58 protein-coding genes and 1 other annotated feature are annotated in these 57671 nt (G+C 39.2%); of the genes, 14 read left to right on the forward strand and 44 right to left on the reverse strand.

Going from position 1 to position 57671, the window contains the following annotated elements:
• Positions 1-188: 188 nt before the first annotated feature.
• The 4 genes from H9649_RS06435 to H9649_RS06450 form a co-directional block, all read right to left on the reverse strand.
• Complete coding sequence (locus H9649_RS06435; RefSeq protein WP_191693913.1) at positions 189-635, reverse strand: small multi-drug export protein; 447 nt, start codon at positions 633-635, stop codon at positions 189-191.
• 87 nt (positions 636-722) lie between these two features.
• Positions 723-1703 carry an ornithine carbamoyltransferase gene (gene argF, locus H9649_RS06440; RefSeq protein ID WP_191693914.1) on the reverse strand — a complete coding sequence of 327 codons (981 nt, stop codon included), beginning with the start codon at positions 1701-1703 and terminating at the stop codon, positions 723-725.
• 207 nt (positions 1704-1910) lie between these two features.
• On the reverse strand, positions 1911-2999 hold the full coding sequence (locus H9649_RS06445; RefSeq protein WP_191693915.1) for a M42 family metallopeptidase: 1089 nt from the start codon (positions 2997-2999) through the stop codon (positions 1911-1913).
• Between the two features lie 75 nt (positions 3000-3074).
• A complete protein-coding gene (locus H9649_RS06450) occupies positions 3075-4058 on the reverse strand; it encodes a diaminopimelate dehydrogenase (RefSeq protein ID WP_191693916.1) in 984 nt (327 codons plus the stop codon).
• A gap of 161 nt (positions 4059-4219) precedes the next feature.
• Between H9649_RS06450 and H9649_RS06455 the strand changes: the two genes are divergently transcribed.
• Positions 4220-5377: an MFS transporter gene (locus H9649_RS06455; protein ID WP_191693917.1), complete on the forward strand. Its 1158-nt coding sequence runs from the start codon at positions 4220-4222 to the stop codon at positions 5375-5377.
• 79 nt (positions 5378-5456) lie between these two features.
• On the opposite strand, the gene recQ is transcribed toward H9649_RS06455, so the two are convergent.
• The 3 genes from recQ to pssA all read right to left on the reverse strand — a co-directional run bounded on the left by recQ (position 5457) and on the right by pssA (position 8366).
• Positions 5457-7229 (reverse strand): DNA helicase RecQ, encoded by a 1773-nt coding sequence (gene recQ, locus H9649_RS06460; RefSeq protein ID WP_191694176.1) that lies wholly within the window; start codon positions 7227-7229, stop codon positions 5457-5459.
• A 62-nt stretch (positions 7230-7291) separates the two neighbouring features.
• Positions 7292-7705 carry a hemerythrin domain-containing protein gene (locus H9649_RS06465; protein WP_191693918.1) on the reverse strand — a complete coding sequence of 138 codons (414 nt, stop codon included), beginning with the start codon at positions 7703-7705 and terminating at the stop codon, positions 7292-7294.
• Positions 7706-7832: 127 nt separating this feature from the next.
• A complete protein-coding gene (gene pssA, locus H9649_RS06470) occupies positions 7833-8366 on the reverse strand; it encodes a CDP-diacylglycerol--serine O-phosphatidyltransferase (protein ID WP_191693919.1) in 534 nt (177 codons plus the stop codon).
• 54 nt (positions 8367-8420) lie between these two features.
• Here pssA and asd point away from each other — a divergent pair, with 54 nt between their 5' ends.
• Both asd and H9649_RS06480 read left to right on the forward strand, forming a co-directional pair.
• On the forward strand, positions 8421-9233 hold the full coding sequence (gene asd / locus H9649_RS06475) for an archaetidylserine decarboxylase (protein ID WP_191693920.1): 813 nt from the start codon (positions 8421-8423) through the stop codon (positions 9231-9233).
• Between the two features lie 15 nt (positions 9234-9248).
• A complete protein-coding gene (locus H9649_RS06480) occupies positions 9249-9734 on the forward strand; it encodes a DedA family protein (RefSeq protein WP_191693921.1) in 486 nt (161 codons plus the stop codon).
• Between the two features lie 46 nt (positions 9735-9780).
• On the opposite strand, the gene H9649_RS06485 is transcribed toward H9649_RS06480, so the two are convergent.
• From H9649_RS06485 to H9649_RS06510, 6 genes are all read right to left on the reverse strand, one after another.
• A complete protein-coding gene (locus tag H9649_RS06485; protein ID WP_191693922.1) occupies positions 9781-11946 on the reverse strand; it encodes a bifunctional diguanylate cyclase/phosphodiesterase in 2166 nt (721 codons plus the stop codon).
• Between the two features lie 28 nt (positions 11947-11974).
• Positions 11975-12718, reverse strand: a complete 744-nt coding sequence (locus H9649_RS06490; protein WP_191693923.1) for a LytR/AlgR family response regulator transcription factor — start codon at positions 12716-12718, stop codon at positions 11975-11977.
• Positions 12719-12741: 23 nt separating this feature from the next.
• Positions 12742-14061 carry a sensor histidine kinase gene (locus tag H9649_RS06495; protein WP_191693924.1) on the reverse strand — a complete coding sequence of 440 codons (1320 nt, stop codon included), beginning with the start codon at positions 14059-14061 and terminating at the stop codon, positions 12742-12744.
• A 216-nt stretch (positions 14062-14277) separates the two neighbouring features.
• Complete coding sequence (locus H9649_RS06500; RefSeq protein WP_191693925.1) at positions 14278-14790, reverse strand: hypothetical protein; 513 nt, start codon at positions 14788-14790, stop codon at positions 14278-14280.
• A gap of 66 nt (positions 14791-14856) precedes the next feature.
• Complete coding sequence (locus H9649_RS06505; RefSeq protein WP_191693926.1) at positions 14857-16599, reverse strand: ABC transporter ATP-binding protein; 1743 nt, start codon at positions 16597-16599, stop codon at positions 14857-14859.
• Between the two features lie 41 nt (positions 16600-16640).
• Positions 16641-18383, reverse strand: a complete 1743-nt coding sequence (locus tag H9649_RS06510) for an ABC transporter ATP-binding protein (RefSeq protein WP_191693927.1) — start codon at positions 18381-18383, stop codon at positions 16641-16643.
• A gap of 475 nt (positions 18384-18858) precedes the next feature.
• On the opposite strand from H9649_RS06510, the gene H9649_RS06515 reads away from it, so the two are divergent.
• Positions 18859-20352, forward strand: coding sequence for a catalase (locus tag H9649_RS06515; protein ID WP_191693928.1), 1494 nt, complete (start codon positions 18859-18861; stop codon positions 20350-20352).
• Positions 20353-20479: 127 nt separating this feature from the next.
• Here the strand turns inward: H9649_RS06515 and H9649_RS06520 are convergent, their stop codons facing one another.
• From H9649_RS06520 to H9649_RS06530, 3 genes are all read right to left on the reverse strand, one after another.
• Entirely contained in the window at positions 20480-21277 is a 798-nt protein-coding gene (locus H9649_RS06520) for an N-acetylmuramoyl-L-alanine amidase (protein WP_191693929.1), read from the reverse strand.
• Between the two features lie 142 nt (positions 21278-21419).
• A complete protein-coding gene (locus H9649_RS06525; protein ID WP_191693930.1) occupies positions 21420-21620 on the reverse strand; it encodes a BhlA/UviB family holin-like peptide in 201 nt (66 codons plus the stop codon).
• A 146-nt stretch (positions 21621-21766) separates the two neighbouring features.
• Positions 21767-22189, reverse strand: a complete 423-nt coding sequence (locus H9649_RS06530) for a helix-turn-helix transcriptional regulator (RefSeq protein WP_191693931.1) — start codon at positions 22187-22189, stop codon at positions 21767-21769.
• 173 nt (positions 22190-22362) lie between these two features.
• On the opposite strand from H9649_RS06530, the gene H9649_RS06535 reads away from it, so the two are divergent.
• The 3 genes from H9649_RS06535 (at position 22363) to H9649_RS06545 (ending at position 23886) form a co-directional block, all read left to right on the forward strand.
• The gene (locus H9649_RS06535; protein ID WP_191693932.1) at positions 22363-22698 is read left to right on the forward strand and encodes a helix-turn-helix domain-containing protein; all 336 of its coding nucleotides are present in this window, start codon (positions 22363-22365) and stop codon (positions 22696-22698) included.
• A 9-nt stretch (positions 22699-22707) separates the two neighbouring features.
• Complete coding sequence (locus H9649_RS06540; protein WP_191693933.1) at positions 22708-23157, forward strand: ImmA/IrrE family metallo-endopeptidase; 450 nt, start codon at positions 22708-22710, stop codon at positions 23155-23157.
• Between the two features lie 372 nt (positions 23158-23529).
• Positions 23530-23886, forward strand: coding sequence for a DUF5658 family protein (locus tag H9649_RS06545; RefSeq protein WP_191693934.1), 357 nt, complete (start codon positions 23530-23532; stop codon positions 23884-23886).
• Between the two features lie 12 nt (positions 23887-23898).
• On the opposite strand, the gene H9649_RS06550 is transcribed toward H9649_RS06545, so the two are convergent.
• A complete protein-coding gene (locus H9649_RS06550; RefSeq protein ID WP_191693935.1) occupies positions 23899-24717 on the reverse strand; it encodes a DUF368 domain-containing protein in 819 nt (272 codons plus the stop codon).
• A 216-nt stretch (positions 24718-24933) separates the two neighbouring features.
• Here H9649_RS06550 and H9649_RS06555 point away from each other — a divergent pair, with 216 nt between their 5' ends.
• Positions 24934-27297 (forward strand): bifunctional diguanylate cyclase/phosphodiesterase, encoded by a 2364-nt coding sequence (locus H9649_RS06555; RefSeq protein ID WP_191693936.1) that lies wholly within the window; start codon positions 24934-24936, stop codon positions 27295-27297.
• Between the two features lie 112 nt (positions 27298-27409).
• On the opposite strand, the gene H9649_RS06560 is transcribed toward H9649_RS06555, so the two are convergent.
• From H9649_RS06560 to trhO, 3 genes are all read right to left on the reverse strand, one after another.
• Positions 27410-27595: a hypothetical protein gene (locus H9649_RS06560; protein ID WP_191693937.1), complete on the reverse strand. Its 186-nt coding sequence runs from the start codon at positions 27593-27595 to the stop codon at positions 27410-27412.
• 197 nt (positions 27596-27792) lie between these two features.
• Positions 27793-29253, reverse strand: a complete 1461-nt coding sequence (locus tag H9649_RS06565; RefSeq protein WP_191693938.1) for a vWA domain-containing protein — start codon at positions 29251-29253, stop codon at positions 27793-27795.
• A 187-nt stretch (positions 29254-29440) separates the two neighbouring features.
• Entirely contained in the window at positions 29441-30418 is a 978-nt protein-coding gene (gene trhO / locus H9649_RS06570) for an oxygen-dependent tRNA uridine(34) hydroxylase TrhO (RefSeq protein WP_191693939.1), read from the reverse strand.
• 374 nt (positions 30419-30792) lie between these two features.
• Between trhO and H9649_RS06575 the strand changes: the two genes are divergently transcribed.
• From H9649_RS06575 to H9649_RS06585, 3 genes are all read left to right on the forward strand, one after another.
• Positions 30793-32295, forward strand: coding sequence for a polysaccharide deacetylase family protein (locus H9649_RS06575; RefSeq protein ID WP_191693940.1), 1503 nt, complete (start codon positions 30793-30795; stop codon positions 32293-32295).
• Between the two features lie 104 nt (positions 32296-32399).
• Positions 32400-32777, forward strand: a complete 378-nt coding sequence (locus H9649_RS06580) for a GntR family transcriptional regulator (RefSeq protein ID WP_191693941.1) — start codon at positions 32400-32402, stop codon at positions 32775-32777.
• A gap of 4 nt (positions 32778-32781) precedes the next feature.
• Positions 32782-33888 (forward strand): DUF1648 domain-containing protein, encoded by a 1107-nt coding sequence (locus tag H9649_RS06585; RefSeq protein WP_191693942.1) that lies wholly within the window; start codon positions 32782-32784, stop codon positions 33886-33888.
• Between the two features lie 250 nt (positions 33889-34138).
• Here H9649_RS06585 and H9649_RS17825 read toward each other — a convergent pair whose 3' ends face one another.
• The 10 genes from H9649_RS17825 to H9649_RS06630 form a co-directional block, all read right to left on the reverse strand.
• Entirely contained in the window at positions 34139-34339 is a 201-nt protein-coding gene (locus H9649_RS17825) for a hypothetical protein (protein ID WP_225229724.1), read from the reverse strand.
• Between the two features lie 90 nt (positions 34340-34429).
• Positions 34430-34609 (reverse strand): hypothetical protein, encoded by a 180-nt coding sequence (locus tag H9649_RS17830; RefSeq protein WP_225229725.1) that lies wholly within the window; start codon positions 34607-34609, stop codon positions 34430-34432.
• A gap of 368 nt (positions 34610-34977) precedes the next feature.
• Positions 34978-35547 carry a tetratricopeptide repeat protein gene (locus H9649_RS06595; protein WP_191693943.1) on the reverse strand — a complete coding sequence of 190 codons (570 nt, stop codon included), beginning with the start codon at positions 35545-35547 and terminating at the stop codon, positions 34978-34980.
• A 103-nt stretch (positions 35548-35650) separates the two neighbouring features.
• Positions 35651-36133 (reverse strand): ASCH domain-containing protein, encoded by a 483-nt coding sequence (locus tag H9649_RS06600; RefSeq protein WP_191693944.1) that lies wholly within the window; start codon positions 36131-36133, stop codon positions 35651-35653.
• A gap of 99 nt (positions 36134-36232) precedes the next feature.
• Positions 36233-36544, reverse strand: coding sequence for a hypothetical protein (locus H9649_RS06605; protein ID WP_191693945.1), 312 nt, complete (start codon positions 36542-36544; stop codon positions 36233-36235).
• Positions 36545-36688: 144 nt separating this feature from the next.
• Entirely contained in the window at positions 36689-37171 is a 483-nt protein-coding gene (locus tag H9649_RS06610) for a GNAT family N-acetyltransferase (RefSeq protein WP_191693946.1), read from the reverse strand.
• A 41-nt stretch (positions 37172-37212) separates the two neighbouring features.
• Positions 37213-37722, reverse strand: coding sequence for a MepB family protein (locus tag H9649_RS06615; protein WP_191693947.1), 510 nt, complete (start codon positions 37720-37722; stop codon positions 37213-37215).
• Between the two features lie 50 nt (positions 37723-37772).
• On the reverse strand, positions 37773-38177 hold the full coding sequence (locus H9649_RS06620) for an HIT family protein (protein WP_191693948.1): 405 nt from the start codon (positions 38175-38177) through the stop codon (positions 37773-37775).
• Positions 38178-38196: 19 nt separating this feature from the next.
• Complete coding sequence (locus tag H9649_RS06625) at positions 38197-38661, reverse strand: hypothetical protein (RefSeq protein WP_191693949.1); 465 nt, start codon at positions 38659-38661, stop codon at positions 38197-38199.
• Between the two features lie 165 nt (positions 38662-38826).
• Entirely contained in the window at positions 38827-39810 is a 984-nt protein-coding gene (locus H9649_RS06630) for an NAD(P)/FAD-dependent oxidoreductase (protein WP_191693950.1), read from the reverse strand.
• Positions 39811-40087: 277 nt separating this feature from the next.
• On the opposite strand from H9649_RS06630, the gene H9649_RS06635 reads away from it, so the two are divergent.
• Positions 40088-41776, forward strand: a complete 1689-nt coding sequence (locus H9649_RS06635) for a methyl-accepting chemotaxis protein (protein ID WP_191693951.1) — start codon at positions 40088-40090, stop codon at positions 41774-41776.
• A 71-nt stretch (positions 41777-41847) separates the two neighbouring features.
• Here H9649_RS06635 and H9649_RS06640 read toward each other — a convergent pair whose 3' ends face one another.
• A complete protein-coding gene (locus tag H9649_RS06640) occupies positions 41848-42132 on the reverse strand; it encodes a DUF6509 family protein (RefSeq protein WP_191693952.1) in 285 nt (94 codons plus the stop codon).
• 177 nt (positions 42133-42309) lie between these two features.
• Between H9649_RS06640 and H9649_RS06645 the strand changes: the two genes are divergently transcribed.
• Positions 42310-44007, forward strand: coding sequence for a M3 family oligoendopeptidase (locus H9649_RS06645; RefSeq protein WP_191693953.1), 1698 nt, complete (start codon positions 42310-42312; stop codon positions 44005-44007).
• A gap of 45 nt (positions 44008-44052) precedes the next feature.
• Here H9649_RS06645 and H9649_RS06650 read toward each other — a convergent pair whose 3' ends face one another.
• From H9649_RS06650 to H9649_RS06670, 5 genes are all read right to left on the reverse strand, one after another.
• Entirely contained in the window at positions 44053-45522 is a 1470-nt protein-coding gene (locus tag H9649_RS06650; protein ID WP_191693954.1) for a GGDEF domain-containing protein, read from the reverse strand.
• Positions 45523-45701: 179 nt separating this feature from the next.
• Positions 45702-47381 (reverse strand): formate--tetrahydrofolate ligase, encoded by a 1680-nt coding sequence (locus H9649_RS06655; RefSeq protein ID WP_191693955.1) that lies wholly within the window; start codon positions 47379-47381, stop codon positions 45702-45704.
• A gap of 87 nt (positions 47382-47468) precedes the next feature.
• Positions 47469-48452: a zinc-binding dehydrogenase gene (locus H9649_RS06660; protein WP_191693956.1), complete on the reverse strand. Its 984-nt coding sequence runs from the start codon at positions 48450-48452 to the stop codon at positions 47469-47471.
• A gap of 163 nt (positions 48453-48615) precedes the next feature.
• Entirely contained in the window at positions 48616-49110 is a 495-nt protein-coding gene (locus tag H9649_RS06665; protein ID WP_191693957.1) for a helix-turn-helix domain-containing protein, read from the reverse strand.
• Positions 49111-49194: 84 nt separating this feature from the next.
• Entirely contained in the window at positions 49195-49680 is a 486-nt protein-coding gene (locus H9649_RS06670) for a dUTP diphosphatase (protein WP_191693958.1), read from the reverse strand.
• 301 nt (positions 49681-49981) lie between these two features.
• Here H9649_RS06670 and H9649_RS06675 point away from each other — a divergent pair, with 301 nt between their 5' ends.
• Positions 49982-50365 (forward strand): sigma-w pathway protein ysdB, encoded by a 384-nt coding sequence (locus H9649_RS06675; protein WP_191693959.1) that lies wholly within the window; start codon positions 49982-49984, stop codon positions 50363-50365.
• A gap of 18 nt (positions 50366-50383) precedes the next feature.
• Here the strand turns inward: H9649_RS06675 and H9649_RS06680 are convergent, their stop codons facing one another.
• The 8 genes from H9649_RS06680 to nrdR form a co-directional block, all read right to left on the reverse strand.
• On the reverse strand, positions 50384-50674 hold the full coding sequence (locus H9649_RS06680) for a DUF1294 domain-containing protein (protein ID WP_191693960.1): 291 nt from the start codon (positions 50672-50674) through the stop codon (positions 50384-50386).
• A 182-nt stretch (positions 50675-50856) separates the two neighbouring features.
• Complete coding sequence (gene rplT, locus H9649_RS06685) at positions 50857-51216, reverse strand: 50S ribosomal protein L20 (RefSeq protein ID WP_191693961.1); 360 nt, start codon at positions 51214-51216, stop codon at positions 50857-50859.
• Between the two features lie 115 nt (positions 51217-51331).
• Entirely contained in the window at positions 51332-51532 is a 201-nt protein-coding gene (rpmI, locus tag H9649_RS06690; protein ID WP_191693962.1) for a 50S ribosomal protein L35, read from the reverse strand.
• 26 nt (positions 51533-51558) lie between these two features.
• The gene (gene infC / locus H9649_RS06695) at positions 51559-52065 is read right to left on the reverse strand and encodes a translation initiation factor IF-3 (RefSeq protein WP_191693963.1); all 507 of its coding nucleotides are present in this window, start codon (positions 52063-52065) and stop codon (positions 51559-51561) included.
• Between the two features lie 457 nt (positions 52066-52522).
• Positions 52523-54457: a threonine--tRNA ligase gene (gene thrS / locus H9649_RS06700; RefSeq protein ID WP_191693964.1), complete on the reverse strand. Its 1935-nt coding sequence runs from the start codon at positions 54455-54457 to the stop codon at positions 52523-52525.
• A 51-nt stretch (positions 54458-54508) separates the two neighbouring features.
• Positions 54509-54745, reverse strand: a binding site (T-box leader).
• Between the two features lie 58 nt (positions 54746-54803).
• On the reverse strand, positions 54804-55748 hold the full coding sequence (gene dnaI, locus H9649_RS06705; protein ID WP_191693965.1) for a primosomal protein DnaI: 945 nt from the start codon (positions 55746-55748) through the stop codon (positions 54804-54806).
• A 1-nt stretch (position 55749) separates the two neighbouring features.
• On the reverse strand, positions 55750-57102 hold the full coding sequence (locus H9649_RS06710; RefSeq protein WP_318241660.1) for a replication initiation and membrane attachment family protein: 1353 nt from the start codon (positions 57100-57102) through the stop codon (positions 55750-55752).
• Between the two features lie 39 nt (positions 57103-57141).
• On the reverse strand, positions 57142-57600 hold the full coding sequence (gene nrdR / locus H9649_RS06715) for a transcriptional regulator NrdR (RefSeq protein WP_191693966.1): 459 nt from the start codon (positions 57598-57600) through the stop codon (positions 57142-57144).
• Positions 57601-57671: the final 71 nt, after the last annotated feature.

Below are 57671 nucleotides of genomic sequence, written 5' to 3' on the forward strand. Positions count from 1 at the left end.
TATCGAAACGTAACTCCACCGCAACGAAACGTAGACCGCGTAACGAAACGTAAGCCGCTCGTATCGAAACGTAACTCCGCCGCAACGAAACGTAAACCGCTCGTATCGAAACGCAACTCCCGCGCAACACAACAAAAAACGCGCAACAAGAAGCTGCACGCTACATAATCACTTTATCACTCAACAAATTAAAAGTTCCGCACAAAAAAGTCAAAGCCTGCAGCGGTGACTAAGCCGAAAATGAGCGTCCATAACGCAATACTAATCGTCATCCACACAGTCGCATTCGTCTTCGTCGCGCCGAACAGAAGTCCGATGAAAGCTGCAATATGTGTACCGATTAACACGGGACCACATAATGCTAGACCTGGCATCCCGTATTTGTTCCATATGCGCTTTCCTCTTTCTGTTCGCTTTGATGTCGTTTTACCGCTATTTTCCCTTCTTTTATCCATCCATTGTTGCACAAACTGAAATGCATAAATAACAATTAGCACAGTTGTCATATTCCCTATAAAAGCCACTATCATGACCCAAGTTGGTGATAGGCCTCGAATAATGCCAACTGGAATGACTAAAGCGAGTTCTAAAGCAGGTATTGCCGCCCCCAGAAAAACTAAAAAATATTCCACCATTCCGAATCCTCCGTAGTATCGTACTAATTTCATATACTACAGGAATTTATCCTTCTATTCTACTCAAATAAGCAATAATACTATTATTTATAATAAAGATGCCAATACAGATTTTTGCGCATGCAATCGGTTGCCAGCTTGTTGGAATACGTATGAATTCGGTCCGTCAATTACAGAAGTCGCTACTTCCTCTTCACGATGCGCTGGTAAGCAATGTAAAAACATATAATCACTTTTTGCGTGTGCAACAAGAGCATCATTGATTTGGAATCCTTTGAACGCTTCCAGTCGTGACGCTGCCTCCTCTTCTTGCCCCATACTCGTCCAGACATCCGTATAGACTACATCTGCCTGTTCAACTGCTTCTGACGCTTCATACGTCTGAATAACCGATCCGCCGTTCAGTGAAGCAATCTTCTGCGCTTTAGCGAATAAATTCGGATTAAATTCAAATCCTACAGGTGTCGCAACTGCTACATGCATTCCCATATTTGCAGCTCCGATTACAAGTGAATGAGCTACATTGTTCCCGTCGCCTATATATGCTATTTTCTTTCCAGCTAGCGACCCTTTCACTTCCATAATTGTAAGTAAATCTGCAAGTGCTTGACACGGATGAAAAATATCCGTCAATCCATTAATGATCGGAATTGTTGAATGAGTCGCAAGCTCCTTCACCATTTCATGTGAATTTGCACGGATCATGACGCCATCCAAATATTCGGATAGAACATTTCCTGTATCATACACTGACTCGCCACGTCCGATTTGCAAGTCCTTCGCATTCATGAACATTGCATGCCCACCGAGCTGAATCATTCCGACTTCAAATGAAATCCGCGTACGCGTAGAATGTTTTTCGAAAATCATCCCCAATGTTTTACCTGCAAGCACTGGTGTTAACTTCCCCTCCATCGTTTCCTTCTTCATGACTAATGCTTTTTTTAGTAAATACGTAATTTCATCGCTCGTATAATCGAGCAGTGTTAAGAGATCACGGCCTTTTAACTGACTTTCCATTTCATGATTCGTTGATATTGACGCAAGAACTTTAACCAAAACGATCATCCCCATTCTAAATAGTCTTTGTATAAATCATTATATTCATGCATAATTATAAAGTCAATTGAATTTTTATAAATTAATAGATATACATTTTTCTATACATAGAAAGCACTTGAAGGACAACACTCTAAACAATTTATACATTTTATATGCGTTTTTATGAATAAAAAAAGACCGCACCTTAAAAGGCACGATCTTCGTAGTAGTTGTTTATTCAAAAGTAATCTTGTTTACTGTATTGCGGTCTAATTTCTTAATGACTTCAACAATCAGTTTTACTGCATTTTCATAATCGTCTCTGTGTAACATAGCTGCATGGCTATGAATATAACGTGTCGCTACACAAATTGCCAAAGAAGGAACGCCGTTTCCACTTACATGCATCGATCCTGCGTCTGTTCCGCCGCCAGGAATGGCTTCAAACTGGTATGGAATTCCGTGTTCTTCGGCTGTATCGACAACTAGATCACGTAATCCTTTATGAGAAACCATGGAAGCGTCGTACAGAAGGATTTGTGGTCCGTCCCCCATTTTGCTTGCTGCTTCTTTGTCGGTCACTCCAGGTGTGTCCCCTGCAATACCGACGTCAACTGCGAATCCGATGTCCGGTTTCACTTTTGCTGAAGCTGTTTTAGCTCCGCGTAAGCCGATTTCTTCTTGTACAGCTCCGACGCCGAACACAATATTCGGGTGATTTTCCCCTTTTAGCGCTTTCATAACGTCGATTGCAATTGCACAACCGATGCGATTATCCCAAGCTTTCGCAAGTAGGAATTTGTCATTGTTCATAACAGTGAATTCGAAATGCGGCACGATCATATCTCCAGGCAACAATCCCCATCCAAGCGCTTCCTCTTTCGAAGTCGCACCAACATCGATGAACATATCTTTAATGTCTACAGGTTTCTTCCGCGCTTCTGCAGTTAAAATATGTGGAGGTTTGGATCCGATAACCCCTGTCACCGTTTCACCTTTACGCGTTACGATATCAACACGCTGCGCCAGCATAACTTGTGACCACCATCCACCAACTGGTTGGAAAGAGATGAATCCTTTGTCGTCAATTTTCGTTACCATGAAGCCGACTTCATCTAAATGTCCAGTTACCATGACGCGAGGACCTTCAGCATCACCCGTTTTACTTGCGATTAATGAACCAAGGCCGTCCATCTCGATTTCATCGGAAAACGGTTCAATATATTTCTTCATGACTTCGCGTGGTTCCCGTTCGTTGCCAGGAATCCCCTTCGCATCCGTCAAGTCTTTCAGCATTTGTAGTGTATCATCTAATTTCACCAATTATTTCGACCCCCTAAATAAAGAATACAAACTCAGTATAATGGATTTCATATATCATTGAAAGTGTTTTCACAATTATAAAAGGTGTTTGCGCAATTCATGTGCACTTTTTGGTGATAATAGGCCGGGCGCTACATCGAATACGGTCTTCGCACCCGTATCTCCAGCCTTATTCATACGGTATGCTGCACGGGCATAAGCAACAAGTACACTGGATGTAAATTCCGGATTACTTTCCAGCGCCAACGAAAACTCCATCACCTGATTGCTAGCCTCTCCTGTCTTACCACTTCGGATAACAAATCCGCCATGTGGCATTGCACTGTGCTCTTCTTTCAATTGCTTTTCATCGATAAAATGGACAGTCGTATCATAGTCTGCAAAATAGTCAGGCATCGTCACAATCGTCTGTTCTATCTCTGCTTTGTCAGCACCTTCTTCTAGCACGACGAAGCACTCTCTTGTGTGTTTGTCACGTGTCGATAATTGTGGCTGAGATCCACTTCTAACTTTTTCTACAGCTGAATCTACCGGAATCGTATATTGGACAGCACCTTTGACGCCTTCGATTCTACGAATAGCATCCGAGTGACCTTGACTTAAGCCTTTACCCCAAAACGTATACGTTTCACCTTCTGGAAGTATGGCTTCCCCAAATAATCTGTTGATAGAGAACAAACCTGGATCCCATCCGACCGAAATGATTGCTGTCTTCCCACTAGTTTTTGCAGAAGCATCCACCGCTTCAAAATAGTCAGGGATTTTGGCGTGCGTGTCAAAACTGTCAATCGTGTTAAATTTTTTCGCCAGTTCCGGCCCTTGTTCTGGTAAATCATTTTTGGATCCGCCGCATAGAATCATTACATCGATGCTTTCGGCAAAAGTCTCAATATCATTGAATGAATAGACCGGTGTCCCACTTGCAACTCGAAGTTCTTCAGGGCTTCTTCGTGTGAACACTGCTGACAATTCCATATCATCACAACGTCCAACAGCAAACTCCACACCTCTTCCTAAGTTACCGTACCCTGCAATACCGATCCTAATTTTCTTTTCCACAAACGCCACCATCCCTTTTTTGTAAAAGTATTCTTTTAGTTTATCGCCCAGACAGATATTTTGCTATTAATTTTCATTGTTCACAAACTGTCCTTTTGCCTATTCACATTTAAATGTTACAGTAGAATAAGGTTTATAACTAATTGAAATGAGGATTACATATGCGCGCCTTTGTTTATTTGATCGTCTTTTTTTCGTTTTTCGATTTATTTTCCCAGCTGCCAATTATGAGCCCTTTCGCTCTATCATTAGGCGCTTCTTCTTTCATAACCGGTCTTGTAGTCGGCATATATTCGTTCGCCAATACAATCGGTAACGTCCTTTCAGGATTCATGACGGATCGTAGAGGACCGTATCTCATGCTCATTATCGGACTGTTTACTTCAGCACTTTCACTTCTTCTTTATTCACTCGCAATGGGGCCTGCTTCGTTACTAGGAATTCGATTTATTCATGGATTCATGGAAGGACTAATTGTTCCTGCAGCATTCACGTTCCTTGCAAATCGCGCAGAGAAATCAAAGAGAGGTAGCAGTGTTGCAGTTTCCGGTGCTTTTGTCGGGCTTGCAGCAATTATTGGACCTGCTTATAGCGGAATCGTCGCTTCTAAAACTAGTGCAACGTTCATTATGACAGTGAACGGAGTCATTTTTTTCATCATCGCAATTTGCGCTTTTTTCTTATTACGCTCATTCACGTATGTGAAAAAGAAGAAACTGGAAGGAGCAAAAAATTTCCGTGTACGCACTCTTTTCACACACCCCGGAATGGTCAGGGCGTTTGCCGGTGCTTTCTTCCTTATGTTCTCTCAAGGAGTTTTAGCATTAGTACTCCCCTTAAAAGTCGAAGCACTAGGATTTGATACGAAGATTACTGGTATGTTATTAAGTTCATTCGGAATCGTGGCGATTTTAATATTCTTGCTTCCAATCAACAAAATCTTCGATAAGGTCGCACCGATGATCACATTAGCTTTCGGCATATCGATGATGGGGCTTTGCATGATTTTCCTTAGTCAAGTAACCGAGTTGCCGTATCTATTTCTAGCGATGGCGCTTTATGGAATCGGATTTGCATTTTTGTTCCCATCCATTAACTCCTTACTGATCGATTCATCAAAACCTGAATTCCGCGGTAAAGCATATGGTTATTTCTATGCATTCTTCTCAATAGGAGTAGTCGCAGGATCAAGTGTCATCGGTTATTTGGATCTTTCTTTCAAAGGTGCATTCATGTTGACAGGTATCATCTTGCTCATCGTAGCGTTATTCACTATGGCCGGTATGAAGAAAAGTCTTGAACTGACCGAAACCGTCTAATTCAACTCCATATAATAAGATGAAGAAATGAAAAGACAGGCCGATTATCGCACTGATAATCAGCCTGTCTTTTTTTCAATTATATTGGTTGCGCACTATAAGACTTTATCTCCTCCATGAATGCCTCGCCATATCGTTCAAGTTTCGCGGCTCCTACACCATTCACTTCGAGGAACTCTTCTTCAGTAACCGGCTTTCTGGCCGCCATGTCACGCAATGACTTGTCCGAAAACACAACAAACGGAGGGACGCCCGCTTCTTTTGCAAGCTGCATACGCAATGCACGCAGTTGGTCGAACAGCGGATCATCTTTCGCGATTTGTTTTGTTTCAACTGTTTGCTTTCTGTACACTTGAATTTTTCCAGTCAATACGTCTTTTCCTAGCTCCGTTACATAAATGATAGGGAATTGGCCATTTTCAACACCTAGGAAGTTTTCGGAAATGATGAATTCAATGAAATCCGAAATTTCTTTTGTATTTCGACCTTTCATAATTCCATATGTCGACAATTTATCAAATTGAAATTCAATCACTTTTTTGTTCCGTGAGCCTGTTAACACCTGGGCAATCATCGTCTTGCCGAAACGTTGCCCCATTCGTATGACACACGATAGAACTTTCTGGACATCTACAGTCACTTCCAACCGTTCTCTCGTATCTGTACAATTTGCACACCTTCCACAAACCTGTACATCGATCTCTCCGAAATAGGTAATGATAAATTTCTGGAGGCATGATTCCGTATGACAATAGTCGATCATCGATTGCAGTTTTTCAAGTTCTGCAGGTATACGCGACGTATCCTGTGACTGATCGATTAGGAAACGCTGGGTAATGACATCCTGTGACGAAAACAGTAGTGTGCAAGCGCTATCTAAACCATCTCGACCAGCACGTCCCGCTTCCTGATAGTAACTTTCCATGTTTTTCGGCATTTGATAATGAATAACATAGCGTATATTGCTTTTGTCTATCCCCATACCGAAGGCATTCGTCGCGACCATAACCGACGCCTCGTCCATGAGGAACCTATCCTGTTCAGCTTGTCGTACAGTGTCTGACAATCCAGCATGGTATTTTGCAACTTCAACACCTAATCGTTCGAGCATCGCATGCACCTGATCGACCGCTTTGCGGGTCGCCGCATATATAATACCCGCTTCGCCTTCGTTTTTCTTCACATAATCTTTCACAAATTTCTCACGGTCCTGACCTTTAACAACTGAGAATGTTAAATTACTCCGTTCAAAGCCTGTCATGACCGTTGATTCATCATCAATCTGAAGTTGCTGGCATATATCTTCCCTTACAGCAGGGGTCGCTGTAGCGGTTAGAGCAAGAACGACCGGTTTCTTTTCAAATGAAGCAATCACTTTGCTCATCATTCTATAGCTCGGTCTAAAATCGTGTCCCCATTGGGAAATGCAATGTGCTTCATCGATAGCAACCATCGGTATATCCATTCGGCTGATCTGCTGGATGAACGAAGCTGATTCGAACCGTTCAGGCGCCACATATAATAAGGCATACTTACCTGCTAATGCGTTTTCCACTACACCAAAGTATTCATCTGAAGATAATGAACTGTTAATATACGCTGCAGGTATGCCAATCTGATGCAATGCATCCACTTGGTCTTTCATCAAGGAAATTAGTGGTGATACGACGAGGACAGTCCCTTCCATAACAAGCGCAGGAACTTGATAACAAATAGATTTCCCACCACCTGTCGGCATGACGCATAATGTGTCTTGTCCATCAAGAACATTGCGGATTGCCTTCTCCTGTCCTGTCCTGAACGAGGAAAATCCGAAGTGTTCAGATAAAACAGATACGATCTTTTCGATTATGCTCACCTCATTTGTTATTTGTATCGATTAAAAAAGCACCTGGCGGGGTGCTCCTTTAACATTTATTCCAATAGCAATCGCTCTTCGTCACGGCTATGTATTTCATTGACAACTAGAAGTGCATAGAATTTCTGTAAAACTGTCGGACTGATCTTTTCGGTTTCGCGCAGATCCTCAATATCTTGGACGATAATCCTGATCAAATCATGATCTCTTGTCAACTGAGTGATTGCTGTTTCAAGTTCAGGATTCTCTTTCTTAATCTCAAGATAAAGTCCTTCCTCTTCTGCATCCGCGTGACTGATGACACGTGATTTCCAGTAGTCGACCAATTCATCCGCTGCACGATCAGCAGATTTCATATCGCCTTCCTGCAAGAACTCTATCATTAACTCAGTTTTACCGATTGCGCCTGATAGACCACCTTCATGAATTGCACGGTGTGCCTGAAGTTGTTTCAATGCTGGACCTGACATGTATACCCACCCTCTCGTTGTTCTTCTTACTTATAGAATAGCAGAGATTTGTCTTTGTTACCAAATGAATGCTACGAAAAAAGCTTCCGTTCTAATTTACGGAAGCTTTCAATGCTACGGGGTATAGTTAAACTTTTGAAATTCGGATATTGCTGACCATCGCTAGACCTAAAACTATCATAGCAATAACGAAGAACGGGGGGCCAACGTATGGGCTTAGGAAATACATCAATGTTAGCACTACACCAGCAGCAGTAATCGGAACACCGTAAAATGCTCCATCAAATTCCTTCACATTATAACGTGCAAGGCGCACTGCACCTGCAAGGATGAAGAAGATTGTCGCTGCTATTCCGACCCAAAGCATATCAGCTAAGTCAGTCGTATAGATGAGCAGTGCTGGTGCGACACCGAATGATATCAAATCGCTTAATGAGTCAAGCTCTTTACCGAATTGTGATTCGGCATGAAAATGTCTAGCAACCATTCCATCAAAACGGTCGAATAACGCGGCTAAAAATATGAAGACTAAGCTCATATGCGCAAGGCTTTGTGAAATAAGAATGATAGCAATAACACCGAAGCTGAGATTCGTTAACGTAATTGCATTAGCCAATTGTGCTTTGAGTTTAGTATAATCTAAGTATCTCGATAAAAACATGATGACTCCTCCATTTTAGGGTTCATTTAATAAAAAGCATTGGAGACTGTAAAAATGAAAAAAACTGTCTTAAAATACTTTACGGAATTGACCGGTCATCCAATCTCTTCCTCGATTTTAAAAAAGATTACGAGTTCCAGAGTAAGCCGACCGCTAATAAAACCATTCGTAAAAACATATTGTATAAATGAAGAGGAAGCGGAATTTCCACTTAGCCATTACGATAGCTTACAAGCTTATTTTACGCGCAACTTGAAAATCGGTTCACGTCCGATTGATTTGGATCCTGCGCAACTGACTTCCCCTGTCGATGGGTATCTTAAAGCATCAGGCACTATCCAAGATGATCAGACCTTTTTCATTAAAGATCATTTATATAGTATAAAACAAATTATGGGAGATGAAAAGAGAGCAAATCCCTATAAAGACGGATTCTTTTATATTTTTTATCTCTCACCGAGCCATTATCACCACTTTCACTACCCAATTGACGGGAAATTAACAAACCGTTATGCACTAGGAACAGTGTCCTATCCTGTAAATGATCTCGGATTGAATTTTGGGGATCGTCCTTTTGAAACGAATTTTCGACTAGTCTCCGAAATTCAATCAAGACGTGGTAAAATTGCAATGATTAAAGTCGGAGCACTCAATGTGAACAGCATCCATGTTAACGACTCTTCTACAACTTGCACTAAAGGTGAAGAGTTTGGACATTTTTCATTCGGATCGACTGTCATCCTATTCGTAGAGAAAAATGATTCTTTTAAGCCTACGATACCTTCCAAAAGCGAAGTCGTTGTTGGGCAATCTGTCGGAGAATGGTTACCTTCCCTTGCCAACGGAGAAAGTCAGACTACAAGCTAAGAATGAGGGGTTGGAATGTTACATTTTCAAGATCTTGTTTTACACTATGGCTATTTCGCTGTGTTCATCTTTTTAGCACTCGGTATTTTTGGACTTCCATTGCCGGATGAACTTGTTGTCGCGTTTATTGGTCATCTATCTTCTATTGGAACTTTAAACTATACATTATCCGTTTTCATTACTGTTCTCGGAGTGATGACAGGCACAGTGTTCACTTATTCTATAGGCCGCAAAGTAGGAAAGCCGCTTCTCATGAAATACGGGAAATGGGTAAGTCTTTCCCCTAAACGATTACAACGTGTGGATAACTGGTTTGATAAATATGGCTCCTGGGCTGTCACTTTCGGGTATTTCGTACCCGGTATGCGCCATCTCATTTGCTACCTGTCTGGAAGTTCAGGTATGAGCATCCGACGTTATTTATTATTTGCAGCAATTGGTGCATTCGTCTCATCAGTGACATTTCTATCAATCGGTTATCTTATTAAATTCCCATTTTAAAAGTGCCACACATGAGATTTGTCTGCATGTGTGGCACTTCTTTCATTCAATAACACTCAAATACCCCAAGACGATTAATCGCCGAAACCGGATCGACAGGTTTACTAATATAATAGCCTTGTATACGTTTAGCTCCCATCTGCTTCACTTGCTCTAGTTGACTATCCGTTTCAACGCCCTCAACGATCGTCTCCAACTGAAGATCATTCGCTATTTTAAGCACTCCTTTGAGAATACTTTTAGACATACCTCCGTCTGACTCCATCTCCCAAACAAACGCACGGTCAATCTTTATATATTGAAATGGCAGCATCCTTAAAATGGATAATGAAGAATAGCCTGTACCAAAGTCATCCAGAGCTGTTTTAATACCGAGCGAGTTAAGCGTACTCAACACATTTGCTGAATCATCAATATTTTGAGCAATGACCGATTCTGTCATTTCAAAAATAAGTTTCGATGTTGCCACTTTTGTTTCACGAAGAATTTTTCTGACATCATTGATGAACTCTGGATCTTCTAATTGTTTGACAGAGACATTTAACGTGACTGTGAAATTCTCGTAACCCTCCTTTTGCCATGCATTAATTTGCAAGGCAACTTTCCTTATTAACCAACGACCAATCGGAATAATTTGGTTGTTCTCCTCGACTAGTGGTATAAAGTCTGAAGGATACACTTCACCGAGAATAGGAGACTTCCAGCGCATCAAAGTTTCAAAGCTGACAATTGAGTCGGAAGCAATTTCATATATCGGCTGATAGACGAGATAGAATTCCTCTCTTTCGAGGGCATGCTCTAATTCTTTATGTATTAATCGATTTTGTTCAACTACTCTTGCTAACTCAGCATCCATATAAATAATTTGATTGCCGCCTTTTTTACGAGCTTCATCGTTGACATATGAAGCTTTCAAAAGCATTGTGTCCATATCTTTTCCAATATCAGACGGACAAATTCCTATACTAACCGTCAGCCAAATCGGAGCTTCTCCACCCATATGGACTGGGTACTCCATGGCGTTAATAATGCGTGACGCGAATCGTTCATGCTCGCGACGGCTATCGGCATAATGTATGATAAGGAATTCCTCTTCACCTACTCTGTATAACGGCGACTTCCCAACCACATGTCGAATTTTTTTACTGAATGCAAAAATAATTTGATCACTCAGCTGATAACCAATTCGCTCTTTCCACTCATTAAAACTATCGATTGATACAAAATACATAGCAAAAGGCGATGTTTCTTGCTCTTTAATCGTCTCATGAAAGTCGTCTTCCATTTGAACACCATTTGCAAGACCAGTTAACAAATCACGTTTCATCATATTCCGTTTCTGATTTTCAAGATGTCGAACATACAAGGCAATTGCGATTACAACAGCAAATGTTATAAAGATGATAAACCCATTCTGCCATCTTGCTTCGTTAAGCTGTGCCCTATCTGGATTGACACTCGAATCTACTAAGATGATGAAATCGTTCCAAGTATGGGCATAAGCAAGAAAGTGGGCATCGTTTTTATCAATTTCGAATGACCCTATCTTGTTTGCATCAGTGCTATCGACCATCTTCATATAATCCGGTACTAGATCTTTAATACTCTTTTCAGCTGAGGAAAAAACGACTTCTGCTTTATTCAAAAGAAAAACCGAACCCGGCAACCTTGACTCTTCTGTCATCGCACCAATTACATCGGCCATATTGACGACGCCGGATAATACCCCTACAATTTTATTATTTTCATAGACCGGTAACGAAATAGCCGTCACCTTTTGATTAGGATCCTGATGCAAATTGAACGTTTCACTAAACGCGACTTCCCCTCGTAATGCTTTTTTAAATGATTCTTCTTGTTTAACGTGAAATTCATAACCATCTGCAGTTAGCACGCTTCCATCTTTCTGGATGAAGCTAAGTCCTGCGAAAAAAGGCATTTTTTTATTTTGTTTATTTAAATATAATACTAGTTCCTTTTCGTCTTGTAGAACCTTCGGTAAGTAATCGGCAATCAATTCAAGTTCAACGATCCGTTCATAGGAATAGCGGTTCGATTCATTCGCAAAGCTTGAGACAAGTTCAGTCGTCTCTCGTTTGACGGATGTTTGGACATATTCTTTTGTAGATGAATAATTGGCTATTGAAACAAAAACGATCGTCGTAAATATAACGAGAAGCAAACTATGAATAATCAATTGGCGTTTTGTCACCACTACACATCCATTCCTTAAACATCACTCAATGGATGTTCAAATCTGCTGCTTCTTTCAACATGATTCCTTTTAATTCATTGTAATTATTCCGGCTGAGGGGCACCGGGTTATCTGAACCTTTCAACATGATTGTATGGGATCTAGAAAACGAATCGGGGTGAATCGCTTTAATCCTCTGTAAAGGCACCAAGAACGATTGATGGGATCGATAGAATCCAAAAGGAGCAAGCATCTCCTCTAAACGTTTCATTGTCTCACGCGTATCATATTTTTCACCATCATTGCAGCAAACATAGATTTTCCGTCCCTTTTTCTCAATATATAAGACATCGCTAATAAGAATCATTTGAATACCACCAGCAACATTCAATCCTATTTTTGCATCTTTTATAACTTTGACTTCTTTCTTAAGTTCCTTTACTTTTTCCATTGCTCTTTCAAGTCTCATCGGATTAATCGGTTTCGTCAAAAAATCCACAGGATGTGCTTCATAACCATCAAGAGCAAATCCTACATGTCCTGTGACAAAAATTATTAACATTTCCGGATAAGCATTCTCCACTTTTTTAGCCAGCGAGAGACCATCCATTCCATCCATCTCAATATCTAAAAATAGTAACTCTACAGAATGATGCTGCAAATATGCCAATGCCTCTTCAGCACTGTTTACTTCACCGACAATGTTGATGAATTCATATGATTTCAAATGGGACTTCAATGACTCGATACAATGTTTTTCATCATCCACTATTAATGTTTTCACTTTCATGTCGTCCCCTCCGATCATATTGACTATACAGGCAATTGTATTTGAAATGTAATTACGTCATCCGTTAGTTCCGGAAACACGATTCCACTGTATTTCTCTGCAATTTTCTTTACAGTCGGCAAACCGAGCCCTTCGTGTAAAGGTTTTGTCGAATACCCAATTGCAAATAAATCACGGACGCCATCACTCTGCAAATTTGCATAGTTTGTCACCCGAATAATGATATAACTGCGTTCTTTAGAAATTTCAACAATAATATTCCGTTGATTCTCATCTAAATACTCCACTTCATCAATGGCGTTTTGTAGTAAGTTGCCAAGCATCTTATTCATTTCGTATACGGAACAAGGCATGTCCTTCATATCGTCACGCAATATGAATTCGATTGTAATTTTCTTTTTCTGAGCAATTCCATTGAATGTTGAAAGCATTGCAGAGACTGCAGGGTGGTGCAAAGGCAATAGATCATTAATGCTTGCTGCTGACTTCGTCATTTCTTCAATATATGTTTTGCTTGCATCATACTCGGCTTTTTGAATCATTCCATAAAGTGCTGTTAAATGGAAATTAAAATCATGTCTCTGTGATCTAACAATTTGGAAAAAAGATAACAATTCTTTTTGATATTGTTTATCTAAGAAGTTTTGGATACTTTCATTTTTATGTAAAATAATTCTTCGCATAAAAAAGATGCTCGATAATGTGATAGCAATCATCCAAAATGTGATGAACAACCGATAGTGAATTCTTATTTGATCTAACTCGATTGCCGTATATATTACTCCTGCTGACAATAGCACCAACATTAAAATGACAAAGAAAATATGTCCATTAAATGAAAGCTCTGACTCGTCTTCTGAAATCTGCTCCTCAAATAAAGTGGGCGGGAATAGCGTAGGCGCTTTGGAGTAAATAAAAATGGAAATTAATATATTATTCATCGATACCAATAGGTCTGCAGATAAATTGGAACCGAAATCCACTTTGATTCCGCTCATTTCCATTAACAGACCTAATAGGTTATACTCCAAAAGACTTATGAATAGCAATTGGAAAAGCATTGATAATAGAATGGCAACTAGGATTTGAGTTAACGGGATCTTCATAATTAAATAAAGGATCGGAACTATTAGGACTGCAACAACAAAAAAAGGATATAGTCCGCTAATAAAGATCGTCAAAGTTGCATACATTAAACCCGCTAATAAACTGACTGGTGCAATAACTTTCGTACTATTTACCGGATGGATACCTACTAGTGAATAACCGAGCAACAGCCCAGTAAACAGTTGTATTGAGAATAAGATACCATCGTAAAGAAGAATCCCCACATTCCCACTCATTTCGTCACCTGATCCTATATAGCAATTTTAAAAAAGGTTTATTTTAATGGATAATTCTATACATTTAAAATCTTAATGTACATACTCAATTATACCTAAATAGTGTTCAATCATCAACCTCGGTCGCTTGCTATTATCCCTTGGACAGTAAAAATTTAAACGAAAAAAAAAACGTAGATCAGCAATTGCCGATCCACGTCATTAATTTCTATTGACTTATTTCAATTCTTCTAAAGCTGCAATAACATCAGCATAATTCGGGTGGCCTTCACCAAAGAACACGAAATGATCTTCACCAATTAATACAACTGGTACCATACCTCTTTCACCTTCATATTCTAATGGCCATTCTCCAGTTTCTTTAGCCTCTGCCAAGAACTCAGTACCCGGCTCAATTGTGAATATTTGCAAAGGTAAGAAATCTTCTTGGTTAATCATAATTCTTGTATTATCAGTAACGCCTAGCATAATATTGTCTTCTTCTTTCCCTACTACTTCTAACTCATATCCTTTGTCTTTCAATGTATCATAGACTTGCTTGTAGAACTCATCTGTGAACTCGGGTGCATCTTCAGAAGCCCCTTCTGTTGCATCAGTAGCGCCATCTTCTTTTTCACCAGTTGTTACATCAGCTTTATCTTTGTCTCCGTCATCCTTCTTGTCGTCTCCGCAAGCTGCAAGCGCAAGCCCCAAGACCATTACTAAGAATAGTGTTAGAAATTTTTTCATCGTGATTTCCTCCAATTTTTTTAATTTATTTATATTGAACGCAATCATCAAACTGCGAAACAACCATTATTCGGTTGAAAGACCTTCGTGTTTTTCCATTTGGATTTCAACCAATTGACGATATAATTTATTCGTTCGGAATAACTCGTCATGTGTTCCTGTACCGCTAACTTGACCATTGTCCATTACAATAATTTGATCTGCGTTTCTTATCAGACTCATATCATGGGCAATCATAACAGTCGTACGAGATTTCATCAACATCTCTAGTGATTCTTCTATATGATTTTCCGATCTAGCATCTAGACTTGAAGTAGCTTCGTCAAATAGTAAAATCGGTGCATTCATAATGAACGAACGAGCAATTGCAACTCTTTGACGTTGACCACCCGATAATTTAGAGCCGAATTCCCCTACTTCTGTTTCGAATCCTTCTGGGAATTCTTCAATGAATCCAACAGCATCAGCCATTATTGCAGCTTCACGAACTTCTTCCATACTTGCTTCCCGGTCAAGTCCATACGTAATATTGTCTCGTATTGTACCTGATAATAATGGACTTGCTTGAGCGACATTTGCAATGGATCTACGCCATTCATCCAAATGATATCTGTCGACTGGCGTATCTCCCAACATCATTTTCCCTACATTAGGCTCATAAAAACGCTCAAGCAATTTGAATAATGTTGATTTACCACAGCCACTTGGACCTACGATTGCAGTTATCTTCCCTGCAGGTATAGTCAAGTTCACATTTGATAAAACTGGTTTTTCATCATAACTGAACGACACATTTTCTAATGTTATATCATTTGCGAAACTATCATTTAAGGGTAGTTCCCTGTGTAATTGTTCACTATCGTTTTTAAGAATATCTGCTATTTTCTCAGATGCACCTTTAGCATTTTTGATTGTTGTCCAGAAGATTCCATATTTCAATACGTTCATATGGATGAACTGAACGTAAAGATAAAAGGAAAGAACCTGACTGACACGCATTTCACCTTTTGACATCAAATAGCTTCCGTAAATGAGAACCGTTCCGACAATGATTGCCCGGACACTTTTCAGTAAAGGTTCACCATATAGGTCAACAATCGCACGTCTTTTCTCTACTTGGTATTGCTTGAGCAGGATTTCTTTGCCTTTATCGATCTCTTCCTGCTCTTTATTGAATGATTTGATAAGTCTGATTCTCGGCAACCGTTCAGCAAAGAATGCTGTAATGCCAGAAAATTGGGCTTGAACAGCCAATTGTCTTTTTTGGGTGAAATGACCGACGATCGCCGAGACGATTAAAATATACGGAATAACCGGTAACAACGCAAATGTCAATTTAGGATTCATATTGTACATGATGACATACGATCCAACTAAAGAATAAGTTGCTATAATTACTGTACTGAACTCGGTAATTGCACTGTCGATGAAAATCGGGTCAACCGTCACACGGCTTATAAGCTGTTGAGAAGGTTGCTTGTTATAATCTTTCATCGGCGCCCGTATAATCTTACTCCAAACAGTCTGTTGGATGTTTCTCAAAGTGACCGCCGGAGTCAGAGATGAAAATAATGCAGACAATGCTATGAGCAATGTCGAAAGTGACATAAGTACTATATAGTTACGGATAGTTTCCTTATCAAAAATCTCCCCTGCATAAATTCCTGCTGTATATTTAGGCAAAATCAAACCTAATGTTGTAGATAAAAACAACATGATTATACCGATAATATATAACTTCCAAGGAAGTTTTGATTTAAAAATTATTCCGAAAAAGTCTTTCCAACCATGTTTTTTTGCTTCCTCCATTTTCTTGCCTCCCTGAGTATAGATTTTAAGCATCAACCGCTTTACGAATTTGTATGGAATTGTACAAACATTCGATACAACTCATTCGTCTTCAATAGCTCTTTGTGTGTGCCTATACCATCTACAGTTTCTCCGTTCAACACGATGACTTGATCGGCATGTCGAACGTTTGAAAGGTCATGGGAGATAACAATGGTCGTACGTCCATACATGAGTGTTTTCAACGCTTCCTGTATCAGTTTCTCAGATTGACTGTCCAGACTAGCTGTCGCTTCATCCAATAGAAGGATGTCCGAATTTCTTAATATCGCACGTGCAATCGCCAGACGCTGACGTTGTCCGCCCGATAAGCTTGTCCCAGCTTCACCAACCGGAGAGTCGAATCCACCTTTAAATTCTTGTATGAATTCCAATGCATTCGCTTTGGATGCAGCATCCTTCAATTCCGCATCGGTCACTTCACGGTTGAGACCGTATAGGATGTTTTCGCGGAATGTCCCTGAAATCATCGGACTGTCCTGAGCAACTACAGCAAACAGGTCCCTCCAATTCTGGAGATGATAATCGCTTATGTTCGTATTGCCCATAAGGATTTCTCCCGTCTTTGGTTGATAGAATTGTTGCAGCAACGCGAATATCGTAGACTTACCGCCACCACTTGGCCCGACAATCGCTGTTTGTTTACCTTTAGGTATCGTGAAGTTGACATCCGAGAAAATCGTATTGTCGCCATAAGCGAATGAAACATTCTTAAATGTAATATCATTATTCATCTTATCGATAGACAAATCTCTCTCGTATTCTTCTAGTTCGCCTTCCATTAGCACAGCGATACGGTCTGTTGCACCTTGGCTTTTCTTGACTTCGATATACATAAAGAGGTAGGACGTCAGAAGTCCCCACAGCATGCCGATATACATGAAGAATCCGACCCATTCTTGTCTTGTGATTACTTCAATACGGACCAGGTAGACACCATACGCAATGATGAAGATATCCATAGCGAGCATAAGAATACCGTTAATCGGATTTTCTATCCACATGACAATGTATCTGCGCAAGTTCGCTTTATAATAGTAGGAGAGATTCTTCTGTCCTCGGATATCTTCTTTCGTCTCGTTTGCGAATGTTTTGATCAATGGTACGCTCATCAATAATTCTGAGAGGAACTGCGTCAATGTTGACAGTCTGTTAAAAGTTTCTTTGTTTGTCCTGTAACTCCATTTACCATAATAGAAGTTGAACAGCAGAAAGAACGGAATATAAACCATTACAGAGACTGCTAATCGCCACTCGTATGTAAACAGAACTGCGACAATACCAACGGTCCCGTATATCGTAGCCGCTAATGACGGAACGAGCGACCCAAGAACAGTACTAATTGTCGCCGCATCCGTCGTAATCCGGCTGATCATCGAAGTGGATTTCAATTTATCATAGAAAGCAATCGGCGATTTCATCAACCTCTCCCAAATAAGTGATCGGTAGCTGACGTCGATTTTAGCAATCAGGATCTGATTCAAGAAACGTACAAAGCCTGAGATGAAAACATCTGCAACTATGAGAATAACGACTCCATAAACGATTTTCTTGTCCAGCACACCTAACATCACTTTTGACGCGTAGTCCGGGAAGATAAGTGAAACGGTAGCAGATAAGAGATAGACAATGGTTACACCTACAATCCACAACCACGGCAGTTTTGCTTTGAACATTAATCTGAAATAGGATCTCCATATTCCCGATTCAGATTGTTTACGATTCTTCTTAATATCGGAAACCATTTTTTCCCCCCTGATCCTTTAACAAAAATCCATTGAATGAGCTTTTCATCGAAAAACCCATTACGTAAACTACAAGAAAACGTTTTCATTTCACGCATAATCTCATAAGCATGTCGCTAAAAACAAGCTGTATGCCAAATTAATCATTTGTATTTTTCTGATTAAATGCATTTAACGTATACTCAATTTACCGATATTTTGCTTACTCTTCAATACTTTTAGCTAATGATGTCCTTTCTTGTGTTCATTCTGTCATTAATCTCGTTGTACAATGTCGAACAGACACTTTTTTTCAATGTAATGGATTTCATATTGGCAACTGTCCATTCCTTACTATATTAATCGTAGTTCAACACTTCCAATCAATATCGATTACTTAACAATAATAATTATAAATAAGTATGGTATTCTAGAAACACCTATGCTATAGTTAATACAGAAATTAATTCTCAATATGAACTAGGAGGCATTATCAATGACAAACAATGATAATCATTCTCAACGAAAACTTACTACTGCTGCTGGTGCGCCGGTCGTCGATAACCACAACTCAATGACTGCTGGTCCTCGAGGCCCTGTTCTATTACAAGATGTATGGTTAATTGAAAAACTTGCACATTTCGACCGTGAAGTGATTCCCGAACGACGTATGCACGCCAAAGGCTCAGCCGCCTATGGAACATTCACAGTTACGAATGACATTACAAAATATACAAGAGCTAAGTTATTTTCAGAGGTTGGTAAACAAACAGAGATGTTTGCGCGATTTTCAACCGTTGCCGGTGAACGAGGAGCAGCTGATGCAGAACGTGATATACGTGGATTTGCTTTAAAGTTCTATACAGAAGAAGGCAATTGGGACATGGTCGGTAACAATACACCTGTATTCTTTTTCAGGGATGCCTTACACTTCCCTGACTTAAATCATGCTGTAAAGCGTGACCCACGAACGAATATGAGAAGCGCAACGAATAACTGGGATTTTTGGACATCTCTACCTGAGGCACTTCATCAAGTTACAATTGTTATGAGCGATCGAGGAATACCTAAAACCTATCGTCATATGCATGGTTTCGGCAGTCATACGTACAGTATGATCAATTCGGATAATGAACGCGTTTGGGTGAAATTCCATTTCCGCTCCCAGCAAGGTATCGAAAATCTAACAGATGCACAAGCAACTGAACTCGTCGGATCTGATCGCGAATCACACCAAAGAGATCTATTGAATAGCATTGATAATGGAGATTTCCCTAAGTGGAAAATGTTCATTCAAGTGATGACGGAAGAGCAGGCACTCCATATGCCTTATAATCCGTTCGATTTGACAAAAGTGTGGTACAAAGAAGAATTTCCACTTATTGAAGTTGGTGAATTCGAACTGAATCGTAATCCTGAAAACTACTTTGCTGAAGTTGAACAAGCAGCATTCACACCAGCAGCTATTGTTCCTGGTATCGGTTTCTCTCCAGATAAAATGTTACAAGCCCGCCTGTTTTCTTACGGCGATGCACAACGCTACCGATTAGGAGTCAATCATCACCAAATTCCTGTGAACGCACCAAAATGTCCTTTCCATAGCTACCACAGAGATGGTGCAATGCGCGTGGACGGAAACCATGGTGCAAGAACTTCTTATGAACCAAACAGTTACGGTGAATGGAAAGAACAACCTGATTTCAGAGAGCCGCCTTTGAAAGTCTATGGAGATGCCGCTCATTGGGACTTCAGAGAAGATGATTCGGATTATTTCACTCAACCAGGTAAATTGTTTAACTTAATGGATGATGAACAAAAAGAAGTGTTATTTAATAATACAGCCCGAAATATGGCTGATGCCCCAGATGTTATTAAGTATCGTCATATTGATCACTGTTTCCAAGCAGATCCTGCTTACGGTGAAGGAGTTGCAAAAGCATTGGGAATTGAAATAAATAACGTTGTGCAAACAGATTCTGTTAATAAATAAAATAAGAAAACGCCAATGAAACAGGAAAACCTGAATCGTTGGCGTTTTCATTTTTGTTTGGAATGAATTAAGTGAGACTATCTTCACACAAACATTTTTTGTTTATTAATAATCGATTGCTTTATTTCTAAACAACGATTATAAACGCGTCGAAGCCTGCCTTCTTCAAATCATTGACCTGCTCGTCCGCATTTGCTTTATCTTTAAAGGAGCCAGTAATGACTCGATAGTATGTGACACCACTTTGTGTAAAAATGTCAATAAAACTATCAAAGCCTTTCGCCTTCAGCTCTGCAACGCGTTGGTCAGCATTATTCCGAGTAGAAAAAGAGCCTGTTACAACACGGTACAAAGTAGAGCCTGATGGCGGAGGAGTACTGTTCTTTTTCAAACCGATCGCTTTCTCCAAGCCATTCACATGACCTCTAGCTACTTTGTCCAACCAATCAGATGACTTCATTTTTGCTGCATTGGATGCAAAATCAATGAAACCATTCTCAGTTAACATCGCTTGCATGTTCGTTTCGCGTAGCACATGGAAATCAGCTTTTTTCTTACCACGGTTCGGCATCTCAATTAATTTACTAATCTCAGCATGAATTGTGTTTCGTACTTGTGCAGTGGTAGATGAATCGGACAAATTACTATGAATGTAATCCTCGTATCCATTTCCTCCACCAGCATTAATATGAATACTCATATAAAATGCTGCTCCCCATGCATTTGCGTCTGTTGTCCGTTGCGTTAAGCTGACAGTCTGATCACCTGTACGACTCATTCTTACCGTGGCATTTGAATATTCATTCACAAGCATATTTCTAACACGTGTTGCAATCGCGAGTGTCACGTCTTTTTCCTTTAACCCGTTTCCTAACGCACCTGAATCAGTTCCACCATGACCTGGATCAATATAAATTTTAACCATTTCCATTTCCCCTTTTCTATTTTATATTTTTTATTTAACAAACAAATAACGTCCAATCTTCTCTTTTCCGCTGTATCACCACCTCTCATTTTCTTTTTTTCAACGGCATCACCCCTTTCAAGCGATAAAAAAAGCGATGTGCCTATTTCCTTGGCAATCGCTTTTTCACTTCTTGAATTTCTTTTAGAATGTCATCAAATTTATGCGCCATTGCTGTCAATAGCTGTTGATAGCGCCGCTCTCTTGCTTCGCTACTTTTAACTTGATACATAAACAGCCAGACAAATAATACGGCAAACGGACCTTGTGTCAAAAAGTAACCGAGCACTTCCCTAACTTCCATCACACTCCTCCTCTTTAAGTAACAGTGATACGATGAACATAAACACCCCCTAGTTGAACTCATTATACTTCATCCCTAAACGAAAGGAACGCATGTTCTTATTTGCTTATTCACATTGTACCGTATCCTTTTCACATTCGTCATTTCTATGACCTTTGCGACATTTGCGACTTATCTCCACTTGTTAACCGTTGAATAACCTTATCTTTAATCCTCCCGATGTGCCGATCTGAAATTTTCATATGACGACCAATCCACCGTAAACTTTTCCCTTCAAGTAGCCAGTGTAAGATCTCCATTTCACGATCATCCGTTATGAGGGGCAAACGTTCTTGCACAAAAGCTATTTTTTGCTCAAATTCATAAATTTTCTTCAACCGCCTCTCTCGCCGTGTAGCTTCTCTAAAAATCGGATCACTGCGACCTCCATTTTTTTTGGAAGCACCAACTTCCGTTCCATATATAGCGGTCAACCCACCAATACTCCCCATTCCTTCCTTTATCACTGATATACTGTTAACCATCCAATGATAATCCTTTACTAGCTGCTCCATTTCCTCCTCTGTCATTTCAATCCCTCCAATCCATTTAGTTTCATTAGCGAAACCTTTTTCATTTCAAAGTTTCATAAATGAAACAACTTATATACAAAGTATCATGTCTACTGTTTCACTTGCAAGCATAAGTTGTCATTAGTGAAACTTTTGTATATACTAATTGTAATGGACAGGGAGGTAACACCATGCATTCTTTAGGTACTGAAATTAAAAAAATCCGCGTTCAAAATAAGTTATCACAAGAGGAATTTGCTATGCGGATAAACAAACTACATAGTTTATCCATTACAAAAGGAATGGTTTCAAAATGGGAATCGGGTTCCATTGAACCGAAAACAAGAATGTTGAAAGCCATAGCTGAAACGTTCAATGTATCCATTGATGAAATTCTCGGATTGATAATACCTGTAAAACAAGACAAGATTGAAACGATTGCAGCTCATATCGATAATGATTTAACTGAGTTGGAATTAAAGGAAATCAAGAAATATATTCAATTTATAAAATCCCAAAGAAAGTGAGGTAGTCGCATGACTTATGAATCACTTATTGCCCAGTATCCGAATTTAGTCATTAAAGAGGTGAAAACCTTGCCGACAGGATTGGCCGGACTGTATTTAGATAATATAATTCTAATCGATCAATACCGTTCAAATTATGAAAAGCATTGTATTTTGGCTGAAGAAATTGGGCACTATGAAACGACTTACGGTGACATAAGTGATACATCAACGATACGTAATTGGAAATTGGAGTTACTAGCGAGGCGATGGGGATATGAAAAGATTGTTTCTCTTGAAAAACTTATTGACTGCCACGAATTGAACTACAGATCAATTGAAGAAGTATGCAGTCATCTCGAAGTAACAGAGCAATATCTTCAGTCTTCCATTGAACATTATAAGACGCGTTTCGGAGTTTCGCTCCATTATAAAGGTTATGATATTTTCTTCGACCCTCTTTATTTAATTAAACGATAGTTTAGTGTTTCCATGCAGCCGACTGTTTCAAAAAAAGATGAGTCCTTTCTGAGTTATAAGGGGATCCCGCAGCTTGTATTATGAAACATATCGTTCTGTAAACGGTTACTGGGATACACGACGTTTTTCAATTCCTCTTTCTTTTTTCTTTAGAATACGCAATACAGACGAGATGAGCATAATGGACTTTAATTTAATTAAAATGCAAAATCCCGCTCCCACAAATTCATGTGAGAGCGGGATTTTGCTATATTTTTTATTAATGCCAGTTGGCCAAAGTGAATCATTTTATTAATTGCGTTTTCCTACGATTGGGACAGATTGAATAAATTGCGTTAAAACTCCATATGCTATCTCACATGATGATCAATTATGATGGAGCGTGATTTTATGGAAACCGTCAATACAGTACAACCTGTTCGAAATACAATCGTACACACAAGCACTCTATTGTTAGTGCTATGCATAATAGATGCGGCATTCACTGATTTAGGACTTCGTAAAGGTCTGATCGAAGAAAGCAACCCGTTAATGAATATTGTATACCAGTCAAGCATCTTAGCTTTTTATGCAGTGAAGATACTCCTTCCAACTGCATTGCTAAGTATGATTCACTTCATAAATCCGACATCAATCATTAGAAACATGATTGTGTTTGCACTTGTTTTATATTTAATCATTCTGAGCATACACATCTATTGGGTCGTTATCGTCATAGCATTTGTTTAATTTTATTTACAGTCAATCAGAAGTTGTATCAATTGCACTAAACATATTGGCAACGATTAACCCCATAATAACGGCAATGATGCTCATGACAAATGGCGTACCGCTTTCTGGTATTCCTGGATAGATGACAAAAACCGAGCCAATTATTAATCCGATAATGATTGCAAACATGCCATGTGTAAAGTTCGCGAGTAAATAATGGATTATTTTACTACTCGCTATAAATCCAACGATGACTCCTGCTCCAATAACGATTATAATCGGTAAGTTAATCGTAGCTAGTGCATTGATTGCTGTTGCATAGACACCTAACAACAACAGAACGAACGAGCCACTAACACCCGGCAACAACATTGCCATACTGCCAGCCCAACCAGCAAAGAATAAACCTAACGCATTTTGAAATGTCAGTTGTGTGATGATTGTCGAATCAGCCGGTTTAATAAACACAGTTGAAGCAAGCAATACTGCAACGACAATCAACAAAATAAAGTGTCCAAATTTAAAGTTCTTCTTAACACCTGCCTGCTTAGAGATAAACGGAATCACTCCAAGGATCAGACCTAAAAAGAAAAATTGTGTCGGTTGTTCATAATTTTCAAGTAAAAACTTAATTACTTTGCTGAATAGCAGTAAAGTTAGACCTATCCCAATTCCTAAAGGCAGTAAGAAGCCAATATGTTTTTTCCATTCGCGGCTAAAAAAGCCACTGATCGATATTAGTAATCGATCGTATATCCCTAGAAGGAATGCGATTGTCCCTCCACTCACACCCGGAATCAAGTCACTAATTCCCATTAAAAATCCTCGATAAATATTTTTCCATTCCATAACTATTGTTCCTCCAATAATATCTCAATGAGAGTAGTATACCATTTTCCATCATATGTGAACCATATTTAATGGGATTTTGCTCATTCATCTTACATTGACGTACATAACTATCTATTTGTTGCTTTAATGAATTTTACACTTTATTCTTTTTACTTATATGTACTTTTTTAAAACCGATATAGTCTTTATCTAATGAATTCAGAGGTGTTGAAAATGGATAACGCTTTATTGGAAATGCACGCTCATCATAATCCTTACTTAGTTGTTCTCTCATATATTATTGCAACAATTTCAGCATATGCCTCGATAGATCTTGCAAAACGGGTAAATGTTTCAAAAAGTAATGCAAAGATATTTTGGCTTATTTCAGGAGGCGTTACACTTGGGACTGGTATTTGGTCCATGCACTTCATCGCCATGTTATCGTTTCATTTTCCTGTACCTGTAGTTTACAATACATTCCTCGTTGTCATGTCGGTATTCATAGCAGTCATTGGTTGTTATTCAGGTTTTTATTTATTGGCAACGAAAGATAATAGCATTAGCCGATTTATAATAGCTGGTATTATAATGGGTTCCGGCATAGCAACAATGCATTACGTAGGAATGATGGCTATTAAACCGATTATTATTACTTATGATCCTCTATTGTTCATCATTTCGGTATTCATAGGCATTTTTGCTTCATGGGTTGCATTATGGTTAGGATTTTTATCACCTTATGCACGTAAAAAAATGTCTTGGAAATTAAAAATGCTCTACTCTCTAATTATGGCAATCGCCATTACAGGTATGCATTATACAGGTATGGCGGCTGCAGATTTTTCAAACAGTCCGGTGAATACAGAGCTTACATCAAGCATTAATACATCTTTGCTCGCATGGATTGTAGCAGCAGTTACGTTACTAATTTTTGCGCTCTTCTTCTTTTCAATCACATTCGACCGTATGTGGCGCAAACAAGGATTAGTACAAAGTATTTTGTTGGATTCAGTCGCAGACGGTATTGTCATAACAGATCAGCACGGGAAGATTCTGCATGCTAATAAGACATTTGGAAAAATGATGATGGATGCAGGCATTCCTTCACAGTTCACTGAAATGCACAATTACCATCCGACCTTATTCATCGGTTCGATCCAAGTGGACAATCATCAGATTAATCTCGGAACTTATATTTTCGAAATCAAACGCAGACCGATTCAGGATGAGGAAATGAATCATCATCTATGGTTTATTAGTGATATAACGGAAAGGAATCATAAAGAACAACAAATAGCATTTATGGCTTATCATGATTCTCTCACTAAATTACCTAATCGATATAAAATGCAAACTATTTTGGATGAGTGGATAGAATCTGCAGAAAAAATCGGATGCATCAAACTGAATATTGATAGAATGAAATTTGCCAACGACACGCTAGGCCATAAAGCTGGTGACGAATTGTTGAAGAGCATTTGCAAGACGTTACGATCGTCTTTGAGAGCAGATGATTTTTTAGCCAGAGTAGAGGGTGATGAGTTCATAATCCTTATTAAAGATGAACGGGTGAAAATTATCCATATCATTGCCGCAACCTGTATAGAAGTGATACAAACACCGATTTCTATAAACAATTCGATCATCACAATAACTGCGAGTGCTGGAACTTGTACGTATCCTGATAAAGCTACTTCTGCTGAAGAATTGATTCAATTTGCGGATTGGGCGATGTTGGAATCGAAAAAGAATGGAAAGAATCAAACGACCGCATTCAACTTCTTCATGCAAGAGCTGCATAATAGAATGTTGCTTATTGAAGATGCGTTATCGACAGCAATTGAAAAAGGACAATTACAATTACATTATCAACCGAAGATTGAAATGCCGTCTGAGCAGATTGAAGGTGTTGAAGCTTTATTGAGATGGACTCACCCTTCTTTCGGTTCCGTGTCACCTGTGGAATTCATACCGATTGCTGAAGAAAAAGGTTTCATCCATAAGATTGGCGGTTGGGTAGTCAGAGAAGCGTGTTTACAATGGAGCAGATGGAATGAAGAGCATAATATAAGACTAGTGATTGCTGTAAATATAGCTCCGATTCAGTTGACTAAAGAAGATTTCTACCCTTCTCTCCTAAAAATCTTAGAAGAGACACAAATGGATCCTCACTATTTAGAGTTGGAAATTACAGAGTCATCATCATTTGTATTTGAGGAAAAAACAAACATCATGCTGACAAAAATCCGGAATTTAGGTATAAAAATCTCATTGGACGACTTCGGTACAGGTTATTCATCCTTCAGTGTTCTAAAGCAATTACCAATTGACACATTAAAGATTGACCGTTCATTTTTAAAAAATTTGCTGGATCATGTTGAGCAGGAAGCGATTGTACGGTCCATTATCCAACTTGGACATAATTTGAAGTTCGATGTACTTGTTGAAGGAGTGGAATCTATTGAAGAGGTCGAGTGGCTCAAAAATGAAGGTTGTGATTATATACAAGGATTCTTTTACTCAAAACCTCAAAGACCAGAAGATTTGCTGACACTTTTAAAACATGAACGAATCGAGACTGTGACAATAGTTTGACTGAGCAAGCTAAATAAAAAAATAATAGCGGCAAATCGTGGATTAAAACACGAATTGCCGCTACCTTTTTCATCCTATTAACCTTTATGTTAAGTGTTTCTGAGTCGCTTGCTTACCAATCATACCCGTCTAACAATCGTTTTCGGCGATAAGCAAGATTTTCCGCTTCAGTTTCGCGAGCCATCTGATCTTTACGCAGTTGTCCGTTAATGCGTGGATCTTGCAATCTCATCGTACTCCATCCTTCGGTTCCGACGATTTTACTCACTTTTCGTATCTCATCTTCATAGAACAACATGTCCAATCCCTCCTTCGACACTCCAGTTGACAAGGATTCTTCAAATCCCTCTCCCTTAGCATACGCCAGAAGATTGTTTACACGGAGGGTATGCGCACAACAGTAGTTGAATTACTTCATACATCAGCAAACTTAAAAACCTGTTAATTACAATCGTTTCCGATTCATCGACCATAACCATTTCATCTATCCATATGCTACTCTTTATTTTCTTCCTTTAAAGTTCTTACTCTAGCTTGATAGTCTTCAATTTTTGTAACTATTCGTTTGACTTCATCATCAACAAGTTGTCGCTTTTCAGTTTCGAGTTCTCCAATCAATTCATCATAGGTTTCTTTTTGATGGGTTATATGCTTCAGGACGGAATCCATCATATCTTTATCTATCAAGCCTTCCTCCTGCAATAGCCTGGCAGCTCCAATAAAACGTTCATTTTCCACTTGAATTGCTTTTTTTGAGTTTGAAGCATAATCCAATACTTTTTTCAATGCCATAGCTTCCGGCCATCCTATTGGCGAAGCGTATACGAGACTGACTAGGTCCAAATCTGAAGGGAACCACATCTTTGAAATGCCAACAGTCATTTCTTCCAATGAATCTGCCGCCATATAGGTCCCGTTCCCGGCTTCTGCGACTGCTTTCAACTGACTTTCCGCTTCCTTATCTACCTGAAAACCAATAACATTCACGTGTCGATCTTTAGCTAATTCCGAAAAAGCTTTGGCTTCCGCCACAGGATCTCCACCGCAAGTTTCTGCACCATCGCTTACGATATAAACAGTAATATCATCTGTCGTATTTTCATGATCCAATCTTGCTTGTTTTATAGCTTCTGCTAAAGGAGTCCATCCATTTGCCTTTACATCATCAACTGCTTCGTTGAACTTTTTTTCCGCATATTTTCCTAGAGGATAAACTTCTTCGATTGTACCACAGGATAATTCTTTATCGGATTTGTTTTGAGTACCTTTGTGCCCATATACATATAAGGAGACTTCACTTTCTTTTCCAACTGTCATCGCAAAACTTTTCACTGCAATTTTCGCGGTATCCATTTTCAGTCGACCATCCGCCTGTAGAAGCATACTCGAACTTGCATCCAACAATATGAGTGCTTTGGCCGGTTGCGTCACTTCTTTGCCACCCTCTGTTATCTCATATGGTTCAGGCAAAATCGGTTCTGCAAATGAAGGACTGTACGTAATGAACGGACTGACGAGTTCTTCATACTTCGCTCCACCAAGCAAATGCATAATGGAGCGATAGATTACCTCGGGATCATTTGTGGATTGAATGATAGGTTTCGTTTCCAGCAAAAATTCTTCCCTTATCTCTTTCGGCACTTCAATCGTATTCCACATCGATGTCTCTTTCTCGATCGTAAAATCTTTAGTCAGTTGACCTGGAGGCATTGATGCAATTTCTTCCACCGTTTGCGCTGGCTCTACATCTAAAAAATCGGTTATAAGAGTTGAAGCCGAAGTATTTTCTGTTCCCGCTTCTCCGTCACTCGGATTGTCCACATCATTTGTTGAAGCATTCAATTCTTTTTCTACTCCGTCGCTCTCTGTTTGTGTATTCTGTTTTTCTTTATCTTGCGAACATCCTGCGATTATCATACACAAGAAAATTATTAATAGAAATACAAATCGATTCATATGAATAATCACCTCTCTTTAAGTATAATACCTATACGGAAAACCCCTGACTTAGTTCCATTTCAAGTTAAGAATACTACAATCGTATAATCAATTCCCTCCTTTTTGGTATGATACATATGTCTAAAGTCTTTTAAAAAAATAAAAAAACAGGTCAGAGCGATAACATACGCTTTGACCTGTTTTTTTATTTGGTTAACGCTAATTTATTGCGTACTTCTTCAATCATTGCCAGACGTTCGTCAAACTCTTCGACTGTCAAGTTATTTTCTGTGAAATAACGGTTTCGAGGATGTACCCGGCATTCATCCGAGCAGCTTCTCATATATAGATGTTCGTTTTCTTCAGAGCAAAGGATCTTCGCGTTACATTCAGGATTCGCACAGTTCACATAGCGTTCGCAAGGAGTACCGTCAAAATGATCTCGTCCTACGACAACATGCTCCACCTGATTGATTGGTACGGCAATCCGTTCGTCGAATACATAACATTGTCCATCCCAAAGTTGACCTTTAGCTTCTGGATCTTTGCCATATGTGACAATTCCGCCTTCAAGGTGGGCAACATCTTCAAAACCTTCGCGCTTCATCCAACCTGTGAACTTTTCACATCTGATTCCGCCAGTACAATAAGCAAGTACTTTTTTACCTTCGAAAAGCTCTTTGTTTTCACGGACCCATTCAGGAAGATCACGAAAATTCTCGACATCTGGACGAATTGCACCTCTGAAATGACCGAGATCATATTCATAATCATTTCGAGTATCAAACACTACAGTATCTTCTTCTTGCATACGTTTCAAAAACTCTGCAGGCTTTAAATATTCACCCGTCAATTCCAGCGGGTTAATATCTTCTTCAAGGCTCAAGTTCACGATTTCATCACGATGGCGTACATGCATTTTTTTGAAAGCATGTCCATCTGCTTCATCAATTTTGAACCAAAGATCTTTGAATCTTTCGTCACTATGCATCATTTCCATGTAAGCATTAGTTTGTTCCACTGTTCCAGAACATGTTCCATTAATACCTTCCGCGCCGATAAGAATACGCCCTTTTAATCCGTGTTCTTTACAAAATGCCAAATGTTCGGCAGCAAACGTTTCCGGATCTTCGATGTGTACGTATTTATAGTACAACAATATCCGATATGCTCCTGTTTCCATTTCTTCGACCACCTTCTGTTTGTTTTCTTTGCAATAGAAATAACAGCTTGATCGGTTTTACAATATTCGATTGTAAACACATAAAAGCTCACCTGTATTTGCAAGATCCAGGCATCAGACAGTATACCATAAATCCCAAGTTCGAAAAAGCGGGAAATCCCTAAATCTTTATATCCAAATGCAGTCAATATGCATAGTTAATACGAACCAATATTTTCCATAGAACTCTATTGGAAGATAACATCATGTATACTATGAATATACAATAATCGACATCTAGTAAAACTATTTTCATCACCTTTCCGTCTATTCATTAAGGACATTATAGAGTTCGACAAAACAACACAATCACCATTTAAAGGGAGTTTAGCATAATGAAAAGATCAAAACGCACGTTCCGTTCCATATGGATTGATTTTATTTTCTCCATTACTATTGTTCTTTTGACTATTTCGGCTATAGCAATGATTTATTCATCTGAAAACCATGAAACAGCAACGAAATCGCAGAAGAATGATATAAATCTTGATCATTCCGTTCAAATTGAAGAGATAGACTCCAATTATCCCGGAGTTAAAATCGTGACGAAAATCTCAAATGATCGCAATGCCCCTTTTGCAATTCAATACCCGCAAAGTATACATAAATCTTTTAACGACGAAGTGACAGAATATATTACATCGGCACAGACCCATTATATTGATTTAATAAATAAAGAAAGAAAAGTAAACGAAAATATAACAGGTGAATTGAATATCTCTTTCGAAACGATTACGCATCATTCAGGGAATTATTCGTTTGTACTAGTTACGAATAGCACTGTTGGTAACTCTACAAATGGAATCTTAGAAATCCGCTCTTTCCATCTGACTCCTGAAAGCGGAGAACAGTATACTATTGTCGATCTATTTAATCATGCGCCTGAGAGATTGGAAGATGTTGCATCACTAGTTCGTACCGCTATTCACGAAGATGCTTCCCTTAACAAACATCTGTTGCAGAATGAAATCGACTCACATACTATGCCTCTTTGGAAAAATTATAGAAACTTTGCAATTTCAGATGATGCACTCATTTTCTATTTCGATGAAAATACAATTGCTGAGAAAACACTCGGCCCGACAATTGTAAGCTTGCCCATTGAGGAAGTAGCGTATCTATTGACGGACATGTTCAAACCTGAAAAAGAACTGGATAAGAGTTTAATAGCAGACAAGCCACCAACAGAATTACCTAAAATAGAGAAGGATAGTGAAACTAGCAGCGAAGAGGAAGAACTTGTAACCGATGAAAACACTCCACTAGAATCACCATCTGCATCTGGAAAAGTTGTCGCCCTCACTTTTGATGATGGACCAGATCCAAAGGTAACAAGACAAATTCTAGAAGTATTGAAGAAGCATGATGCGAAAGCGACGTTTTTCATGTTGGGCAGTAGAGTCGAATATTATCCGGAAGTGGCCAAGGAAGTGAAAGAAGCTGGACATGAACTTGGAAATCACACATGGAATCATGCCGATCTCACTAAATTGAACGCAGACCGTGTCAGCAAAGAAATTAACAATACTTCTATGATTATTGAAAAGGTTACCGGTGAAAAACCTGAAGCTTTCCGTCCCCCATATGGTGCAGTTAACGAACAAGTACGCAAGCAGACGGAGATGCCTGTCATCTTATGGAATGTAGATACATTAGATTGGAAATACAGGAATGCTGACAAGCTACTTCAAATCATCCAACAAAAAACGCAAGATGGAAGTACGATACTAATGCATGATATTCATCAGTCTACAGCAGACGGGCTTGATAGAGTCCTCACTTATTTAGAGAACGAAGGCTATACCTTTGTCACAGTAGCTGAATTGCATAACCGGTAAGCAGATTGAAAACGGTCAGAGATTCACTCGCTGATCGTTTTCTTTTTGCATGTATATAGACGCTTCTGTTATAATATCATTAGAACAGATTGGAGGCCGTACGAATGTTTATTGAAATTGAAACGACTTCTGACATTCCTATATATACGCAATTGGTGAATCAGCTAATAGGACTCATAGCGGCTGGTGATTTAAAACCGAATGAGCCATTACCTTCCGTTCGTTCATTAGCTTCAGACCTAGGTGTTAATATGCATACAGTGAACAAAGCGTATCATGAGCTTGAACGGAAAAAAATTCTAAACATAATTCCAAAATCAGGCGCTATCGTCAACGATTCGAAAACGCCTAGCGAAGAGCAACTTTCCACTATTATACAACTGTTAAAGCCGATTATTGCAGAAGCCATCGTTTATGGGGTGGAAGAAGCAAAAATTATGTCGATTGCTTCATCTCTAATTTCAGAATTCAAGGAGGGGTAAAGAAATGACGGTCATCATTTTTCTAGTAATCATTTCATTTTTAACAATTATAGAAGGTGCAATGCCTTTTCTTCTGAAAAAAACAATCGTTTTTGGTGTTACGATACCCGAAGACCATATTGCTGATCACGTACTAGCAAACTATAAAAAAACCTATTCTGCAATCATTTTCATCGCCGGATTGATGGGTATGATTTACTTTACGACATTCGGTTTAACCGATTATCTTGAAGAAGAAACAGTGGTCTTTAGAGGATTAATCATTCTGTTTTTAATGATAACGCTTAGTATGGTGCTCTATCTTTTCTTCCATGGCAAAACGACAAAAAGAAAACGAGACAACGCATGGGGTGCCAACTTAAAACAAGTTCAAGTAGCAGATCTCTCCAGAAGATCCGCGGACGAGATGCTGCCCTCCCTCTTTTTCGTATTACCAATGATTATTACGTTTGGTCTAATTTCGTATACAGCAAGTCAATATTCGTTATTGCCAGAAGAGATTCCTACACATTGGGGAATTGACGGGACAGCTGATGCTTTCACTCAGAAAAACCCTTTTTCCTCCATCGCCATTCTGCTTATTTTGTTCATTATACAGGCGATGATGTTTGCGACCAATCTATTTACTAAAAAATCCGGTATGAAGTTAAATGCAGCAAGAAGGAATTCATCTAGAATCCAACAGCTTTCTTTTAGGAAGTATACGAGTTGGATACTATTTATGACGACGCTGCTCATGACGATACTTGTCGGTTATTTCCAACTGATGACGATCCACGGGCAACTAGGCGGTCCGATTTTAATGATGGCTCTTCCAATTGGATTTGCACTTGTCATGTTGATCAGCACTGCCATATACGCATTTAAAGTTGGTCAAGGCGGGGCACGGATACAGCCTCCTTTTGAAGAAGATTCCGCTGAAGGGATTACAACTCATGACGACGATCGCTTTTGGAAAGCGGGGGTATTTTATGTGAACCGCAATGATCCGTCTATCTTTGTAGAGAAGCGTTTTGGAGTTGGATGGACAATAAACTTCGGGAATCCGGTAGGTTATTTTATACTATTCTTGCCAATCGTTATTATTTTAGGTATATCGCTTCTTTTATGAAGAACGATTGAATTAATTCGATAGACGTTGATTTTCGCTCCAGCCGGCTGCTTTCCGCGCGCATGGCCTCAGCCACTACCCTTGCTAATTGCAAAGATTTGCTCCTACCGCTTCGCTCAGCCCAGGGTCTTCGGCTAATGCTATTCCCGCAGGAGTCGCCGGCATTCTCTTTAATCAACTAGGTGCTAGCATCTGATTTTTTCACATAATCATTCTCGATTATAGAAGGTACTATATCATCCTTTATTGGTTAATCTTCAATAACATCTATTAAATCAGTATGAATACTAACGAAGTAAGTTTCTAATAATTTCTCTAATATGCCATTAAGTTTATGGTATTCATCATCAGCCTTTTCAATAACATCATAAAATTCATCTTCTTCTATCTCATCATTATCTAGAGCAATGTACAATCTCCACATCTCTTGACCAAACTTTTTCTCAATCATTGCATATTCATGAGCACCAATTTTCTCAAGGATAGCTATTAATTTGTTTAAATAAGTTTCAATGCTTATTTCTTCGATATACGATTCAGGCTAATTCAGTAAAGTTTCGTGTCCTCCACTTTCAAGCTCAGAATAGTATTGAAATACAATAAATGCTTCATTTAAAACTGTGTCTTTAGTTGATAAATCACCTTCACTTATGACTGATATAATAGCGTTCCATATATTGTCGTTGTCTAATAAATCTTTTCTGGTCATTTTAGGTTTCATTGTATTCCCCTTACTAATTACTTCCTTGCGACAATCTTAAATAAAAAGGGCCCGTTTGAGACCCAGTCCTCATTATGCAAACGCAGCCTTTAATGGAATAACTAATACTGTTGATTTACGCTGCAGATGGGCGCTTTCCGTGGGGCGGGAGGAAGCCTTCTCGGTCGCAAAAATCGCGACACTGCGGGGTCTTGCCTATCCCGCTATCTCCCACAGGAAAAGCCGTCACGAAGAACGGCTTTTGCGAGCAGAAGCGAAGCGTTGTGAGCACATCTTTGCCTTTCGCCCATCTTCCGCTTCAATCAACTAAGTGTGTAGTACTTAAAAAACGCCCCCGATAGCTTAATACACACGCTTATTGCACATATTTATCTTTGCATTTCTTTTACTAATTCAATTGCTTGTTCAGTTGAGTCAATTAAGGAACGATTTCCTTTTGATTTTCTTAGTATCAATGCTTTTTGAAAGCATTCTTCAGCTTCATTTAGCATTGCTAATTCCATTAGACATTTACCTTTGTGTTGCAGTACGAAATCCAAGTATTCATCAATTTTGTGAGCTTCACACATTCCCAAAGCTTTATTAAAATGGTCCAAAGCTTTTTTATGATTGTTGTCGTATTTAAGAGCCTCACCAAGACGAATTAAAGAAACGATTTCCCTTGTAGGGTTTCTTTCTACTACTGCTTGATTAAGACAATATGTTAAACAGTTAATTGCTTTTTGGGGTTGTTCATTGATTCTGTATAAATTCCCCAAAGACCCATAAAGAAAATACTTATCATTTTCCTTAAGGCTTTCTAATAAGCCTTCTCCTTGGCTAATAATCTGGTTTAGTATTATAGGTTTAGAGGTCTTTTCACGAAGATACTGTCCTTTATCAAAGTAAATAATCTCATTGAGAGTGGATAAATTTTCTTTGAATTCTGCTATATTCACGTCTACCCCTCCTCTGAATACGTCTTTCAAAAAATAAAAAACCCTTATTAAAAAAGTTTATATACATCGCAAAATGGCCAGATTCTGGAAAACCGCTATGCTACTATCGCCCCCGATTGCTTAAGGCTTTACCGACTTGTTCATCTTTTACATGAATCACTTCAAAACGTTCACAAACGAGAAGCATGTCATCCGAAAATTCACGTTCAATCGAATTTAGTTCTTTTCTAAAAAATTCCTCATGTGCTTCCCACCAATATCGGTAAGTTCTATCTCCTTCACCTTCCGCAATTGCGAACTCCTCACTGACCTTATTCATTGGTGTTATCGTAACCTCTACAGTCTTAGTGATCGCTACAGGTTTATCGTCACTGTTTAGAATAATATTGTAATCTTCCGTTGTTGGAAGTGGTTCGTTCTCTAGTTCATAGAATATGTGACCTGAACATGTTGCAGTTTTAATGCCATCAACTACTAACCCTGCAAGGTAATCAGGTGAAGCCCCGAATTGCCATGCAGTAACAGATTGTGGTTTTTCTTGATTCCCCCAATATTCATCCCAGTATGTTTTTGTAGCTTGATTCATAATTTTTACCCCCGTTAGTTTTATCTTTATCGAACAACCTGGCCCGTTTAAAGAACGGATATTATTAGTGAATTGTCCCCGATTGATTAATGATGCTGTTCATTTTACGTGAAATTTTTTGACACTTATTTTGTGTTCATAGACGTCAATGATGTGCGTAGATTTCCTATTTTTTATATCCATTACATAAATGCCATTTTCAGTTTTTACTTGATAGAAATTACTACCAAGATATTTAATATTCTCTATTTCAGTCTCGTCATCAAATAATGCTAATTTAACCTCGGGGTCCGCGAGTATCTTAGTGACTTTACTCTCTGCATTAAAATGATGGAGTAAATTATACGGGCTTATAAATGACAGGATTATAACCAACAGAATTACACCAAAAACGAATGAAAGTTTCTTCACATCGTTACCTCCTACAATTACTTCGGAATTTCCCAATAACTAATCCGACAATTCGGCCCGATTGTTGCATGGCAATCACCAACTAACTTTGAAAATAGAACTTAACAAACGCATCTCATTAATTTTATAAAAGGTGCTGTTAAACTACTTATAATTCGTCTTTTTTACCATTGTCATAAATTCTGCATAATCCGTGCTAAATTCGTCCACTTTAACAAAACCAAGCTTTTCATATAAATGGATTGCTCTTTGATTGAACTTTGCCACAGTTAGTCTGATTGGATTACCTTTATTGTTTTTTTGAATATGACAAAGTATAAAAGAGCAAAATTCAAAACTGATACCTTTGCCCACAAATTTAGGATTCATACCAAGTCCCAAATCAATTGAGTCCTCTAAATAAACACCATCTAATTTCCCAACAGGAACTTGAGCATTCTCTCCTGTGCAATAAAATCCAACTACTTCTTGTTTATCATTAACAAGTGCAATGTATGAGCCATCAAGTCTTTCCATCAAATCTTCATCAGTCACTTCACTATTGTAGAAATCATATGGTTGTTCATATTCCCAGCTAAGAATATCTCTTGCTAATTTTTCATTCATATTTTCTAAAAATAACTTCATATTCTCTCCCCTGTTCGATTAGAGTACGCTAATATATAGATTTAAAAAGAATAGAGTTCTACCATTTTTCTTTCGGCTAATTCATTCAGGTTGCTCATATCAACAAAGTAGGGCAACTGCCATTCTTGTGTTTTAATCGCTTGTTTACTAGGAGGACTATCCCAGCTTGGATAAACTCTTAATGCCATTTTCCCCTTTGTTGAATTGGAGCTTAAAATATTCTTTTTCAAGAGAATTTCTTTCGGAAAAATAAATTGTCCAAACTCACTAACATTTTTAAAGGTAGTTATTATTAATAATTCAGGTGCTTCCTCATATGAATAGGGTTGATTTATATTGTTTTCATCTTTTTCCCAAAACGCAACAAACTGACCTGTTTTTGTAGGAGTTATATTCGCTACTCTGAATCGAACTGTTCTAGAAGAAATTTTAAATGTACCAGCAGCATACTTAGAGTTTTGTTTTTCTTCTTGAACCGAACTTACCAGTAAATCATTTGGCTCATAAATCATTTTACTTACATAGGTTAATGCTTCATAAAAATCTTTCATTGTTCTACTCCTCGATTTTACTATTACCGATTTAACAATTTCCACATAGTTTAAGAATCTTGTCTTTGATTATTTTGACTCTTGAACAAATGTCTAATGCCCCTACCCGCAAGTGGTTCATCTTCATATCTTGGTAACACGTGAAAATGAGAGTGGAAAATATGCTGTCCTCCAACTTCACCACAATTCCAACCAAGGTTATATCCATGTGGTTGATATTTTTCGTCTAAGTATCTTTTCACATCTTGAAGAAGTGTGTATGTTGCATTCCACTCCTCAAGTGTTAAATCAAAAGCTGTTTTCCTATGTTTTCTTGGTACAATTACTCCTGCCCCCTCAAGTTGATTACCTTTTTGTTTAGCTTCATCTAATTGTAAAAACATACAAAATTCATTGCTCATAATAACGTTTTGAGTTGGTTCTAACTCTGGATAGCAAAATAAACAATTTTTCATTTCTTATCTCCCCAAACTATTAATTATTACTGAGCACATTTAAATAACCTGACACGGCAAATGGGATTTCTCTGTTTTCTCCTTTGAAATAACCTTTCAATTTAACACTAGGGTTCTCAAAGTCTAGTAAATCAGTATCTGAAAACACCTCGGCTATAGGAGCAAAAACAGAAAAAGTTGTTGCTTCTCCTGATTTTATATTTACTGGGACTGTAGAGTTATCTATTTTCCCTTCAATTCCAAAAGGATTGCTTTTTGAGCCATTCGATGTTTTTATTGGGTAACTTAAATTAAACGTAAGGTGGGTTAAGTCAAATCCAGTTTTATTTATTATTTCTATCGTATAAGCTTGCATTTCATTAGTAGATTCAGTATCAACAACATTAAAGACGATATTCCCATCATTAAATTGTTCCTTTATTGACGAACATCCAACTAGCACAAAAAGTACCGTACTAAGTATAATCAATAACCTATTCTTCAACTTCTCTCCTCCCATTTTGAAACGGTTGAATAGTACTCAGAATTGTAAATCTATATATTTAATTATCATACCACATTAATAATTCGTATCCCATTACAGAAAAACCTGACAAAAAGAAAAAAGCACTGCTTAGAGCAATGCTTTGTGTACATGAATTAGAGTTTTTTAATTAAAGACGCTCGTGCTGTGCAATGGTTGAAGTCTTGCTTTCGGGTCAATATGCGCTTTTGCGTGGTTCACGGCAATTGGCGCTTCGCCAAGTCCGACAGCAATCAATTTCACCTTGCCGTCATAATTTGTAACGTCACCTGCTGCATATATGCCTTCAATGTTTGTTTCCATGCGAGAATTGACGAGAATGGAGTTGCGGTCCATTTCAAGACCCCAGTCTTTAATAGCTCCAAGAGACGAAATGTTGCCGTAATTGACGATCAGATGATCAATTGCGATCGTCTCTTCTGTACCGTCTTTTTCAGTAATAATGACTTCTCGTACTGCTCCGTCCTCACCAAGGATTGTCTTAATGCCACGGGAAGTGTACACATTCACTTTTGAGGACATCAGCTGATTGACGCTAGTTTCGTGCGCTGTGAAACGTTCACGTCTGTGAACCAATGATACGTTCGCTGCGATATCTTCTAGCATCATTGCCCAGTCGACAGCAGAATCTCCCCCACCGCAAACTAAAACGTTTTTGTCTTTAAATAGGTTAAGATCTTTAATACCATAATGTAATGTCTTGCCTTCAAAATGTGTCTCTTCAGGAAGTCCAATTTTCCGCGGTTGGAAAGCACCTATTCCAGCAGTCAGAAGAATTGTGCGAGTCAAATGCGTGCCTTTGTCAGTCTTTAAGATGAAATGATCACCGTCACGCGTAACTGACATTGCTGTTTCACCGAGTAGGATTTCCGGTTTTGCATAATGTGCTTGTGTCACAAGATTTGCAACGAGATCTTTGGCTAGTATTTTCGGAAAGCCTCCGACATCATAAATATATTTATCAGGATATAATTCAATCAGTTGACCGCCAAGTTGCGGAAGGCTGTCAATTATTTTAACGGACATTTCACGCATACCTGCGTAGAAGGAAGCAAACAAGCCAGTTGGTCCTCCACCAATGATTGTAATATCGACGATTTCATTATTCATCTATGAACACTCCTGTTTTCGTTAGATTTAATCTTGCTGAGAAAAATGTTTTTCTTTTTTCTTACTTTCCACTTTACACATTATCTACTATTTTTCAATAAAAATCACATAATCTGTTTTATTCAAAACGTATTTTTTTATTACATTCAATACTTCGGATTTTGAATTAAAAGTTGAAAGCGCTTAACTTTTGTAATTTTTATATAGTATTATCTTATCAAACAAGTATAATAGGTTATATGTACCGCACAGATTAGACATAGGGGGTTCAAATGACATGACTTTATCAGTCTCAAAAAAGATCTGGACTGGATTTACGATTTTACTAGCAATCATGCTAATAATGGGGGGATCGTCTTTTTTTGCTACAAAGAAGTTGAACGAAGAGTTTTCTATCATGCTCGATGACAGAGTGCACAAAGTCAACTTATCAGATGAATTGATAAGTGCTCAAAAAGAACGTTACATAGCAATTAGCAGTTATGTACTATTTAAAACGCAGGAATTTGTCGCCCAACGGGATGAATCTTCTGCTGATGCAACCGCTCTAATAGCTCAACTTAGTACTTCATTTGAAAATCCAGCTAATATACAGCTCGTAGAAGAGATCAGTGCATTACATGAAGAATTTAGTGTGATGGTCGATGAACTTAGTTATAGCTTAATGAGAGCTAGTGATACACAAAATCGAAACCTTCTTCGGGAAGCAAATATTACGAATCTTAAAATCATGGACAAAGCAATTCAATTAAAAGAGAATCAGTACAATGCGATGGATAGTTCAAGAGCAGAGCTTGACAAATTGACCAATTTCATTCATTTACTCACTTTCTTATTTATAGGAACTGCAATTATACTTTCACTCATTGTGGCAACTAAAATTAGTAGAAGTATAGGTGGTCCGGTTAAAACAATGACTGCTGCAATGGAACGAATAGCGGACGGGAATTTATCCGTTGAACATATTTCTATAAAAAACCGCGATGAAATAGGTTTGATGGCGAGTGCATTCAATAAGATGACTGATGATTTGAAAAACCTTTTGGAACAGATTCGTTTTTCGGCCATTCAGCTCGCAGCACAAGCCGAACAATTGTCTGCAAGTTCCGAAGAAAGTCTTGCATCATCAGAAATGGTTGCAACTTCCTCTCAAAAAAACATGCAAGACAGTGAGGATCAATCAGCGCTCGTCGGTGATACTGTTACATCCGTTTCACAATTGACGGACGATGTAAATCAGATTGCGGCAAGTAATTCCAATATGCTTGAAGCGATGCGCACAGTTATCGCCCATGTTGGTACAGGATCGACGACTGTCGAAGGGCTTTCAGGACAGATGGCGCATACGGATATGATTATTCAAGAAGCAGCGGTCATTATACAATCGATGGCGAAGCAGTCCAGTGAGATCCAGCAAGTGACTTCACTCATCACTGCCATATCAGAGCAAACGAACCTTTTAGCATTGAATGCCGCTATTGAAGCAGCGCGGGCTGGTGAACACGGTAAAGGTTTTGCCGTTGTTGCAGAAGAGGTTCGCAACTTGGCTGAGCAGTCAAAATCGTCTGCAGCGGATATCGGCATTATGATTCATTCTATTCAGGATGCGACGAAGAAAGCAGTACAAGCGATTGACTCCGGTAGTACGAGTATGAAAGACGGCTTGAAAGCGACTGCAGAATCTAAACATACTTTCATTGAAATTGAGCAATCCGTTAGTGCTGTTAATGATAACGTAACGACAGTAGCGGAATCGATTGAACAAATTCGTACTATGGCAGAAACGATTTCACAATCAGCTATTCAAGTACGTAAGCTTGCAGAATCTACTGCTTTTACAGCACAAGAAACGAGCGCGGCTACAGAGGAACAGTTAGCTGTGAACGAAGAAATCTCTACAAGTTCCCAGACATTGGCGGGACTTGCAGAGAACTTGCAGAAAGAAGTTAACAAATTCACATTTTAATGTTTTTCATTGAATAAGAAAAGCGGAGCATGGCTTTATGCTCCGCTTTCTCTAATTTACCTAACTTGCCTTCAATCAGTCAGTTGGTCTTTGCAGAATTCAGCAAGCGCAACTTCTTCTTCTTCATCAAGTGCAAATTCAAGTCTGCTCTCAGTGCTTCGATCAAATAAATGATAGGATGCAATTTTTTCATTTGCGCCATTCATTACATAAATTGCGCGTATACCAGTACCCTCTTCTGTATACAGCTCATCTTCCTCATCAAACTTCACATAAATACGGAATTCATATCTTTTTCCTTCCAAGATTCCTGTCGGATCGTTCATTTCAACTACACTATACTCAATAACTTCCATGTTCATCACCCTCGCATTTTGTTTGTCTTTACCATTCTACAGCATATTTGTGGAAAGATACGTTTACTGAACTCATTTATTTTTCAAAACTATCATTTTTCCTTTGCATTTCTCATGAAATTAATGAAGAATGAACTTAGCGGATATGATTCGCATGAGATTGAAGGGAGCACAAATATGCTTACATTTGAAAATTACGAGTACACTAGACCCGATATGGCGAAGATGAAAAAAGAATTCCTTGAGTTATTAGAGCATTTTCGAAATGCCAATTCTTTCGAGGAGCAAAATGAAATAATTGAGAAGGTTAATCGTATTGGATCTAATTATTCTACACAATCCAACTTAGTCATTATCCGCTCATCCATTGACACAAATGATGAATTTTATTCAAAAGAACGTGATTACTTCGATGAGATTGATCCAGAATTCCAAGGGTTGGGAACGGCTTTCTATAAAGAACTTGTAGCGACACCCTTCAGGAAAGATCTTGAAACTAAATGGGGATCTCAATTATTCGCACTTGCAGACAATGCAATAAAATCATATTCAGACGAAGTCCTTCCACTTCTACAAAAGGAAAACAAATTAACATCGGAGTATTCCAAACTTGTAGCTTCTGCGCAAATTGAGTTTGACGGAAAGACGTTAACCCTTGCTCAATTAGGGCCGTATGCAGAATCGACAGATCGTGATGTAAGAAAAGCGGCTATGGAAGCGAACTATTCATTTTACAATAAGCATGAAGAGGAATTTGATCGAATTTATGATGACCTAGTGAAGGTACGGCATGAAATCGCAACTACATTAGGTTTCAATAACTTTGTAGAACTTGGATATGTCCGTATGAACCGCATCGGTTATGATGCAGTGATGGTGAAGAACTTTAGAGATCAAGTACGCGATCATATCGTGCCGATTGCTAACAAATTGTATGAACGTCAGGCAAAGCGGATCAATATTGATACGCTGAAGTTTTATGATCAATCGTTAGATTTCCTAAGCGGCAATGCGACTCCTAAAGGATCGCCAGACTGGATTCTTGAAAACGGTAAGAAGATGTATGCTGAGCTATCACCTGAAACGGATGTATTTTTCAAGTATATGACAGATAAACAACTTCTCGATTTGGAAGCGAAAAAAGGGAAAGAAGCTGGCGGCTACTGTACATTTATTGATGATTACGACTCACCTTTCATCTTTTCGAACTTTAATGGAACTTCAGGAGATATTGACGTACTAACCCATGAAGCAGGGCACGCTTTCCAAGTTTATTCAAGCAGGAACATCGGGATTCCCGAGTATGTTTGGCCGACATATGAAGGTGCTGAAATCCATTCGATGAGTATGGAGTTTTTCACGTGGCCGTGGATGGAATTGTTTTTCGAAGATGAGACAGAGAAATACAAATTCGCTCATTTGAGCAGCGGTTTGCTATTTATGCCTTATGGTGTCGCAGTCGATGAATTCCAGCATGCGATTTACGAAAACCCCGATATGACCCCTGCTGAGCGTAAACAGGCTTGGAAAGACATTGAAAAGACTTACTTGCCTATGCGTGATTATGACGGGATTCCGTTTTTGGAGTCTGGTGGAGTTTGGCAGCGCCAATCGCATATATACCAATCACCGTTCTACTATATCGATTACACGTTAGCACAAATATGCGCATTCCAATTTTGGAAGAAGTCATTTGAGAATCGCGAAGAAGCATGGAACGATTATTTGCATTTATGTCGATTAGGAGGCTCAAAGCCATTTACGGAACTTGTCGCTGAAGCAAATCTCATTTCACCGTTTGAAGACGGTTGCGTACAATCTGTAGTCGGTTCCATTGAAGCGTGGTTAGATGAAGTAGACGATCAAGCACTGTAAAAAGCGAAACAGTGGAAAGGGAGCCTATCCCCTTTCCACTGTTTTTTATTCGAAGATGCTGTATTGATTTTTCCCGTTCATCTTCGATTTGTATAATGCCTGATCGGCTTTTGAATATAATTCTTCAAACGACTCATTTTTTGATGAGATAGCAATGCCAATACTTACTGATGTCCTAATTCCTTCATTATTGAAGTAATCTTCCATCCTATTATTAAACTGTTTAATTAAAATGTGCGCCGTTTTTTTGACTGTTTGAATCTCATCGTTATTAACAAGAATGAGAAATTCATCGCCTCCGACACGGGCTGCCAAATAGCCAGGACTGATGACATTTTTGATTGTCAAAGCAAATTCTCTCAAGATTTTGTCGCCTTCTATGTGGCCAAGTCCATCATTGATTGATTTAAAATCATCTAGATCAATCATCATTAATGAATGTTTTTTATGACGATTAACGCGTTTTTGTATCTCATCTTCAAAAGCGGCTCTGTTCTTCAAGCCCGTTAAGCTATCGTGAAAAGCTAGATGAATAGGTTTCGCTACGATACGTGCAATAATTAATGATAGTCCAACCACACCAATTACAATGACAATTAGCTGGTGTAAAAATTGATTTTTATATTTGGACAAAATGTTTGCCACTAAATCATTATTATAAGCGATTGCCACCACTCTCTTTGTGGAAAACCCTCTCGTTTCATCTGCATTATATGGAATAAATCGGTACGTCAATTTTCCATGATTTTCTGTAATGACGACTTCCTCGGTTTCTTTGCTTTTTCTAACCTTCTCGAAGACGTTTAAAAAACGATCCTCAATTTTATTCACCTTAAAATCTTCTGTCTTAACGCCTAATATATTGCCTCCTGAATTATACACATTTATTGACTCAATAATATTGTACTCTTTTAATAATGAATCGATTGTATCGATAAAATTAAATTGTTGAAATATCTCCTTATCTTCCAGAAGAATACCCAATTCAATTAAAAAGCGATGGTCGGAAGTCGGCATATAACTGAATTTCTTAATCTCACCTGTCTTTGATTGTAAATCGAGTCCGTCGTGTGTAAATTCTCCCTCTTCTCTTCGTCTATCGAGCAGTGCTGATAGTCCGCTACAGCACGCTTTGAAGTCTAGTCCGATATCCGCCTCAAAACTACTGTGGATCACTTTATTCCCATCGTTTAAAATAAAAATATCCATGTCATATTTTTCTTGTAATGCATTGAAGTTCCATGTTGTGAAATCAGGCTCTTCTTCATATTTCGCCAACAATTCCTTTGAAACAGATTCCATTTGACTTGCCATTTCCATATCAAAAAGATTGTAAACTTTATCGATTGTAGAGAGGTTATGTATAATTTTGTCTTCAGCAAAACGAATTTCTGCTTCTTGATTGAGTAGAACTGTATCTCGTAGCTTTACATAGTCCACTACCGCTATTACAAAGGATAGTAGAAGAGAGAATGCTAATAAGACAGCAGTTAATTTTAGTCGAATATTTTTCACGAATTTTTTAACTCCTTATTATCCATATAAGCCATTAGATTCATTGTATCCCAATCTATTACATATGTATATGCATTTCACACTATCGTCATTTCCTCACAATTCATCACACACAAAAAAACGACCGTCATTCATAGTGAATGAACAGTCGCGCATTTATTCGTATTTTACATGTTCTTTTACATAAGACCGACTGCGTTGCCGTCCTTATCAATATCCATATTAAGAGCAGCAGGAACTTTCGGCAGCCCTGGCATCGTCATAATATCACCTGTTAGACAAACGAGGAAGCCTGCACCTAATTTCGGATTGATTTCCCTAATTGTGATAACGAAATCATCCGGTCTTCCTAATTTCTTCGGATCATCTGAGAATGAGTATTGTGTCTTCGCCATACAAATCGGTAGTATATCCCAACCGTTCTTTTCAATCTGCAACAAATCTTTCTTGGCTTTCTCGGTAAGGACGATTCCTTTTCCTCCATATACTTTCTGAACGATTGTTGTGATTTTGTCAATGACTGGTTGCTCCACATCGTAAAGCGGTGCAAAATTATTTGGTTCTTCGAGTAATTCAAGAACGTTTTTCGCCAAATCTTCGCCGCCTGCACCGCCATGTCCCCAAACATCTGTTAAAGCTGCACGCACACCGTTTTCTTTACACCAATGTAAAACAAAGTCTAGTTCAGTCTGAGAGTCGGTGATGAATCTGTTCAATGCAATGACCGGCTGCACACCAAATGCACGAACAGTTTCAACGTGTTTCTCAAGATTTACAATACCTTTTTGGACCGCTTGGACATTCGTTTCGCCCAATTCCGTTTTCGCAACGCCACCATGCATTTTCAACGCACGGATTGTTGTAACAACAACTACTGCATCCGGTGCAAAACCGCCTTTTCTCGCTTTAATATCCATAAACTTTTCAGCTCCAAGATCGGAGCCGAAACCAGCTTCCGTCACAACGATATCAGCAAGTTGTCTTGCCGTATTCGTCGCCATCAATGAGTTACAACCATGTGCGATGTTTGCGAAAGGTCCACCATGGATTAAAGCAGGTGTGCCTTCAATGGTCTGTACAAGGTTCGGCTTAAACGCTTCCTTCAACAACAACGTTAAAGCACCTTGCACACCAAGATCACGAACCGTCACAGCTTCACGGCCATATGTATAGCCGATGACCATTTCAGACAAACGCTCTTTCAAATCTGTTAGACTCGTAGCAAGACAGAATACAGCCATAATTTCAGAAGCAACTGTAATGTCGAATCCGTCTTCACGTGGAATCCCCTGTCCCGGTCCGCCAAGTCCAATTGTTACATGTCTTAAAGCACGGTCGTTCATATCCAGTGCACGCTTCCATGTGATTCTCCTCGGATCGATTTGAAGTGCGTTCCCCTGGTGCAGATGATTGTCGATCATTGCGCTTAACGCATTGTTAGCAGTCGTAATTGCGTGAATGTCACCATTGAAGTGAAGGTTAATCTCTTCCATCGGCAATACTTGAGCATAGCCACCTCCAGCAGCTCCGCCTTTCACACCCATAACAGGCCCTAAAGAAGGTTCACGTAAAGCAATCATCGATTTTTGTCCAAGTCTTGCCAATGCATCTGCAAGTCCAACTGTGACTGTCGATTTACCTTCTCCTGCTGGAGTCGGACTTGTAGCTGTTACGAGAACTACTTTGCCGAAAGATTTGGCAACAGGCAACTTCGTAACGTCAATCTTTGCTTTATATCGTCCATAAAGTTCTACAGCCTCTTCAGGAATTCCAGCATTAGTTGCAATATCTCCAATTGGTTGCATAACTGCCGCATTGGCAATCGCCAAGTCTGTTAATGGTTTCGCTTTCTCTGTCAAAACAATCCCAACCTTTCATGTCTACATCTTTAGTATAGTATATTGCTTAGTGAAAAATCTGACAAAATACGACTAGTTCATGACAGTTCATTGCTTTATTTGTAATACCAATTTTCCGAACTGCTCACTATTTCTTAAGGCATCAAATGCTTCGAGTGCGTTTTCCAATGGATAGGCTTTATCAATAACAGGTTTTACACCATACTGATCGATATGTTGAAGCATCTCTCTGAGCTCATCTCTGCTTCCCATTGTTGAACCGAACATTTGATACTGCCCGTAAAAGAATTTTCGCAAATCCAAGTCAACGACATCTTCAGTAGTTGCTCCAAAGACGACGATTCGGCCTCCTGGTTTTAACACTTCAAGCGAGCGATTAAATGTTGCTCTGCCAACACTTTCGATTACTACATCAATTTTTTCATCAGATAGTGCATCTAGCCAATTGTCGTTTGTGTCAATTGCAAGATCTGCTCCGAGCTCCAATGCTTTTTTTCGCTTTTCAACTGAACGCGAACTCACAATTACTCGTGCACCGATATTTTTTGCAAATTGTATGATGTAAGTGGCGACACCGCTTCCTGCTCCAGGTATGAAAACCGTATGACCTGGCTTCAATTCCCCTTGTGTGAATAAAGCCCGATAACCAGTCAAAGCAGACAAAGCAATAACTGCTGCCTCTTCCATTGAAAGATTAGCAGGTTTTTTCTCAAGTTGCTCTGCAGAAATTGCGATTTTCTCTGCAAACGTACCGTGATCAGGCATTCCTAAAATATCGAATCCAGCAGGTGGAAATGTACTCTTATCAAACCAACGTAATGATGGATTGATAATTACTTCATCTCCTACCGACCAGCCTTTCACACCTTTACCAATGGATGAAATTACTCCTGCTCCATCCGATCCAAGGATCAATGGCTCCTTCGTATTTCCGCGGCGTCCTGGTATCATCAGATCCCTACGATTTAAACCAGCTGCATGCATAGCAACAACAACTTCACCTAGTTTTGCAACAGGCTCTGCTGTTTCTAGCACATTCAAATTCCCGTTTTCGTGAATAAGTGCCTTCATCAAATACCCCCCAGTCTATGAATCAAGGATTTACTACACTGTTTCACTATCTATCATACAACACATACCGAATATTTTCATATTGATCGTGTATTAAAAAAGACACAAAGAGAAGTCTCTTTGTGCTTGGATGTAATTACTTTTGACGATAGATTAGTAAACTTTACAACCACCGTTTTTTTATCTTTGCAAGTTCTAGCAATTCCAGTAAATCTTTTTTCGGCAACTCAGTAAGAAGTGTTAACAGTTCGCGTTCAGCAAGTCGTCTTCCTCGACCACTCCGGTACCGTTCCTTATTCTCTGCATCAATTGCACTGTATAATTCTTCGGATTTGGCATTGTGCATCTCTTCATCTTTTTCGATAATGAGATTTTCGCGAAGACGTTCATAAAGCATATCTATATTTGAAGTACCGCTTTGTGTAAATGCACGTGAAGTTTTTGGGTCTCCAAGAATGAGTTCATCAGTCGAAACAGTGAAACGCTCAGATATTTTAGCAATCCATGCTGCCGAAGGGGCGTTTTTGCCTTTTTCCCAGTCTTTTATTCTACTTGCGGACGTTCCAATTGCTGCGCCGAAAGCCATCATCGACAAACCTCTTTGTTCTCTCAAGGCCTTTAGCCTTATTCCGAAATCCTCTTTGCTCCAATCGTTCACCTTTATGCCCCCTCCAATATACTTATCTTTATACTATTAATTTTCACTTGCTCTGTCAATGTAAATAATATTTCTATTAAAAGTTCAGTAGCCTGTTTGTTGTCTTTTATAATTTTCATCGTTCTTTTCAACATACGCAGTCATTATTTCACTATAAGAAAATGCAAGTCTATCGGCAAGCGCCCCATAGTGTATCCACACACTTTCGTAGTTATTCATGTTTGGATTCATGATGAAAGTTTGAATTTCTTTTATCGTCAAAATGAATAAAGCCGTCAAATCACCATCTACATTACCTACAGGCCATTGTTCAAGTGTATCTAAGTTCTTCTCAATTCCAAGAGATAGAATGAAATGGATTGAGTCTACATACTCCTCAAGTATAATTTCACGCTCAGATGGACCTTTCGTGCTCCAAAATTTGAAGCATCTTGTTTCATTCGCCAATTCACCGAGCTCCACTAAAAGTGCAAGACCTTTTTCTGTAAAAACATCCTTAGTAATATGTTGAGTTTGCTTAATATAGGAATCCAATCCTTTCTGCATAGTAAACAAGGTTATTAAATTCATAAAAAAATACCTCCATAAGAAATATATCTTAAACACAAACAATTATTTTAATTATAACCTATTTACAAATTTTAGCGAGTACAAATTGATTATTTTGGAAAAATACCTTCTGATTCTATCCTACTTCCAAAACTCTTTCTAAATTACTTTGTCGCAAACATTTATTACTATAAATTAATGTATTTCGCTTTTTTTACTGAAATAAAATTTAAAATGAATTTATTTTTAATATCTTGAAACCAAACTAATTTTCATCCGTATAGTAAAGTGACTATATATTTTTTTGTGAGGGGTTGCTTGTATGGCGTTGCTATTTCGGCTAGTTATTATTGCTTTCATCGTCTATCTATTCTATAGAGGTATCCGTTATTTGGTGGATCCCAAGCGTAAATTGGACGAAGCCCATGAAAAGGAGTCTTATTATTTTTATGATGATGTGAAAAATGTGAGGAAAAATTTCTTCATTACTTACAAGGGCGCCATGTTTGAAGGAGAGAAATATTTAGGTACAACTGATAATGCATTTGAAGTAGTCTCCATTTTTGTTTGGGTAAAAGATGAAACTACACTTCAAGGTTTTACAAAAGATGATTTCCACTTCTTATCCTCTGAGATTTATTCAAATTATCCGCAAGCAGAAATTAGCTGGAAAAATCCAATTGAACAACTGATGAAAGCCCGTTGAACTCAACACGGGCTTTTTTTACGCATTTTTTACTTGTGAAAAATCTATTCCTAATGTATATACAATGACCATTATATACACTGCTGCCAGAAGAAGGAATCCAATTCGAAAAGTTGTCTTTCTTGTCTTATGTTTGAATAGGAGCATCCCTATATACGCCCCAATACCGCCACCTATAATTGCAAGTAGCCACAAATTCTTTTCTGAAACTCGCCTTCCTCGTTTTTTAGCGCGGCTCTTGTCAAATCCCATCGCTGCAAATGACCAGATCGACATAAAGATAATCCAGCTGATGATTAGTTCATTCATCTTCTCAACTCCTTGCTTCTATTTTACACTGGAATCGATTGAGAGTGAGAGTTTATTTGGGGAATTCTTGGCGTATCGAAACGTAACTCCCGCGCAACGAAACGTACAGACGAATCCTCCAACAAAAAAACCTTGCAAACCGACAAAATGTCGGTTGCAAGGTTTTCTATTATATCAAACGCTTATTTCGCGACTGATTTTTTTGCTGTTTCTGCAAGTTGTGCAAATGCTTGTGCATCTGAGATTGCAAGGTCAGCTAGCATTTTACGGTTCACTTCGATGCCGGACAATTTCAATCCGTGCATTAGTGTGCTATAAGAAAGACCGTTAACACGTGCTGCCGCGTTAATACGTGTGATCCAAAGTCTACGGAAATCACGTTTCTTCTGACGACGGTCACGGTATGCATAGTTGAATGATTTCATGACCTGTTGGTTTGCTACTTTGTAAAGTCTATGTTTTGAACCAAAGTAACCTTTTGCTAATTTCAATACTCGATTACGGCGCTTGCGCGACACTGTTCCACCTTTTACGCGTGGCATAGTTCATTACCTCCTGCTATTCCTAAAGAATGTTGTAATAGTGTTTCACAGGAATCCGGGTTGACGTATGTCGTCATAACTCCGTATAGATTCTCTGAGAAAGGTTGTGCAAATCTTACTTCATGTATGTGAGCATTTGACGGATACGCTTGTAGTCGCCAGAAGAAACAAGTGAAGCTTTACGCAAGTGGCGTTTAGCTTTTGTAGACTTGTTCGCAAAAAGGTGACTTGTATATGCACGGCCGCGCTTCAATTTACCAGTTGCTGTCTTTTTGAAACGTTTTGCGGATCCGCGGTGAGTTTTCATTTTTGGCATGATCTGTTCCTCCTAAATCGTCGCTGTTACTTTTTTTCGGCCGTCGGGGCAAGTATTAGGAACATGCTCCGGCCGTCCATTTTAGGTCTGACTTCGACCGTTGATACTTCCTTACATGCTTCTGCAAAGCGATCTAAAACGCGTTGTCCGATTTCCTTGTGCGTAATTGCACGACCACGGAAACGAATGGACGCTTTCACTTTGTCTCCTGCTTCCAGGAATTTAATACCGTTTCGAAGTTTCGTCTGGAAATCATGTTCATCAATCGTCGGGCTTAGTCGTACTTCCTTCGTAGTGATGATTTTCTGATTCTTTCTAACTTCGCGTTCTTTTTTCTGTTGCTCAAACTTGAATTTTCCGTAGTCCATAACGCGAGCTACAGGAGGCTTTGCTGTTGGTGCGACAAGAACTAAGTCCAAGTTCGCGCGGGCTGCAATTTCAAGTGCCTCAGTGCGTGTTTTAATTCCAAGCTGCTCGCCATTATGGTCAATCATGCGAAGCTCGCGGGCACGAATGCCCTCATTTACGTACATGTCTTTGCTAATAGTAATCCACCTCCGAATGTTGTCTCGCGAATACACGGTTTGGGTATACCGCCCGCAATTCCGACGGTAGGGCCCCATAGTCCATTCGATTAAGAAGAGCACAGGGCACCGGAACGTTCGGAATTATTGCCATCCGCCTGCCTCGCAGGCTATCAAGCAATTTCCTTTAGGAACGTAGCAATTCCGAGGGACTGGTGCCCGTAATCCGGACAATAAAAAAGGTAGACAAATTCGAAATTTGTCTACCCGCTTATGTGTACGTACATAAATGTACGGCACGTTCACTAATGTGTGCTTACCTGTCAACAACTTAAAGCGTCGAGTAGGTGAGAAGCGGGCAGCTCCTTCTTTTTACCACAAACTGTATTCATTAACCTTTATAACTTTACCATCTTCGTTACCCGTTGTCAACAATTTTAATACACAACAGATGAAGCATAGATTATCACTTATGTTCGACGTCTTGTTTGATAAGCTTCAGGAACTCTTCAAATTTCATAACTTCCGATTTCTGTTCACCGTATTTCCGGACATTCACTTCACCGGATTCCACTTCCTTGTCACCAAGGACAAGCATATAAGGAACTTTTTGAACTTGTGCTTCACGGATTTTATAACCGATTTTCTCATCACGGCTGTCAAGATCTACACGGAATCCTTCTGCGACAAGCTTTTCACGAATTTCATCCGCATAATCGAAGTGTGCTGATGGAGAGACAGGGATCACTTCTACTTGGACTGGTGCAAGCCAAGTCGGGAATGCACCCTTATATTCTTCAATCAGGAAAGCAACAAAACGTTCCATCGTCGAAACGACTCCACGGTGGATAACTACAGGACGGTGCTGTTTACCATCTTCACCGATGTATGTCAGGTCAAAACGTTCTGGTAATAAGAAATCGAGTTGAACTGTCGATAACGTTTCTTCCATTCCAATTGCTGTTTTCACTTGAACGTCAAGTTTAGGACCGTAGAATGCAGCCTCTCCGTCCGCTTCAGTATATGGAAGACCAAGTTCATCCATTGTCTCTTTCAACATCTTCTCCGCACGTTCCCACATCTTATCATCGTCAAAGTACTTCTCAGTATCTTGAGGATCGCGGTAAGAAAGACGGAATGAATAATTTGTAATGTCAAAGTCCTTATACACATCGATGATTAACTGAACCACTTTCTTGAACTCATCCTTGATTTGGTCTGGACGGACAAATAGATGGGCATCATTCAATGTCATTCCACGCACACGTTGGAGCCCAGATAACGCTCCTGACATTTCATAACGGTGCATAGTGCCAAGTTCAGCAATACGTAATGGTAAATTACGATAAGAGTGGATGCCATTTTTATAAATCATCATGTGGTGCGGGCAGTTCATCGGACGAAGAACGAGATCTTCATTATCCATACTCATGACCGGGAACATGCCGTCTTGGTAGTGGCCCCAGTGACCGGATGTCTCGTATAACGATTTGCTTCCAAGAACTGGTGTATATACATGGTCGTAACCGAGTTTAATTTCTTTATCAACAATATATCTTTCGATAATACGACGGATTGTCGCGCCTTTAGGCAACCATAAAGGAAGTCCTTGACCAACCTTTTGGGAGTTTGTGAATAAATTCAGTTCTTTCCCGATTTTACGGTGATCACGTTCTTTCGCTTCTTCAAGCATTTGAAGATGCGCTTTCAGTTCTTCTTTTTTGAAGAAAGCCGTTCCGTAAATACGTTGCAACATCTTGTTTTTGGAATCCCCGCGCCAGTATGCACCAGCTATGCTTAACAACTTGAATTCTTTCAGCTTACCAGTGGACGGAACGTGGACTCCACGGCATAAGTCGAAAAATTCTCCTTGTTCGTAAATAGAAACTTGCTCTCCTTCAGGAATCGCTTCAAGAAGCTCGATTTTGTAAGGATCATCAATTTCTTTAAACCGTTCTTCGGCTTCGGCACGTGAAACATCATGACGGACGACCGGTAAGTTTTCACCTATAATGCGCTTCATTTCTTTCTCAAGTTCAGGCAAGTCTTCCGCTGTAATTGGCGTAGGTGAATCGATATCATAGTAGAATCCATTATCGATAGTTGGTCCGATTCCGAGTTTAGCATCCGGGAACTTACGCTTCACTGCTTGAGCAAGTAAATGCGCTGTACTGTGACGCAAGATTTCTAGTGCTTCCAGAGACTGTGGTGTGATAATGGAGAATTCTCCACCTTCTTCAATCGGAGATGTGAAATCGATGAGATTGTCTCCCACTTTACCAGCCAATGCGCTTTTACGCAGTCCAGGGCTAATCGATCCTGCTACATCTTCTGTTGTTGTACCCTTTGGAAACTCTTTTATCGCACCATCTGGAAATTTCAATTGAATGTTTTCTGACATATTAAGCACTCCTCGTCCTATTTTTTTGAACAAAAAAAGCCCCATCCCTGTAAAAGGGACGAAGCTATCGCTCGCGGTTCCACCCTTCTTCCTTCCTTTCTTTGGCACATACCGAAAAAAGGAGCTCTGAAACGGCTAACGGGCCGGGTCCGTCATCAGTTACGAAAAAAGTTCGCTGATGCTGTTCCGAGGTGGTAAAACGATCATCTCAACTGCAAGGTTTCCAGCCAAATGCCCCTGCTCTCTGGTAGTGGATTAATCGGTTCGTGTCCTCTTCAACACATTTTAAATATAATAAACATTAGTATAAAGAAGTATCCTTTGAATTGCAAGAGGAAAATTCAGATTATGAATTTCTTCTGTTCTTCCCTTTCAATTGCACAGGCTTACTGATCATTTTAATACGTTCCATAATTCTTTGCGCTTTGACAGCTTCTTTCTCGCCACGCTGTGTATACGTCAAGTGATCTTCAAGTTCGGAATGATTAAGATTTGAAGTGAAGAATGTCGGCAGTTTTTCGGCCATTCTGTATTGCAGAATCGTTCCAAGCACTTCATCACGTGCCCAAGAAGATATGGACTCGGCACCAAAATCATCTAACATTAGAACAGTCGCTTTTTTGACGAAGTCAATTTTCTCGTTCATTGTTTGATCTTGGATGGATTGCTTGATCTCCCGTAAAAACTCAGGAACATAAACAATAACCGTACGAATGCGTCTGTTGGCAAGCTCATTAGCTAATGCACCAAGGACATATGATTTACCGGTGCCAAACGGTCCATGAATGTATAAACCGCGCTCCGGTAATTTGCCTGTGCTCTTTAATTCATTTAGAAACTTCCATGCTTCTCCAACGACAATAATCCGGCTTTCATCATGCTCAAGGTCAACGTCAGGAAGGCGTGCTTCCATGACATCTTTTGGCATATACATGCTATCAATCATATTGGTAATATTGCGTCGTTCATCATCGATGAGCTTATTCGGGCATTTTATGTAGTCGATGTCGATGAATCCGTGCGATAATATAAGTTTCGGTTCGAAACCTTTCATCACATTCACACAACCGTCAATATTCGGGCACTTATCACATTTGTGTGATGCCGAAACATACTCGAACAGCTTGCCCAGGCTTTTTTCCACGACAGATTTGTCGATTTCACCGGAATGTTCCTCGATGAATTTCTGGACTCCTTGTGACTCCATCACTTCATTTCGCACTTGCTCGTATCTTGCCGCCAAGTCCGAAGAATTGATGACGCGTTTCAATGTTTTTCCTATCCGTTCCATATCAGTTTCCCTCCATTCTCATGGCATCTAGCTTCGCTTGCAGTTCACGGCGCTTTTCATCAATCGCGGGGTCAACTTCTTTAGCAGATGTTTTCTGCTCCTCCGGTTTATTGAACCACTCCGGCACTTTTTCTTCTCTAACAGGCTTTCGACCACTCGATTTCTTGCTACCTTCTTTTTGCCATTTGATGTATTGATCGTGCTCTTGACGTGAAATCTCCATCGCCTGTTTAGCTGTCTCAATCTTTTTATTCGCCCAGTGTGAAGCAATCCTTTCCGCATAGTTCTTCGTGATCTTACCGTCATTTCGGATGGTGATATATTGCAATAGCACATTGACGACACCTACCGTGAATCCGTGAACTGTCACAAGCCTTTCAGCGAGTTGGACATCCACCGGGAGTGGTTCTTTCCCTGTATAATCTCTCAACATGTCACGCGGTGATGTGTGTTCCATGTAAAGAAGCAATTCATCTTCCCTCGTGACAGGTTCTGGAACTACAGGCTTGTCCTCCAACCGGAAGGCTTTTTTAAGTGAAGGGACGTTTTGTGAAATGTTCATCTTATAAAAATCGACAGCTGCTTTCCGAAGTCGTTCTTCAGGAAGTTTCAAGTGTTCGTCAAGCGCCATCATAATTACTTTTTGCATATCTATCGGTGTTAATGAATAAAGGAAAGCCAACTTCTCAATTAGCCGCTTCGATACTGATGACAGGGCTGATTGTGGCACCATTTGTTCCGACAGCCCTGCACGCAGCAGGTTAAAGTCAAAATCAGAGTATGCAAACGGAAGGCCTCCTGACTTGTTACGACTTTCCAATCGACCATTTTCATCATCATCACTTTGCGAACCACTTGAGCGTACAGGTTTATAGACATCTAGAAATGTTCTCGACACTTCTTCATATTGTCCGTCCAATAATTCGTCTGCGGAATAGCTTGTTCTTAATGCTCTGTATGCTTGCTCCCCTATCTTGCTGAACAAAAATGTTGATAACAAAGGATCTTCGAAAAAGCTTTTTGCGTCCATAGGAGGCAGCAGTTCATAAACAAATGTCCGATCGTGCATGTCCTGCTTGCTGTACGTACGAAGTAAGCCAATTGCTTCTAGGGAGATTCTTGCTTCGAAAACTTTTCCTAAAGGCATCGACAATAAATTCATCAAATAATAATGGTTATATTCTCCATCTATTTTCCGTTCAGCATCTGCCCATAAAGTCATGAACAGACTCATTGCATCCGGCCCGATAAGCGGCTGATAGAACAATGTGAGGAGTTGCCTATCATATGTTGAAAACGGGTGTGCCATTTTAATTTTGAATGTATCTACTGGTTGCAATTCTTGATATAGCACTGGACAGTACTCCTCCTTTGTTTTATATCAGCTTGAATTCTACTCTTTTTTCGTCTGCAATTTCTTCAATTCATCAATGAAAACAGTAATATCCTTGTATTGACGATAGACGGATGCGAAACGCACATAGGCGACTTCATCAATATCCGCTAATTTCTCCATGACCATCTCTCCGACATCCTCTGAATTGATTTCCACAGTTCCTGAACTTCTCAATTCTTTTTCGATGAAATAAACGATGCTTTTTAACGATTCCAGTTCAACTGGTCGCTTTTCACATGCGCGTATGAGACCTCTTAATAATTTCTCGTTGCTGAATTCTTCCCGGGTTCCATCTTTTTTAACAACGATTAGCGGCATTTCTTCCACTTTCTCGAAAGTGGTAAAGCGGAATGCACATTTCTCACATTCTCTGCGTCGTCTGATGGATCGATTCTCCTCAGCCGGTCTGGAGTCGACGACCCGGGTGCCGTTATAATGACAAGCTGGACATATCATTGTAAGTTCCTCCGTATTTCCATATAGTATCTTGATTATAACAGAAGTTCATTAAAAAACTTATATCTGTT

The organism is Sporosarcina quadrami, from assembly GCF_014836615.1.
In the GTDB taxonomy this organism is placed as follows: domain Bacteria; phylum Bacillota; class Bacilli; order Bacillales_A; family Planococcaceae; genus Sporosarcina; species Sporosarcina quadrami.

Coding starts and splice junctions, on each gene's coding strand:
- H9649_RS06580 (WP_191693941.1), top strand. CDS start 32,400: ATGTTTATTGAAATTGAAACGACTTCTGACATTCCTATATATACGCAA.
- H9649_RS06550 (WP_191693935.1), bottom strand. CDS start 24,717: ATGGAATGGAAAAATATTTATCGAGGATTTTTAATGGGAATTAGTGAC.
- H9649_RS06610 (WP_191693946.1), bottom strand. CDS start 37,171: ATGAAGTTATTTTTAGAAAATATGAATGAAAAATTAGCAAGAGATATT.
- H9649_RS06525 (WP_191693930.1), bottom strand. CDS start 21,620: ATGGAAGTTAGGGAAGTGCTCGGTTACTTTTTGACACAAGGTCCGTTT.
- asd (WP_191693920.1), top strand. CDS start 8,421: ATGAAAAAAACTGTCTTAAAATACTTTACGGAATTGACCGGTCATCCA.
- H9649_RS06645 (WP_191693953.1), top strand. CDS start 42,310: ATGCTTACATTTGAAAATTACGAGTACACTAGACCCGATATGGCGAAG.
- rpmI (WP_191693962.1), bottom strand. CDS start 51,532: ATGCCAAAAATGAAAACTCACCGCGGATCCGCAAAACGTTTCAAAAAG.
- H9649_RS06500 (WP_191693925.1), bottom strand. CDS start 14,790: ATGAAAAAATTTCTAACACTATTCTTAGTAATGGTCTTGGGGCTTGCG.
- H9649_RS06480 (WP_191693921.1), top strand. CDS start 9,249: ATGTTACATTTTCAAGATCTTGTTTTACACTATGGCTATTTCGCTGTG.
- H9649_RS06455 (WP_191693917.1), top strand. CDS start 4,220: ATGCGCGCCTTTGTTTATTTGATCGTCTTTTTTTCGTTTTTCGATTTA.
- H9649_RS06615 (WP_191693947.1), bottom strand. CDS start 37,722: ATGAAAGATTTTTATGAAGCATTAACCTATGTAAGTAAAATGATTTAT.
- H9649_RS06540 (WP_191693933.1), top strand. CDS start 22,708: ATGACTTATGAATCACTTATTGCCCAGTATCCGAATTTAGTCATTAAA.
- H9649_RS06530 (WP_191693931.1), bottom strand. CDS start 22,189: ATGACAGAGGAGGAAATGGAGCAGCTAGTAAAGGATTATCATTGGATG.
- trhO (WP_191693939.1), bottom strand. CDS start 30,418: ATGGAAACAGGAGCATATCGGATATTGTTGTACTATAAATACGTACAC.
- H9649_RS06675 (WP_191693959.1), top strand. CDS start 49,982: ATGGCGTTGCTATTTCGGCTAGTTATTATTGCTTTCATCGTCTATCTA.
- H9649_RS06680 (WP_191693960.1), bottom strand. CDS start 50,674: ATGAATGAACTAATCATCAGCTGGATTATCTTTATGTCGATCTGGTCA.
- H9649_RS06545 (WP_191693934.1), top strand. CDS start 23,530: ATGATGGAGCGTGATTTTATGGAAACCGTCAATACAGTACAACCTGTT.
- pssA (WP_191693919.1), bottom strand. CDS start 8,366: ATGTTTTTATCGAGATACTTAGATTATACTAAACTCAAAGCACAATTG.
- H9649_RS06630 (WP_191693950.1), bottom strand. CDS start 39,810: ATGAATAATGAAATCGTCGATATTACAATCATTGGTGGAGGACCAACT.
- H9649_RS06600 (WP_191693944.1), bottom strand. CDS start 36,133: ATGAATCAAGCTACAAAAACATACTGGGATGAATATTGGGGGAATCAA.
- H9649_RS06585 (WP_191693942.1), top strand. CDS start 32,782: ATGACGGTCATCATTTTTCTAGTAATCATTTCATTTTTAACAATTATA.
- H9649_RS06555 (WP_191693936.1), top strand. CDS start 24,934: ATGGATAACGCTTTATTGGAAATGCACGCTCATCATAATCCTTACTTA.
- H9649_RS06660 (WP_191693956.1), bottom strand. CDS start 48,452: ATGAAGGCACTTATTCACGAAAACGGGAATTTGAATGTGCTAGAAACA.
- H9649_RS06495 (WP_191693924.1), bottom strand. CDS start 14,061: ATGAGTGGGAATGTGGGGATTCTTCTTTACGATGGTATCTTATTCTCA.
- H9649_RS06490 (WP_191693923.1), bottom strand. CDS start 12,718: ATGAAAGTGAAAACATTAATAGTGGATGATGAAAAACATTGTATCGAG.
- infC (WP_191693963.1), bottom strand. CDS start 52,065: ATGTACGTAAATGAGGGCATTCGTGCCCGCGAGCTTCGCATGATTGAC.
- H9649_RS06535 (WP_191693932.1), top strand. CDS start 22,363: ATGCATTCTTTAGGTACTGAAATTAAAAAAATCCGCGTTCAAAATAAG.
- H9649_RS06505 (WP_191693926.1), bottom strand. CDS start 16,599: ATGGAGGAAGCAAAAAAACATGGTTGGAAAGACTTTTTCGGAATAATT.
- dnaI (WP_191693965.1), bottom strand. CDS start 55,748: ATGGAACGGATAGGAAAAACATTGAAACGCGTCATCAATTCTTCGGAC.
- H9649_RS06640 (WP_191693952.1), bottom strand. CDS start 42,132: ATGGAAGTTATTGAGTATAGTGTAGTTGAAATGAACGATCCGACAGGA.
- nrdR (WP_191693966.1), bottom strand. CDS start 57,600: ATGATATGTCCAGCTTGTCATTATAACGGCACCCGGGTCGTCGACTCC.
- thrS (WP_191693964.1), bottom strand. CDS start 54,457: ATGTCAGAAAACATTCAATTGAAATTTCCAGATGGTGCGATAAAAGAG.
- H9649_RS06435 (WP_191693913.1), bottom strand. CDS start 635: ATGGTGGAATATTTTTTAGTTTTTCTGGGGGCGGCAATACCTGCTTTA.
- H9649_RS06510 (WP_191693927.1), bottom strand. CDS start 18,383: ATGGTTTCCGATATTAAGAAGAATCGTAAACAATCTGAATCGGGAATA.
- H9649_RS06515 (WP_191693928.1), top strand. CDS start 18,859: ATGACAAACAATGATAATCATTCTCAACGAAAACTTACTACTGCTGCT.
- H9649_RS17830 (WP_225229725.1), bottom strand. CDS start 34,609: ATGAAACCTAAAATGACCAGAAAAGATTTATTAGACAACGACAATATA.
- H9649_RS17825 (WP_225229724.1), bottom strand. CDS start 34,339: ATGATTGAGAAAAAGTTTGGTCAAGAGATGTGGAGATTGTACATTGCT.
- H9649_RS06575 (WP_191693940.1), top strand. CDS start 30,793: ATGAAAAGATCAAAACGCACGTTCCGTTCCATATGGATTGATTTTATT.
- H9649_RS06620 (WP_191693948.1), bottom strand. CDS start 38,177: ATGAAAAATTGTTTATTTTGCTATCCAGAGTTAGAACCAACTCAAAAC.
- rplT (WP_191693961.1), bottom strand. CDS start 51,216: ATGCCACGCGTAAAAGGTGGAACAGTGTCGCGCAAGCGCCGTAATCGA.
- argF (WP_191693914.1), bottom strand. CDS start 1,703: ATGATCGTTTTGGTTAAAGTTCTTGCGTCAATATCAACGAATCATGAA.
- H9649_RS06520 (WP_191693929.1), bottom strand. CDS start 21,277: ATGGTTAAAATTTATATTGATCCAGGTCATGGTGGAACTGATTCAGGT.
- H9649_RS06560 (WP_191693937.1), bottom strand. CDS start 27,595: ATGTTGTTCTATGAAGATGAGATACGAAAAGTGAGTAAAATCGTCGGA.
- H9649_RS06565 (WP_191693938.1), bottom strand. CDS start 29,253: ATGAATCGATTTGTATTTCTATTAATAATTTTCTTGTGTATGATAATC.
- H9649_RS06670 (WP_191693958.1), bottom strand. CDS start 49,680: ATGAATTTAATAACCTTGTTTACTATGCAGAAAGGATTGGATTCCTAT.
- H9649_RS06635 (WP_191693951.1), top strand. CDS start 40,088: ATGACTTTATCAGTCTCAAAAAAGATCTGGACTGGATTTACGATTTTA.
- H9649_RS06465 (WP_191693918.1), bottom strand. CDS start 7,705: ATGTCAGGTCCAGCATTGAAACAACTTCAGGCACACCGTGCAATTCAT.